The sequence below is a fragment of the Cellulophaga geojensis KL-A genome, assembly GCF_000568425.1.
GTDB classification, from domain to species: Bacteria; Bacteroidota; Bacteroidia; order Flavobacteriales; family Flavobacteriaceae; genus Cellulophaga; species Cellulophaga lytica.
In genome coordinates this window covers 1-57,671 of record NZ_ARZX01000001.1, presented here as the reverse complement: position 1 = coordinate 57,671, position 57,671 = coordinate 1, and the positions used below count along the sequence as shown (strand labels likewise).

At 31.6% G+C, this 57,671-nt stretch carries 60 protein-coding genes (1 of these 60 running past the window's edge); 50 read left to right on the top strand and 10 right to left on the bottom strand.

Translation table 11 applies throughout. The annotated features are described in order from the left end of the window. The 3 genes in view from ctlX to KLA_RS00285 are tightly spaced (at most 59 nt apart) and all read left to right on the top strand, a layout consistent with a single transcriptional unit that may run on beyond the window. Positions 1 to 749, top strand: partial view of a citrulline utilization hydrolase CtlX gene (gene ctlX / locus KLA_RS00295; protein ID WP_034642765.1) — the 3' portion only. Its footprint begins 184 nt before the window's first position; only the last 749 of its 933 coding nucleotides appear in the window; its start codon lies off the left edge, out of view; the stop codon is at positions 747 to 749. 59 nt (positions 750 to 808) lie between these two features. Next, positions 809 to 2,581, top strand: a complete 1,773-nt coding sequence (gene argS, locus KLA_RS00290; protein ID WP_034642762.1) for an arginine--tRNA ligase — start codon at positions 809 to 811, stop codon at positions 2,579 to 2,581. A gap of 18 nt (positions 2,582 to 2,599) precedes the next feature. Next, complete coding sequence (locus KLA_RS00285; RefSeq protein WP_051456014.1) at positions 2,600 to 3,412, top strand: zinc-dependent peptidase; 813 nt, start codon at positions 2,600 to 2,602, stop codon at positions 3,410 to 3,412. On the opposite strand, the gene KLA_RS00280 is transcribed toward KLA_RS00285, so the two are convergent. The 3 genes from KLA_RS00280 to KLA_RS00270 all read right to left on the bottom strand — a co-directional run bounded on the left by KLA_RS00280 (position 3,409) and on the right by KLA_RS00270 (position 7,445). Next, a complete protein-coding gene (locus KLA_RS00280; RefSeq protein ID WP_034642759.1) occupies positions 3,409 to 5,943 on the bottom strand; it encodes a carboxypeptidase-like regulatory domain-containing protein in 2,535 nt (844 codons plus the stop codon). The two genes, KLA_RS00285 and KLA_RS00280, sit on opposite strands and share 4 nt — an antisense overlap. Then, positions 5,930 to 6,838 (bottom strand): FecR family protein, encoded by a 909-nt coding sequence (locus tag KLA_RS00275; RefSeq protein WP_034643309.1) that lies wholly within the window; start codon positions 6,836 to 6,838, stop codon positions 5,930 to 5,932. Before KLA_RS00275 ends, KLA_RS00280 begins: the two co-directional genes overlap by 14 nt. Positions 6,839 to 6,932: 94 nt before the next feature. Continuing rightward, complete coding sequence (locus KLA_RS00270; protein WP_013621748.1) at positions 6,933 to 7,445, bottom strand: RNA polymerase sigma factor; 513 nt, start codon at positions 7,443 to 7,445, stop codon at positions 6,933 to 6,935. Between the two features lie 114 nt (positions 7,446 to 7,559). Here KLA_RS00270 and KLA_RS00265 point away from each other — a divergent pair, with 114 nt between their 5' ends. The 7 genes from KLA_RS00265 (at position 7,560) to KLA_RS00235 (ending at position 15,035) form a co-directional block, all read left to right on the top strand. Next, a complete protein-coding gene (locus tag KLA_RS00265) occupies positions 7,560 to 9,278 on the top strand; it encodes a hypothetical protein (protein ID WP_034642755.1) in 1,719 nt (572 codons plus the stop codon). Positions 9,279 to 9,412: 134 nt separating this feature from the next. Further along, the gene (ffh, locus tag KLA_RS00260) at positions 9,413 to 10,753 is read left to right on the top strand and encodes a signal recognition particle protein (protein WP_013621750.1); all 1,341 of its coding nucleotides are present in this window, start codon (positions 9,413 to 9,415) and stop codon (positions 10,751 to 10,753) included. 49 nt (positions 10,754 to 10,802) lie between these two features. After that, positions 10,803 to 11,690, top strand: coding sequence for a bifunctional 5,10-methylenetetrahydrofolate dehydrogenase/5,10-methenyltetrahydrofolate cyclohydrolase (locus KLA_RS00255; RefSeq protein ID WP_013621751.1), 888 nt, complete (start codon positions 10,803 to 10,805; stop codon positions 11,688 to 11,690). Positions 11,691 to 11,841: 151 nt separating this feature from the next. Further along, positions 11,842 to 12,813, top strand: coding sequence for a sulfurtransferase (locus KLA_RS00250; RefSeq protein WP_034642752.1), 972 nt, complete (start codon positions 11,842 to 11,844; stop codon positions 12,811 to 12,813). 3 nt (positions 12,814 to 12,816) lie between these two features. Further along, positions 12,817 to 13,542 carry a helix-turn-helix transcriptional regulator gene (locus KLA_RS00245; protein WP_034642749.1) on the top strand — a complete coding sequence of 242 codons (726 nt, stop codon included), beginning with the start codon at positions 12,817 to 12,819 and terminating at the stop codon, positions 13,540 to 13,542. 42 nt (positions 13,543 to 13,584) lie between these two features. Next, positions 13,585 to 14,046 carry a GyrI-like domain-containing protein gene (locus KLA_RS00240; RefSeq protein ID WP_013621754.1) on the top strand — a complete coding sequence of 154 codons (462 nt, stop codon included), beginning with the start codon at positions 13,585 to 13,587 and terminating at the stop codon, positions 14,044 to 14,046. 131 nt (positions 14,047 to 14,177) lie between these two features. Continuing rightward, a complete protein-coding gene (locus KLA_RS00235; protein ID WP_034642746.1) occupies positions 14,178 to 15,035 on the top strand; it encodes an alpha/beta hydrolase in 858 nt (285 codons plus the stop codon). A gap of 62 nt (positions 15,036 to 15,097) precedes the next feature. Here the strand turns inward: KLA_RS00235 and KLA_RS00230 are convergent, their stop codons facing one another. Beyond that, entirely contained in the window at positions 15,098 to 15,745 is a 648-nt protein-coding gene (locus tag KLA_RS00230; RefSeq protein ID WP_232228747.1) for a 7-carboxy-7-deazaguanine synthase QueE, read from the bottom strand. Between the two features lie 170 nt (positions 15,746 to 15,915). Between KLA_RS00230 and KLA_RS00225 the strand changes: the two genes are divergently transcribed. From KLA_RS00225 to KLA_RS00205, 5 genes are read left to right on the top strand one after another with little or no spacing between them, the layout of a single operon-like run. Next, positions 15,916 to 17,424 carry a helicase HerA-like domain-containing protein gene (locus KLA_RS00225; protein ID WP_013621757.1) on the top strand — a complete coding sequence of 503 codons (1,509 nt, stop codon included), beginning with the start codon at positions 15,916 to 15,918 and terminating at the stop codon, positions 17,422 to 17,424. Between the two features lie 37 nt (positions 17,425 to 17,461). Further along, positions 17,462 to 18,007: a hypothetical protein gene (locus KLA_RS00220; RefSeq protein ID WP_013621758.1), complete on the top strand. Its 546-nt coding sequence runs from the start codon at positions 17,462 to 17,464 to the stop codon at positions 18,005 to 18,007. Between the two features lies 1 nt (position 18,008). Next, positions 18,009 to 18,377: a cupin domain-containing protein gene (locus KLA_RS00215; RefSeq protein ID WP_013621759.1), complete on the top strand. Its 369-nt coding sequence runs from the start codon at positions 18,009 to 18,011 to the stop codon at positions 18,375 to 18,377. A gap of 30 nt (positions 18,378 to 18,407) precedes the next feature. Then, positions 18,408 to 19,250 (top strand): alpha/beta fold hydrolase, encoded by an 843-nt coding sequence (locus KLA_RS00210; protein WP_034642739.1) that lies wholly within the window; start codon positions 18,408 to 18,410, stop codon positions 19,248 to 19,250. Positions 19,251 to 19,264: 14 nt separating this feature from the next. Continuing rightward, positions 19,265 to 19,693, top strand: a complete 429-nt coding sequence (locus KLA_RS00205) for a VOC family protein (RefSeq protein ID WP_013621761.1) — start codon at positions 19,265 to 19,267, stop codon at positions 19,691 to 19,693. Between the two features lie 15 nt (positions 19,694 to 19,708). Here the strand turns inward: KLA_RS00205 and KLA_RS00200 are convergent, their stop codons facing one another. Further along, positions 19,709 to 20,515: a hypothetical protein gene (locus KLA_RS00200; protein ID WP_034642735.1), complete on the bottom strand. Its 807-nt coding sequence runs from the start codon at positions 20,513 to 20,515 to the stop codon at positions 19,709 to 19,711. A 68-nt stretch (positions 20,516 to 20,583) separates the two neighbouring features. After that, positions 20,584 to 21,300 (bottom strand): class I SAM-dependent methyltransferase, encoded by a 717-nt coding sequence (locus KLA_RS00195; RefSeq protein ID WP_034642732.1) that lies wholly within the window; start codon positions 21,298 to 21,300, stop codon positions 20,584 to 20,586. A 60-nt stretch (positions 21,301 to 21,360) separates the two neighbouring features. Between KLA_RS00195 and KLA_RS00190 the strand changes: the two genes are divergently transcribed. The 3 genes from KLA_RS00190 (at position 21,361) to KLA_RS00180 (ending at position 23,264) form a co-directional block, all read left to right on the top strand. Then, positions 21,361 to 21,876, top strand: coding sequence for a DUF2059 domain-containing protein (locus KLA_RS00190; protein WP_013621764.1), 516 nt, complete (start codon positions 21,361 to 21,363; stop codon positions 21,874 to 21,876). After that, a complete protein-coding gene (locus KLA_RS00185; RefSeq protein ID WP_034642730.1) occupies positions 21,876 to 22,370 on the top strand; it encodes a YkgJ family cysteine cluster protein in 495 nt (164 codons plus the stop codon). Before KLA_RS00190 ends, KLA_RS00185 begins: the two co-directional genes overlap by 1 nt. 63 nt (positions 22,371 to 22,433) lie before the next feature. After that, on the top strand, positions 22,434 to 23,264 hold the full coding sequence (locus KLA_RS00180; RefSeq protein ID WP_013621766.1) for a sterol desaturase family protein: 831 nt from the start codon (positions 22,434 to 22,436) through the stop codon (positions 23,262 to 23,264). On the opposite strand, the gene KLA_RS00175 is transcribed toward KLA_RS00180, so the two are convergent. After that, positions 23,261 to 24,496, bottom strand: a complete 1,236-nt coding sequence (locus KLA_RS00175) for an exo-beta-N-acetylmuramidase NamZ domain-containing protein (protein WP_034642728.1) — start codon at positions 24,494 to 24,496, stop codon at positions 23,261 to 23,263. The two genes, KLA_RS00180 and KLA_RS00175, sit on opposite strands and share 4 nt — an antisense overlap. Before the next feature lie 3 nt (positions 24,497 to 24,499). Between KLA_RS00175 and KLA_RS00170 the strand changes: the two genes are divergently transcribed. The 10 genes from KLA_RS00170 to KLA_RS00125 all read left to right on the top strand — a co-directional run bounded on the left by KLA_RS00170 (position 24,500) and on the right by KLA_RS00125 (position 36,488). Further along, positions 24,500 to 25,741, top strand: a complete 1,242-nt coding sequence (locus KLA_RS00170; RefSeq protein ID WP_034642725.1) for an ABC transporter permease — start codon at positions 24,500 to 24,502, stop codon at positions 25,739 to 25,741. A 92-nt stretch (positions 25,742 to 25,833) separates the two neighbouring features. After that, positions 25,834 to 26,814: a PLP-dependent cysteine synthase family protein gene (locus KLA_RS00165; RefSeq protein WP_013621769.1), complete on the top strand. Its 981-nt coding sequence runs from the start codon at positions 25,834 to 25,836 to the stop codon at positions 26,812 to 26,814. Positions 26,815 to 26,826: 12 nt separating this feature from the next. Next, positions 26,827 to 27,414, top strand: coding sequence for a sugar O-acetyltransferase (locus KLA_RS00160; protein WP_034642723.1), 588 nt, complete (start codon positions 26,827 to 26,829; stop codon positions 27,412 to 27,414). Between the two features lie 26 nt (positions 27,415 to 27,440). Further along, on the top strand, positions 27,441 to 28,223 hold the full coding sequence (locus KLA_RS00155; RefSeq protein ID WP_034642721.1) for an aldose epimerase: 783 nt from the start codon (positions 27,441 to 27,443) through the stop codon (positions 28,221 to 28,223). Between the two features lie 68 nt (positions 28,224 to 28,291). Then, the gene (locus KLA_RS00150; RefSeq protein ID WP_034642715.1) at positions 28,292 to 30,016 is read left to right on the top strand and encodes a SulP family inorganic anion transporter; all 1,725 of its coding nucleotides are present in this window, start codon (positions 28,292 to 28,294) and stop codon (positions 30,014 to 30,016) included. Between the two features lie 65 nt (positions 30,017 to 30,081). Further along, entirely contained in the window at positions 30,082 to 31,491 is a 1,410-nt protein-coding gene (locus KLA_RS00145) for an MBL fold metallo-hydrolase (RefSeq protein WP_034642713.1), read from the top strand. Positions 31,492 to 31,680: 189 nt separating this feature from the next. Next, positions 31,681 to 33,048 carry an L-fucose:H+ symporter permease gene (gene fucP / locus KLA_RS00140; protein WP_034642710.1) on the top strand — a complete coding sequence of 456 codons (1,368 nt, stop codon included), beginning with the start codon at positions 31,681 to 31,683 and terminating at the stop codon, positions 33,046 to 33,048. A 103-nt stretch (positions 33,049 to 33,151) separates the two neighbouring features. Then, a complete protein-coding gene (locus KLA_RS00135; protein ID WP_034642708.1) occupies positions 33,152 to 34,201 on the top strand; it encodes a lactonase family protein in 1,050 nt (349 codons plus the stop codon). An 84-nt stretch (positions 34,202 to 34,285) separates the two neighbouring features. After that, a complete protein-coding gene (gene hemN / locus KLA_RS00130) occupies positions 34,286 to 35,647 on the top strand; it encodes an oxygen-independent coproporphyrinogen III oxidase (RefSeq protein WP_034642706.1) in 1,362 nt (453 codons plus the stop codon). Between the two features lie 22 nt (positions 35,648 to 35,669). Continuing rightward, positions 35,670 to 36,488, top strand: a complete 819-nt coding sequence (locus tag KLA_RS00125; RefSeq protein ID WP_013621777.1) for a universal stress protein — start codon at positions 35,670 to 35,672, stop codon at positions 36,486 to 36,488. A gap of 309 nt (positions 36,489 to 36,797) precedes the next feature. Here KLA_RS00125 and KLA_RS18040 read toward each other — a convergent pair whose 3' ends face one another. Then, complete coding sequence (locus KLA_RS18040) at positions 36,798 to 36,974, bottom strand: hypothetical protein (RefSeq protein ID WP_013621778.1); 177 nt, start codon at positions 36,972 to 36,974, stop codon at positions 36,798 to 36,800. Between the two features lie 181 nt (positions 36,975 to 37,155). On the opposite strand from KLA_RS18040, the gene KLA_RS00120 reads away from it, so the two are divergent. The 18 genes from KLA_RS00120 to KLA_RS00035 all read left to right on the top strand — a co-directional run bounded on the left by KLA_RS00120 (position 37,156) and on the right by KLA_RS00035 (position 49,798). Continuing rightward, positions 37,156 to 37,485 carry a YtxH domain-containing protein gene (locus tag KLA_RS00120; RefSeq protein WP_013621779.1) on the top strand — a complete coding sequence of 110 codons (330 nt, stop codon included), beginning with the start codon at positions 37,156 to 37,158 and terminating at the stop codon, positions 37,483 to 37,485. Beyond that, complete coding sequence (locus KLA_RS00115; RefSeq protein ID WP_013621780.1) at positions 37,486 to 37,833, top strand: hypothetical protein; 348 nt, start codon at positions 37,486 to 37,488, stop codon at positions 37,831 to 37,833. A 10-nt stretch (positions 37,834 to 37,843) separates the two neighbouring features. Next, the gene (locus KLA_RS00110) at positions 37,844 to 38,041 is read left to right on the top strand and encodes a hypothetical protein (RefSeq protein WP_034643305.1); all 198 of its coding nucleotides are present in this window, start codon (positions 37,844 to 37,846) and stop codon (positions 38,039 to 38,041) included. 39 nt (positions 38,042 to 38,080) lie between these two features. Further along, positions 38,081 to 38,398: a hypothetical protein gene (locus KLA_RS00105; RefSeq protein WP_013621782.1), complete on the top strand. Its 318-nt coding sequence runs from the start codon at positions 38,081 to 38,083 to the stop codon at positions 38,396 to 38,398. 491 nt (positions 38,399 to 38,889) lie between these two features. Continuing rightward, positions 38,890 to 40,224, top strand: a complete 1,335-nt coding sequence (locus KLA_RS00100) for a coiled-coil domain-containing protein (RefSeq protein ID WP_034642702.1) — start codon at positions 38,890 to 38,892, stop codon at positions 40,222 to 40,224. 161 nt (positions 40,225 to 40,385) lie between these two features. After that, positions 40,386 to 40,892 carry a hypothetical protein gene (locus KLA_RS00095; protein WP_034642699.1) on the top strand — a complete coding sequence of 169 codons (507 nt, stop codon included), beginning with the start codon at positions 40,386 to 40,388 and terminating at the stop codon, positions 40,890 to 40,892. 237 nt (positions 40,893 to 41,129) lie between these two features. Continuing rightward, positions 41,130 to 41,576 (top strand): hypothetical protein, encoded by a 447-nt coding sequence (locus tag KLA_RS00090; RefSeq protein WP_152536817.1) that lies wholly within the window; start codon positions 41,130 to 41,132, stop codon positions 41,574 to 41,576. A gap of 311 nt (positions 41,577 to 41,887) precedes the next feature. Then, a complete protein-coding gene (locus KLA_RS00085) occupies positions 41,888 to 42,379 on the top strand; it encodes a hypothetical protein (RefSeq protein ID WP_034642693.1) in 492 nt (163 codons plus the stop codon). A gap of 55 nt (positions 42,380 to 42,434) precedes the next feature. Continuing rightward, positions 42,435 to 43,379 (top strand): hypothetical protein, encoded by a 945-nt coding sequence (locus KLA_RS00080; RefSeq protein ID WP_152536816.1) that lies wholly within the window; start codon positions 42,435 to 42,437, stop codon positions 43,377 to 43,379. A 397-nt stretch (positions 43,380 to 43,776) separates the two neighbouring features. Further along, a complete protein-coding gene (locus KLA_RS00075; protein WP_034642690.1) occupies positions 43,777 to 44,340 on the top strand; it encodes a Crp/Fnr family transcriptional regulator in 564 nt (187 codons plus the stop codon). 94 nt (positions 44,341 to 44,434) lie between these two features. Continuing rightward, entirely contained in the window at positions 44,435 to 44,824 is a 390-nt protein-coding gene (locus tag KLA_RS00070; protein ID WP_034642688.1) for a RidA family protein, read from the top strand. A gap of 204 nt (positions 44,825 to 45,028) precedes the next feature. Further along, positions 45,029 to 46,060, top strand: a complete 1,032-nt coding sequence (locus tag KLA_RS00065) for an OmpA family protein (protein WP_034642686.1) — start codon at positions 45,029 to 45,031, stop codon at positions 46,058 to 46,060. 193 nt (positions 46,061 to 46,253) lie between these two features. Then, a complete protein-coding gene (locus KLA_RS00060; protein WP_034642685.1) occupies positions 46,254 to 46,658 on the top strand; it encodes a MerC domain-containing protein in 405 nt (134 codons plus the stop codon). Further along, complete coding sequence (gene folE, locus KLA_RS00055) at positions 46,651 to 47,313, top strand: GTP cyclohydrolase I FolE (protein ID WP_034642683.1); 663 nt, start codon at positions 46,651 to 46,653, stop codon at positions 47,311 to 47,313. The genes KLA_RS00060 and folE overlap by 8 nt, the downstream gene beginning before the upstream one ends. A 103-nt stretch (positions 47,314 to 47,416) precedes the next feature. Next, positions 47,417 to 47,767 (top strand): hypothetical protein, encoded by a 351-nt coding sequence (locus KLA_RS00050; RefSeq protein ID WP_013621792.1) that lies wholly within the window; start codon positions 47,417 to 47,419, stop codon positions 47,765 to 47,767. 330 nt (positions 47,768 to 48,097) lie between these two features. Continuing rightward, positions 48,098 to 48,667, top strand: coding sequence for a hypothetical protein (locus KLA_RS00045; protein WP_013621793.1), 570 nt, complete (start codon positions 48,098 to 48,100; stop codon positions 48,665 to 48,667). 7 nt (positions 48,668 to 48,674) lie between these two features. Beyond that, on the top strand, positions 48,675 to 49,301 hold the full coding sequence (locus KLA_RS00040) for a hypothetical protein (RefSeq protein ID WP_034642676.1): 627 nt from the start codon (positions 48,675 to 48,677) through the stop codon (positions 49,299 to 49,301). Positions 49,302 to 49,327: 26 nt separating this feature from the next. Further along, a complete protein-coding gene (locus tag KLA_RS00035) occupies positions 49,328 to 49,798 on the top strand; it encodes a hypothetical protein (protein ID WP_034642675.1) in 471 nt (156 codons plus the stop codon). Positions 49,799 to 49,871: 73 nt separating this feature from the next. Here the strand turns inward: KLA_RS00035 and KLA_RS00030 are convergent, their stop codons facing one another. Continuing rightward, on the bottom strand, positions 49,872 to 51,239 hold the full coding sequence (locus KLA_RS00030; RefSeq protein WP_034642672.1) for a hypothetical protein: 1,368 nt from the start codon (positions 51,237 to 51,239) through the stop codon (positions 49,872 to 49,874). A gap of 20 nt (positions 51,240 to 51,259) precedes the next feature. Next, positions 51,260 to 53,686, bottom strand: coding sequence for a TonB-dependent receptor (locus KLA_RS00025; RefSeq protein ID WP_034642669.1), 2,427 nt, complete (start codon positions 53,684 to 53,686; stop codon positions 51,260 to 51,262). Between the two features lie 124 nt (positions 53,687 to 53,810). On the opposite strand from KLA_RS00025, the gene KLA_RS17445 reads away from it, so the two are divergent. From KLA_RS17445 to KLA_RS00005, 4 genes are all read left to right on the top strand, one after another. Continuing rightward, the gene (locus tag KLA_RS17445; protein ID WP_051456013.1) at positions 53,811 to 54,791 is read left to right on the top strand and encodes a helix-turn-helix domain-containing protein; all 981 of its coding nucleotides are present in this window, start codon (positions 53,811 to 53,813) and stop codon (positions 54,789 to 54,791) included. Positions 54,792 to 55,066: 275 nt separating this feature from the next. Then, positions 55,067 to 56,350 (top strand): hypothetical protein, encoded by a 1,284-nt coding sequence (locus KLA_RS00015; RefSeq protein WP_034642664.1) that lies wholly within the window; start codon positions 55,067 to 55,069, stop codon positions 56,348 to 56,350. Between the two features lie 15 nt (positions 56,351 to 56,365). Then, positions 56,366 to 56,989, top strand: coding sequence for a hypothetical protein (locus tag KLA_RS00010; RefSeq protein WP_034642659.1), 624 nt, complete (start codon positions 56,366 to 56,368; stop codon positions 56,987 to 56,989). Between the two features lie 133 nt (positions 56,990 to 57,122). Continuing rightward, entirely contained in the window at positions 57,123 to 57,560 is a 438-nt protein-coding gene (locus tag KLA_RS00005) for a hypothetical protein (protein ID WP_034642655.1), read from the top strand. The last annotated feature ends 111 nt before the right edge of the window (positions 57,561 to 57,671 follow it).

Genomic DNA, 57,671 nt, shown 5'->3' with positions numbered 1-57,671 from the left:
TTGTAAATGATACAAAGCAACCAGATACACCAGATTCTATTTTCCCTAACAATTGGATATCTTTTCATAGCAACGGTGCTGTTGGCTTGTATCCTATGTTTGCAGAAAACAGAAGAAATGAACGTAGAGAAGATATTTTAGATATTTTAGAAGAAAAGGGATTTAATATAGACCACACTATAGATTACACTAGTGCAGAGGAAGAAAAGTTATATTTAGAAGGCACAGGTAGTATTTTATTAGATAGGGTAAATAAAAAAGCATACTGTGCATTATCTGTAAGAGCAGATGAAGATTTATTTATAGAGTTTTGTGAAGATTTTGAGTATACACCAGTTGTTTTTACTGCAAACCAAACAGTAGGTGGTAAACGCTTGCCTATTTACCATACCAATGTAATGATGTGCCTGGCAGAAGATTTTTCTGTAATTTGTTTAGATACTATAGACGATAAAAAAGAGCGTAAAAATGTAGTTAAACATTTAAAAGAAGATGGTAAAGAGGTAATTGCTATTACAGAAAAACAAATGCATTCCTTTGCAGGTAATATGCTTCAGGTTTTAGGTAAAGACAATAAACGTTATTTGGTAATGAGCTCTGCAGCATATAATAGCTTAACAAAAGCTCAAATTTCTATCATAGAAAAAACATCAGAAATTATACACAGTTCTTTAGAAACTATAGAAACTTGTGGTGGTGGTAGCGCAAGATGTATGATGGCAGAAGTATTTTTACCAAAAACAAACTAAAATCTATCTTTAAAAAAAAGATAAAAGCCGTAATTTTACAGGCTTAAATACAATTTATAATGAATATCCAAGAAGTGTTAACGCAAAAGGTAAAAGAAGCAGTTTTAGCTATTTATAAAATAGAGCTGCCAACAGTAGAATTTCAGCCAACAAGAAAAGATTTTGAAGGCGATATAACTGTGGTTGTTTTTCCTATTTTGCGCTTTGTTAAAGGTAACCCTGCACAAATTGGAGAGCAAATAGGTGTGTATTTAAAAGATAATGTAGCCGAAGTAGAAAATTTTAATGTTGTTAAAGGTTTTTTAAATATTGTAATTAGCGATGCTTTTTATGTAAACTTTTTTAATGGTATTAAAAACACAGAAAATTATGGGTTTGTAACAGAATCTGAAGATGCTGTTATGGTAGAGTACTCTTCTCCTAATACTAATAAACCACTACATTTAGGACATATTAGAAACAATTTATTAGGTTACTCTGTTGCAGAGGTTTTAAAAGCATCTGGTAAAAAAGTATATAAAACTCAAATTATTAACGATCGTGGTATACATATTTGTAAAAGTATGTTAGCCTGGAAACTTTTTGGTAACGGAGAAACTCCAGAAAGTACAGGCATTAAAGGCGATAAATTAGTTGGTAATTACTACGTTAGGTTTGATAAAGAGTATAAAGCACAAATAGCAGAATTAGTAGCTAAAGGTACAGATGCTAAAGAGGCAGAAAAACAAGCACCTATTTTATTAGAAGCACAAGAAATGCTACGTAAATGGGAAGCAGGTGATAAAGAAGTTGTTGCCTTGTGGAAAACAATGAACCAATGGGTTTATAATGGCTTTGAGGTAACGTATAAAAATTTAGGCGTAGATTTTGACACCTATTATTACGAGAGTGATACCTACCTTTTAGGAAAAGATATTGTAGATGAAGGTTTAGAAAAAGGTGTTTTTTACAGAAAAGAAGATGGTAGTGTTTGGATAGATTTGTCTGATGAAGGTTTAGATGAAAAAATTGTATTACGTGCCGATGGTACTGCGGTTTATATGACCCAAGATATAGGTACAGCCATACAACGTACAAAAGATTATCCAGATGTAAATGGTATGGTTTATACTGTTGGTAATGAGCAAGATTACCATTTTAACGTGCTATTTTTAATACTTAAAAAATTAGGTTTTTCATGGGCAGAACAATTGTACCATTTAAGTTATGGTATGGTAGATTTACCTAGCGGAAAAATGAAGAGTAGAGAAGGCACTGTTGTAGATGCAGATGATTTAATGAAAGATATGACAGCTACAGCAGCTAGTATTTCTGAAGAATTAGGTAAATTAGACGGGTATACAGATAAAGAAAAAGAAGAGCTTTATAGAATAATTGGTTTGGGAGCTTTAAAATATTACATACTAAAAGTAGACCCTAAAAAACGTATTTTATTTAACCCTGAAGAATCTGTGGAGTTCCAAGGTAACACAGGGCCGTTTATACAATATACATATGCCAGAATACAGTCTATCTTAAGAAAATCAGATTTTGATTATACGGCTTCTGTAACTGCTAATGATTTACATGAAAAAGAAAAGGAGCTTTTAAAGCAAATACAAGTTTTTCCTTCTGTGGTACAAAATGCAGCTCAAAACTATAGTCCTGCTTTAGTAGCAAATTATACGTACGACTTGGTTAAGGAATTTAACTCTTTTTACCAAAATGTGCCAATTTTGCCAGAAGAAGACTTGCAAAAGAAAATATTTAGAGTACAATTGTCTAAAAAAGTAGGAGAAGTAATTAAGTCTGCGTTTACTTTATTAGGCATAGAGGTTCCAAACCGCATGTAATTTTTATAAACAAATTTAATGGGTGATGATTTAGGGGTTAGTATTTTTGGTATTACTGCTTTACTAGCAATTTTAGGCTACTTTATTTATATTCTTTACTATATAGCAGATTTATACTTTTTTACTCCTTCTAAAGAGAATATTAAGCTATCTGCAGCAGATGAACATTTAATAATTAAAAATTTGCCTGCGTATTCTTTGTTGTCTTCTAAGCACAAACAAAAGTTTAAAAACAGAGTATCTAGATTTAGAGCTAATAAAACATTTATATTTTCAGAACAAAGTTCTAAGGATGAAGAAATAAAGCTGCTATTGTCTGCAACGGCAGCTTTTTTAATGTTAGGTTTTAAAGATTATAGAATATCTACAATAAAAAAAATACTTATTTACCCTTCTGCATACTTTTCTACAATTACAAAACAAAATCATTTAGGAGAGTATAATCCGCAATTAAAAACATTGGTTTTTTCTGCCGAACACGTATTAAGTGGTTTTGAAAATGCTACAGATAACCTAAATTTAGGAGTGCATGAGTTTGCCCACGCATTAGCTTTTCACTTTAAAAAAGATTTAAAATACACAGCTGTTAAGTTTAGAAACGGATTAGCAAAAATGGAAAAATTGCTGCATGATAAGGAATTTTTAAAACGAGTAGAAAGTACTCAGTATTTTAGACCTTATGCAACTACAAATATTCATGAATTTTTTGCTGTTGCCTTGGAAAATTACGTAGAGACTCCATCAGATTTTGTAGCCACTTTTCCGGAGTTGTATAAAATAATTACGCGTATGCTTAACTTTGAAGAGTTTAGTTTTCATAACAAACTTTAAAAATTTATTCTAAAACTTGCATTTGGTGTTATACCTAATGATACACTTTCTACAGTTTCAATTTCGTTGTCATTAGTAACTCTGTAATATCTATTTAATATATTTTCTTTGTTTAATATGTTTAGTATAGATGTGCCCAATGTGGCTTTATATTTTTTGCTTATTTTAAAGTTGTAGAGTGCAGATATGTCTGCTCTAACATAATTTGGCAATCTACTACTGTTTGGATCTTTGTAATTTATTTTTGCAGGAAAACTAAATAAATCTAACGCATTATTGCCTTCTTCTGGTTCTGTATAGGGTTTTCCAGAGTTGTAATTTACGCCAACACCAATTTTAAAATTTTTGTAATTGTAATTTGCGGCAAAAGTAATAGTGTGTCTAATGTCTAAATTATTAGGAAATGTATTTGGTGTAATATCTTTAAAAACATAATTGTTTAAGTTGTATGTGTAGCTTAACCAGGTACTATAATTATTGTTTTTTTTGTTAATTAAAAACTCAATGCCTTTAATGTTGTATTTTCCTATTTCGCCATTAAATTGATCTTGGTTTTGGAACCCCTGTGTAAGTGTACTTATTCCTTTTACATTTTTATAAAAGCCTTCAATACCAATATAAATGCTATTTTTTTCATAATTAAACCCAACAGATAATTGTTTGCTTGTGGTTATAGGTAACTCATCTTCATCAGCTAAAATCCACCTTCTTTTCTCTACACCTAAAAAGTTTTGTTCTAAATCTATAATTTGGTTGGTGGTCTGACTTTTAAATTCTCCTAACAGAGATGCGTTAAAATTTGTGGCAACATTGTAGTTTATGTTTAAACGAGGTTCTACTATCCAACGTTTAAAAGTATTAATATTTTCAATGTAATTTACACGAGCCCCAGCTCTTGCTTTTAGCTTAATAGTTTGGTAGTCAATTTCAGAAAAAATAGAGTGAGCTCTAATTACACCTTTTATGTTTTTTTTATAAGGAGGTTGTGTTACATTGGTAAAATTAATAATACCTGTTTCTATAAGTTGATAGCCATTTATTAGCTTTATATTATCTGTTAGCTGGTATTTAGTATTTACTTTTAACCCGTTTTCTAAAACCTTATTAGTTTGCTGTAATTGTTGCTCTTGATTGTTTGCTACTTCATTAGCATTTAAATTGTAAGAGGTGCGGTAGGCATTTATTTTGGTTGAAAATTTATTGGTCCACTTACTTTCTAAGCTACCACCAAAAGAGGTGTTTTTTTGATCTAAATTGCTAAAGTTACTTTCGTTATTTGCGTTAGTCTCTTCATAATTTAAAACGTTGTTCATATAAATAAAGCTAAAGCGCAATTTATGTTTGTTAGTGATATCATATAGGGCCTTTGCTGTAAAATCATAAAAATAGAAATCTTCTCTTCTTGTAATTTCTGTATCTCGGTCATTATTTTCTATATCACTGTCTTGAAAAGTCTTATCAAAATACCTGTTGTAGGTTGGCGAGTTTAAAAAATCTGTTATAGATCTTCTGGCAGAAAACTGTAAAGCTCCTTTGTTAGTAATAGGTACTTGTGTGTATGCGTCTGCACTAATCATGTTAAAACCTGCGCCAAAAAAAGAATCGTTTACATTGTTGTTGGTTCGCATATCTATAACACTACTAATACCGTCTCCATATTGCGGACTGGTGCCGTTTTTAGTTATTGTTACGCTATTGGTTAGGTAAGGGTTAAAAGCAGATATTAACCCAAAAAAATGCCCAGACTGGTACATTTTTATGTCTTCCCAAAGCACAAGGTTTTGGTCGTTAGTACCACCACGCACATTAATATCAGACACAGTTTCATTGCTACTTTTAATTCCGGGTAATGCTTGTACTGTTTGTAGCACATCTGGCTCTATAAGTCCAGGTAATATTCCAAAATCTGAAGTATTTAAAATTACACTACCATCTTTAGATTTACGTAAACCAGTAGTTAAAAACTTAGAAATTACTACCTCTTTTAATTGTACATAATGTTGTTTAAGTAAAAAGGTATTTACTGGTTTATTTTTATTAAGTTCTGTAGCATTAAAATGCATAGTCTTGTACCCAATAAAACGTACTTTAATTATAGCATCTTTGGGTATATTGTTTAATGTAAAGTACCCGGTAGAGTCTGTAACTGTAGCAATATTTTGTTCTAAAACTTCTACGGTAGCACCATTTATAGTGTTTTGCTCAAAATTATCTAAAAATTTTGCGTGTATACTTATGGTATTCTCTTTAGAAAAAGCATAATACCGTTGACTTAATTTAGTTAAGGTTAAAGAAGTTTTTTTAGCTATATAATTTAAAATACTTTCTAAGTTATTATCTGTGCTTGGTGTAATTGTTAATGTATCTGTGTCTTTATTAGCAAAAGATATTCTAATATTAAATTGCTCCTCTAACTGTTGTAAGTAAGTTGTTAAAGGTAGCGTACTACTGCTTTCTTGCGCATTAGCTACACAACTAATGGCAAAAAAAAAGCAATAAAAAATAACTTTTAAATACTTATTTTTCAGCATAAAACAACACCTTATTCTCCTCTAATGTATAACTAATTTTAGAAGGTATACTAATACTCTTTAACGCAAGATCTAAATCCTTGTTGTTAAAAGAGCCTGTATAAAGTTGTTTTGTGTTTACGTTTTTTGTGTTTACAGTTAAATTAAATTGTCTTTGTAATTCATTAAAAACAAACTCTAAAGGTATGCTTTTAAAAGTGCTTTCATTTAAAGTCCAAGACGGTACCAGTGTTTTTACGTGACTAAGCGGTGCAACATTACCGTTAATAACCATAAAAGATGTGCCACCAGGAACCTTGTAGTCTTTACCATTGTAGTTTACATTTACAAGCCCCTCATAGCAAGTAACCTCAAAAAAGTTTGCTCTAGTTTCTACATTAAATTGCGTGCCCAAAACACTAATTACACCTTGGTTTGTAGTTACAGTAAACTTTTCTCCTTTTGCAACTTTAAAAAAAGCTTCGCCTTCTAAAGATACATCTCTTTTTTGGTCCCACTTATTTTTATTGTACGCAATTTTAGACTCTGCGTTTAGTTTAACTTCAGAGTTATCAGGTAAAATAAGTTCGTTATTTTGTGCATAATCTGTACTAACTGTTTGTTCTAAAGTTGTAGTATAAAAATAACCTAAGCCAAATAGTAGTATAACAGCAGCGGCAATACTAATGTATTTTTTAAACGGGTTTAATTTAATAACCTTGGTTTGTTTATTTGTATTGCGTTTTTTATTAATAGCCTGTAAAGCCTTTTCTTGGTCAAATTCTGGTGCCTTTAGCTTACTAGAAGCTGTAATAATTTTTTGGTAAGATGCGTATTCTTCGGTTTTTTTAAACTGAATAATTTCTTCTTCTGTTAACTCGTTATTTAGCCATTTGGCTAGGTAATTCTCTTGCATAACTTTTGCTTTACGTAGGTATAACAATCAATAAGTAAAAAACCCTACTTTATATTTTATTTTTTATCAATCTATATAATTTGGCATCAATGTATTAAATGCCATCTATGTGTTCTCTAAGAGATTTTAGCGCTAAATGCATTCTTTTTTCTATTGCTTTTACACTTACACCTTCTAACTCTGCAATTTCTGCATATTTCTTTTTATCTATTCTATTAAGTAAAAAAGTAGTACGCTGGTTTTCTGGTAAATTTGCCAGTGCTCTGTCTAATTTTTCTTGAAACTGTTTTTCTTCAAGCAAAAACTCTGGTGTTTCATTAGACACATCTGTGTTTAAGTGTGCATATTTTAAGCGTACTTTATCTGCCTTAATCATATTTAAATATAAATTATTGGCAATAGTATAAACATAAGATTTTGCTTTTGTGGGTACAACTTTAGCACAATTTTCCCATAGTTTTACAAAAGCTTCTTGTACGGCGTCATATGCTTTTTCTTCGTTACCAAACTTATAATATATATAGTTAAACACCGTTTTAGAGTTGGTGGTAAAGAGGTGGTTATATACTTTCTCTTCGCAAACATTGTTGTGGTTGTCTATGTTCAAAACTTGTTTTTTTATTTTTCCAAAGGTATTTTAAAAAAATGATATTTTTTTGGTAGGGTATTTTTTAACTGAGTTGTTATAGAGCTATAAAAACAAAAAATAAACCAAATTATTATGAAAAACTTTTTTGCAAAATTTATGTTTGCTGCCCTACTTACAGCAACATTTAGTTTAACTTCTTGTCAAGAAGAGTTTGAAGAATTACCAGATAACAATGATGGTAAATCAATAGAAGCTACTTCTGCCACAGCTACTTTAATTAAAGGAACATCTTCTAAAGATGGCTCTTATGACAATATAGTTGATGGCGCTAGTTGTTTTGCCATACAGTTTCCTTACAATGTTACTGTAAATGGCTTAGATATTACTATAGATTCTGTAGCAGATTTAAAATTAATAGAAGAAATATTAGATGAAATAGATTCTGATGATTACAACTTACAAATAATTTATCCAATTAAAATTACACTATCAAACTACACAGAAATTACTATTAATAGTAGAGAAGAATTAGTTGCCCAAGCTAAAGAGTGTATAGAAGGTGGTGAAGATGATGATATTGAGTGCATAGACTTTGTTTACCCAATAGATTTATTCAGTTTTAATACAAACCTTGAAATTACAAATACTACTACGGTAGAGAGTGATAGGCAAATGAGATTGTTTTTTGCAGGCTTAGGGGCTAATGATATTGTTGGAATAGATTTTCCTATTACTTTAGAAAAGTATGACGGGACTAAAGTTGTTGTAAACAATAATGCAGAATTAGCTGTTGTGTTAGAAAATGCAAAAGATATGTGTGATGAGGATGATGATAATGATTACAATGACGATGATTTTACTAAAGAAAGGTTAGATGCATTTTTAGTAGACTGTCCTATGATTTTACAAGAAATTTTTAGAGACAGCCAAGAACAAACAGAACAGTACTTAGAGTTTATTGTAGACTTTAAAGAAAACGGAACTGTAATAACTAAAGATAATGATGGCAATTATATTGAAGGAGCTTGGTCTACTAATATAGGAGTTAACAGTAAAAGAGTAGAATTAAAATTAGAGTTTGAAACTCTTGTAGATTTTAATTTAGACTGGTTTGTTTATGAGTTAAACAATGATAAAATTAAACTTTTTGCCAATGGCGGAAGTGATAGAATTATATTAAAAAAATATTGTGATTTATCTGGGAACAATCCAAATGATAACTTAAGTGATATATTAGGAGAATGTAAATGGGAGTTTACAGTTCCTAGCAGTTCTAGTATTGGAGTTTACAATGTTAAATTTTTAGAAAACGGAACGGTTAAGTTTGTAGATGAAAACGGAAGTGTTTTTACTATAGATACTTTTACAACTTGGGCTTTAGAAGGTAATATCATTATTTTTTATAATGCCAATCAAGAATTGATTGCTGAAAAATGGAAAATAAGATCATATACAGAAACTCAAATGTATGTAGATATCTACAATGAAGATGAGGTAATGTATCAAAATGTATTGCAAAGAAATTGTGAGGATGGTGCTGCTTGTAGTGATGCAGATATAAATGAAGCTTTACTAGGACAGTGTAAATTTAAAATCACAAACTTAGATGGCACTTTTTTTGAAGAATTATACATAGATTTTTCTAACAATAATATTCACGCTTATGATGCTAACAATACAATAGCAGATGAAGGTAATTGGTCTTTGCAAAGTGGTACATTACAATTTAATAGTTTAAGTATGACTTTAGCAAACTACATAGGAGAGTGGAGTGTAATAGAATGTGGTACAGATACTTTTAAATTAGAAAGAGGAGAAGAAATTATTGTCTTAACCAAAGCATGTGACTAAATATTAGCACATCATAATTATGCAAAAGGACAACTTTTTACAAGTTGTCCTTTTTTTGTGCCATATTTTTTGCCTTAAACCATACACTTCCCAATGTAATTATTAAATTTGCATTTCCAGAAAAAAGTAGACTTATGTTCAATAATTTAAGTGAAAAGTTAGATAAAGCGTTCCATGTCTTAAAAGGACACGGACAAATAACAGAAATTAATGTTGCAGAAACTTTAAAAGAAGTTCGTAGAGCTTTATTAGACGCCGATGTTAACTTTAAAATAGCAAAAGAATTTACCAATAGAGTAAAAGAAAAAGCACTAGGTCAAAACGTACTTACAACCTTACAGCCTGGCCAGTTAATGGTTAAGTTGGTTAAGGATGAGCTTACCGAGCTTATGGGTGGTGACGCAGAAGGTATAAACCTATCTGGTACACCATCAGTAATATTAATGTCTGGTTTGCAAGGGTCTGGTAAAACAACCTTTTCTGGTAAACTTGCTAATTACCTAAAAACTAAAAAAACTAAAAAACCTTTATTGGTTGCTTGTGATGTTTATCGTCCTGCGGCTATAGATCAGTTACACGTTGTAGGTGACCAAATAGGAGTAGAGGTTTTCTCAGACCGTGGTAATACAAATCCGGTAGCAATTGCAGAAGCTGGTATAGCACACGCAAAAGCAAACGGACATAATGTTGTTATTATAGATACAGCTGGTCGTTTAGCTGTAGATGAGGAAATGATGACAGAGATTGCCAATGTACATAAAGCAATAAACCCTCAAGAAACATTATTTGTTGTAGATTCTATGACTGGGCAAGATGCTGTAAACACAGCAAAAGCCTTTAATGATGTGTTAAATTTTGATGGTGTTATACTTACAAAATTAGATGGTGATACTCGTGGTGGTGCAGCCATATCTATTAAATCTGTAGTAACTAAACCAATTAAATTTATTGGTACAGGTGAAAAAATGGACGCAATAGATGTTTTTCACCCTTCTCGTATGGCAGAACGTATCCTAGGTATGGGAGATGTTGTGTCTTTAGTAGAGCGTGCACAAGAACAGTTTGATGAGGCTGAGGCACGAAAAATACAGAAGAAAATTGCAAAAAATAAATTTGGGTTCGATGATTTCTTAAAGCAAATTCAGCAAATTAAGAAAATGGGTAGCCTAAAAGATTTAATGGGAATGATACCTGGTGCTGGTAAAGCATTAAAAGGTATGGATATAGATGATGATGCTTTTAAACACGTAGAAGCTATTATACATTCTATGACGCCTGTAGAACGTGAAACTCCTAATTTACTTAACGCAAGCCGTAAAAGAAGAATAGCTAAAGGTAGTGGTAGATCTGTACAAGAAGTAAACCAATTACTTAAACAATTTGACCAGATGAGCAAAATGATGAAGATGATGCAAGGCGGTGGCGGTAAAAAAATGATGCAAATGATGGGTGGTATGAAAGGTATGCGCCCATAATTAATAAAAATTAGTTTCAATATAAAACCATCAAACTAACAACCTAATAATGGAATTACTAGACGGAAAAAAAGTATCAAACCAAATTAAAGAAGAAATTACCGTTGAGGTAACCAAAATGAGAGAGCGTGGAGAAAAAGTACCACACTTGGCAGCAATTATTGTTGGTAATGATGGGGCTAGCTTAACGTATGTTGGTAGTAAAGTACGTTCTTGTGAGCGTGTTGGTTTTGAGTCTACTTTAGTACAAATGCCAAGTACTACTAGTGAAATAGAATTGCTTCGTAAAATTGAAGAACTTAACCAAGATGATGAAATAGATGGTTTTATTGTACAATTGCCATTGCCACCACAAATAGACACGCAAAAAGTGCTTTTAGCGGTAGATCCAGATAAAGATGTAGATGGTTTTCATCCAACCAACTTTGGTAAAATGGCTTTGGATATGAGTACGTTTATACCAGCAACGCCATTTGGTATTTTAGAGTTGTTAGAGCGTTATAAAGTAGATACTAAAGGTAAACATACCGTTGTTATTGGTCGTAGTCATATTGTTGGTAGGCCAATGAGTATTTTAATGGGACGTAAAGGTTGGCCAGGGAACTCTACAGTTACCTTAACACACAGTGCTACAAAAAATATTACACAAATTATTTCTCAGGCAGATATTGTTATTTCTGCGTTAGGAGTTCCTAATTTCTTAAAGGCAGAAATGGTAAAAGATGATGCTGTAGTTATAGATGTTGGTATTACTCGTGTAGCAGATGATACAAAACCAAAAGGTTACTATATTACTGGTGATGTAGATTTTGAAAATGTAAGTAAAAAAGCATCTTTTATAACACCTGTTCCAGGTGGTGTAGGACCAATGACAATTGCTATGTTGTTAAAGAATACTTTATTAGCAAGAGAGCGTCATAGAAATGCTAATAGATAAAAATAGTAGCTATTTTTAAAGCTAAATAAACAAAAATTTTTAGTAATAATACTAAACCATTGCATATTGTGCAATGGTTTTTTTATGTTAATAAGTTAGCTTCAAACCTACCATTTAAATAGGTAATTTTAATCCGCATAAATATAAAATAATGAAAACACCCCTTATCTCGGCTAAAGAGCTGCAAGCCTTATTGGTAGAAGAAAATAACATTATAATTTTAGACGCTAGTCCTGCTACAAACGTATCTGGTTTAAGTACTAACCTAGAAGATTTGCAGATAAAAGGAGCTCGTAAGTTTAATATAAAAGCTAATTTTAGTGACGCTTCTAGTAATTTTCCAAATACTATACCTAGCGCTAAACAGTTTCAAGAAGAGGCACGTAAATTAGGAATAAATAAAAATAGTAAAATTGTGGTGTATGATAATTTAGGTATTTATACCTCACCACGAGTTTGGTGGTTATTTAACACCTTTGGTCATAATAATGTTACAGTTTTAGATGGTGGTTTGCCAGAGTGGGTAGCGCAAGATTTACCAACAGAACAGGCTGCTAAAAAAAGAATTCCTTTAGGTAACTTTATTGCACACCAAAAAGAGTTTGCAGTTGTAAATTTTTCAATGGTTAAAGAAAATACAGAGAGCAATACCGCTTTAGTTGTAGATGCACGCTCTGCAGGCAGGTTTAATGGTACGGAGCCAGAACCTAGAGAAGATTTAGCTAGTGGTAGCATACCAGGCTCTATTAATCTTCCGTTTACAGATGTTTTAGAGGATGGTAAATTTAAATCTAAAGAAGAATTAGAGGTTATTTTAGAGCCAATTTTAGCAGAAGATAAACCATTAGTTTTTAGTTGTGGTTCTGGTTTAACAGCTTGTGTTATTTTGTTAGCAAGTAAATTGGTAGATGACACTAAAGATACATCTGTTTATGATGGCTCTTGGACAGAGTGGGTACAATTGTATGAAGAAGAATTAGAAGAAGAAGTAGAATTAGAAGATGATGTAAGTTTAGATGAGGTTAATGAAACCAAAGCTGCTGAAGAAGAAATTGTACAAGAGAGTATTAGTGATAATGAAGACTTTAATGCGGAAGAGTTAGATAAGGAAGAGGAAGAGTAATAAATGGAAAAAGGAAAACCCAGATTGGTGAGGCTAACAGCAATAGTTACGCAGTTACAAAGCAAAAGAATTGTGACTGCTACAGAGCTGGCAGCAAAGTATAAGGTTAGTATAAGAACTATTTATAGAGACATACGTACTTTAGAGCAATCTGGAATTCCTATTTATGCAGAAGAAGGCAAGGGGTATTCTTTGGTAGATGGTTATAAGTTACCGCCTGTAATGTTTACAGAAGAAGAAGCAAATGCTTTAATAACTGCTGAGCAAATTGTAAATAAAAATAAAGACATTTCTTTTATAGAAAAGTATAGCAGTGCGGTAGAAAAAATAAAATCGGTTTTAAAATATTCTCAAAGAGATAAATCGTCCTTACTTACAGAGCGTTTAGATATTAGAACAAATTTAGAAAAGCACGTAACAAGTAACCATTTAATGCAGTTGCAAATAGCATTAACCAACTATAAATTACTTCAAATAAGTTATTTGTCGCTTCAGAATGTAAAAACTAAAAGAACAATAGAGCCTTTTGCGCTTATACATAATAATGACAATTGGGTACTAATAGCCTTTTGTAGGTTACGTAAAGATTTTAGAGCATTTAGGGTAGACTGTATTCAGCAATTAATGATGTTATCTACTTCTTTTGATCCTCATAAATTAACACTGCAAGAATATTTTGATATGGCTCGTAAAAAATGGGAAAACACCCCTGACACTCCTATGACATAGAGCTGGTTTATTTTTGATAAAAATCAATAAAAAATAAGAATTATGAAAACTGAAACTCTAGAGTCTTTTTATGTAATAGGTATTAAAGTACGTACTACAAATGAAAACGAGCAAGCAGCAAAAGACATTGTTGCATTATGGAACACTTTTATGTCTGAGCAAATTTTAGATAAAATTCCTAATAAAATAAGTTCCGAAATTTTTTCAATTTATACCAATTATGAGAGCGACTACACAAAGCCTTATGACACTATTTTAGGATGTAAAGTTTCTAGTATAGATGAGGTTCCAAATGGTATGGTAGCACATACTATTAAGGCATCAACCTATAAAAAAAGTATAGCAAAGGGAGACTTATCTAAAAACGTAGTGTATAACAAATGGTTAGAAATTTGGAATTCAAAAGTAGATCGTTTGTATACATCAGACTTTGAAATTTATGGTGAAGCAGCAAGTAACCCAGAAAATGCTGAGGTTCCCATTTTTATAGCTATTAAAGAGTAGTTTTAATATTGTAGTAGTTAGGTTACAGTGGTAACTTAACCAATATATTAAAAGGTTTAAAGAGAATGTAGTCCTGTTTTGGGCTACATTTTTTATATTTAAGGACACTAGCCTATAAAGTTTTTTGCCCCATGAAAAAATTAATACCTACTATTTGCTTTTGTTTGTTGTTTAGTTTTGCAGTAAAATCACAAACAGGTAAGGTTTTTGATAACCTAAAACTTACAAGTAAAATTCTAAAAAGCGAACGTAGCTTTTCAATTTACCTACCGCCAGATTACGAGTCATCTAAAAGAGATTATCCTGTATTGTATTTGCTTCATGGTGCTGGTGATGACCACACGGGTTGGGTGCAGTTTGGAGAAGTTTTACATATTACAGACAAAGCTATTAAGGCAGGCAAAGCAACACCAATGATTATTGTAATGCCAGATGCTAATACTGGCAAACGCGGGTATTTTAATACTGAAGATTGGAGGTATGAAGATTTCTTTTTTGAAGAGTTAATGCCATATGTAGAAAAAAAATACCGAATTAAAGGAGAAAAACGCTATCGTGCAATTTCTGGACTCTCTATGGGTGGTGGTGGTACTTTTATGTATGCTTTACATAAACCAGAGTTATTTTCTTCTGCTTGTCCGCTCAGTGCCTCTGTGGGTATGTTGCCAAAAGACACCGTAAAAATTAAAGATTTTGCAGAGAGCGAAAAAAAATCTGTAGCAGAAATGAGAAAGTATTTTAAAAGACATTCTGCCATTTCTTTGTTAGATTCTATTCCGGTAGAAGATATTAAATCTGTACGTTGGTATATAGACTGCGGAGATGATGATTTTTTATTTGAAGGAAATAGTTTGGTACATATTTCTATGATGAAAAAGAAAATACCACACGAGTACAGAGTTCGTGATGGTGCGCATAATTGGACGTATTGGAGAGAGTCTCTACCAGAAGTTTTAAAATTTGTATCGGCAGCTTTTCATCAGCATTAGCTAAGCATACAAAAGGTGTAAAATTAAAACAAGCTAGTATAAATTTATACTAGCTTGTTTTTTTATGGTATGTTTAAATATTTGTGTGTTTGTAAGGATACTTTCCATTGCGGGTTTTTCATTACAAAATCTACAATTAACGGAGTCATTTTATCTTTAACACTCCATTCTGGTTGTAAATATAAAATACAATCTTTATTTACTTTAGCCGCTTGTTCTTCGGCAAATTTAAAATCGTTTTTATTATAAATTATCATTTTTAACTCATCTGCTTTATCATAAATAATACCTTGTGGTAATTTATTTTTTTTAGGAGATAAGCAAATCCAGTCCCAAATACCAGTTAAGGTATATGCTCCAGAAGTTTCTATATGTGTTTGTAATTTTTTAGCCTTTAAAGCTTCAGTAAGTGGTGCCATATTCCACGTTAATGGCTCGCCGCCTGTAACTACAATAGTGTTAGAGTATTTTGCTGCGTTATTTACAATGGCATCAATAGTTGTTGGTGGGTGCGTAGCCGCATTCCAACTTTCTTTTACATCACACCAATGGCAACCAACATCGCAGCCACCTACACGTATAAAATACGCAGCAGTTCCTTTATGGAAACCTTCTCCTTGTATGGTATAAAATTCTTCCATTAACGGAAGCATTTCTCCTTTGTCTACCAATGCTAATACCTCATTTTTAACCATTATGCAAAGATACATTTTTTGTGTTTCACTATCTAACTTTACGTAAAAGATAGCATAGAGTTATAGGGTAACATCAAAAAAAATAACATTTATAGCGTCTGTAACTTAATGTTTTATTGTGTTTACTGTAAAACTTCTCTTTTTAGTTGTTTAAATTTAAGCTATTTTTATCAAAATTTTAAGAAATGAGCACCAAGGAAAAGTTTTTAGCAGATATAGAAAAAGGATACGCTACAAAAGGAGACTTTATAACTATGGGCGCTGGTATTGTAGACGGTGAAACCGTTACAAATGCGTTTGTAAAAGTACCTTTAAAAACACTTAATCGTCACGGTTTAATTGCAGGTGCTACAGGTACAGGCAAAACAAAAACATTACAGGTATTGGCAGAAAACTTGTCAGACAAAGGTGTGCCAGTTATGTTAATGGATTTAAAAGGAGATTTAAGTGGTATAGCACAACCAAGTGCAGGACATCCTAAAATAGATGAACGCCATGCTAAAATAGGTTTGCCTTTTAACGCTAAAAGTTTTCCTGTAGAAATTTTGTCGTTGTCTGAGCAAGATGGTGTAAAGTTAAGAGCTACAGTATCTGAATTTGGTCCGGTGTTGCTTTCTAGAATTTTAGACTTAACAGTAACGCAAGAAGGTATTGTTGCAGTTATTTTTAAGTATTGTGATGATAATAAATTGCCACTTTTAGACCTTAAAGATTTTAAAAAAGTACTACAGTACGCTACAGAAGAGGGTAAGGCAGAGTTTAAAGAAAGCTACGGAAGAATTTCTTCTGCTTCTACAGGTTCAATTCTTAGAAAAATAATAGAGTTAGAACAGCAAGGAGCCGATTTATTTTTTGGTGAAAAATCTTTTGAGGTAGATGATTTAACTAGGATTGATGAAAACGGTAGAGGATACATTAATATTTTAAGATTAACAGATATACAAGATAGGCCAAAGTTGTTTTCAACTTTTATGCTAAGTCTATTGGCTGAAATTTATGATACTTTTCCTGAACAAGGAGATAGTGATAAACCAGAACTAGTATTGTTTATAGATGAGGCTCACTTAATTTTTGATGAAGCATCTAAAGCATTATTAAACCAGATAGAAAGTATAGTAAAATTAATACGTTCTAAAGGTATTGGTGTATATTTTGTAACACAAAACCCTGCAGATGTACCAGAAGATGTTTTGGCACAACTAGGGTTAAAAGTGCAACACGCATTACGTGCATTTACAGCAAAAGATAGAAAAGCTATTAAGTTAGCTGCGCAAAATTACCCAGATAGTGAGTATTACAATACAGAAGATGTATTAACATCTTTAGGTATAGGAGAAGCTTTAATATCTGCTTTAGATGAAAAAGGAAGGCCAACACCATTAGCAGCTACAATGTTGCGTGCACCTATGAGCCGTATGGACGTTTTAACTGCAAAAGAGTTAAAAGAAGTTATAGACTCATCTTCTCTAGTTAAAAAATACAATGATAGTATAGATAGAGAAAGTGCTTATGAAATGCTAAATGATAAAATTGAAAAGGCAGAGCAAATAGCAGCAAAAGAAAAAGAAAAACCAGCAGCAAAACGTACTAGTAGTCGTTCTAGAAGTACAAGGCAAAACCCTATTGTAAAAGTGTTAACCAGTGCTACTTTTATAAGAGGTATGTTAGGTGTGCTTAAAAAAGTGTTACGCTAAATAAAAAATAAACCTACTTACTAACTACATATTTTAAATGAAAAAAATTACAATTACCTGCTTAGTTGCAGTAGCAATTTTAGCAGCTAAATGCGGAAAAGGTACAGATTCAGAATTTTTAATAACTACAACTAGTTTTGGAAAGTTAAGTAAAAATAATTCTGCTAATGATATAGAAACAATTTACGCATCAGACTCTATTGTAAAAGATAATGCAATACAATTAAGTGCAAGTATGCGCAAAGAGCATATTTACGAAAAAGGAGGTAAACCATTATTTACAGTAAGTATTAGTAACGATACTATTATAGACAATATTAGAGTTTTAGACCCGCGTTACACTACAGAAAAAGGGGTTAATTTACTTAGTACTTTTAAAGATATTAAGGATAATTACACCATAAGAAAAGTATTAACCTCTATGAATAATGTTGTACTTTTTATAAAAGATAGTGATGTGTATTTTACTATTGATAAAAAAGAGCTGCCAGAGAACTTACGCTACAGTAATAATACCAATATTGAAGCAATACAGATACCAGACGCTGCTAAAATAAAATACTTAATGATAGATTGGGAATAGTATGAAAAAGAAGTATACCATACAAACAGAGCCTTTTGTTGTGCCTACTACAGATGGTAAATTAATAGAAGAACATTTTGGCGGAGCAACTAATAAACAGCAAGATATGAGTATTGCTCATATGGTAGCACCACCAGGTTGGTCAGAGCCTTTTCAGACTCCTGAGTTTACAGAGTATACTTATATTATTAAGGGAAAAAAACAATTTACTATAGCTGGTGAACTCGTTGTTTTAGAACAAGGACAATCTATACGTATAGAGAAAAATACACGCGTACAATACGCAAACCCTTTTGATGCTCCTTGTGAGTATATTTCTATATGTACCCCAGCTTTTTCTATTGATACGGTACATAGAGAAGAAGATTAACCCCTATTTATACTAGCCTACACCTTTTTTATGAAAAAAATGCTAAGTAAAATTATACCTATAGCTTATGGTGCATATTTTAATGTGCTTTCTGTATTCTCTACAAAGACTGCAGCTAAAAAAGCATTTTATCTTTTTTGTACGCCAAGAAAAGGTAAGGTATTACCACACCAAAAAGAGTTTTTAAACAACGCAAAAAAAGAAGTGGTAACTACCGCAAATATAGATTTGCAAGTATACCAATGGCCTGGAGAAAAAGAAACAATTTTGCTGTTACACGGTTGGGAAAGTAATGTGTTTAGATGGCGAAATTTGATAGGTTACCTAACTAAAGAAAATTACAATATTATTGCTTTTGATGCACCAGCACATGGTAACTCTACAGGTACTGTTTTGCACGTGCCAATTTATACAGAAGTAGCGCAAGCATTAATAACCAAATACCAGCCAAAACATATTATAGGCCACAGTGTAGGAGGTATGACTACCTTGTACAATAATTACAAATACAACAATACTTTTGTAGAAAAACTTGTAATATTAGGAGCTCCGTCTGAGTTTTATACCATACTAAAAAATTACAAGGCAATGTTAAAGTTTAATAATGCTGTTTTTAACAGTTTAAAAGAATTTATATTTGAAAAGTTTAATTTTTTGCCAGAGGATTTTTCTATTTCAGAGTACGCAAAGCAGAACACTAAAAAAGGGTTACTAGTACATGATAGGTTAGATTTAATAGCTCCTTGTTCAGACTCTGAATTAGTGCATAAAAATTGGACTACTAGTACATTACTGGTAACAGAAGGTTATGGCCACTCATTACACCAAGATGAAGTTAGTAATGCTGTCCTGTCATTTTTAAAAGAAGCCTAAATAAAATAGATATTATGAAATACCCAATAGCACCTTTTCACATAGCAATACCTGTACATAATTTAGAGGAATGTAGAACTTTTTACAGAGATGTTTTAGAGTGTCCAGAAGGAAGAAGTAGTGACCATTGGGTAGATTTTAATTTGTTTGGTCACCAATTGGTAATACATTACAAGCCAAAAACAGAAACAGAAGAATTGCATACTAATGCTGTAGATGGTAAAAATGTACCTGTACCTCATTACGGTGTAGTATTACCTTGGGAAACTTTTGAGAATTTTTCTAAAGACTTAAAAGCAAAAGGAGTAACTTTTGTAATAGAGCCTTATGTAAGGTTTAAAGGAGAAACCGGAGAACAAGCAACTATGTTTTTTTATGATCCTGCTGGTAATGCGCTAGAGTTTAAAGCCTTTAAAGATTTAAATCAATTATTTGCAAAATAGTAAATGCTAAAGTAATTACCTGCCGCCGTTAGCTTTTAAATCTGCTAAGCATTCTGCATCTAGTGTAGGTAGTCCGTTTTTACTAGCAATAAGCATTTTTTTCATACCAGCACCAAACTCTAGTTTTGCGTTCATTAAACAATCTTCTACATTGCAGTGGTTACTACCCACAGTTTCACCATCATCGTTTGTAGTTTCGCCTTCATGCGGGTGTACCATTTCTGTACCAAGGTTAACTAAACCCATTAAGTGGCCAAGCTCATGTTGGAGTGTTGCAGTTTCTACAGATGTTTCTGATACTAAAGCACTTTTAGCGGCTAAATCTTTAATTGTAGATTCGTAAATAACCATAGATGTGTTACGGTATACAGCGCCTAAAGTAACAGAGTTTGTTTCTTCATCATCATTATTAGACGGTGCATCTGCAAAGTAAATGTAAATAGCTAAAGTATCATCTGTATTATAAACAGTTCTATTATCTGTTTCTAGCTTTGCTATTTCTTCTATAGTTAAGTCTTCTTCATTAGGAGAAGAAACTTGCTTGTAAGTAGTTGTAATTTCGTTTTTAAAGGTAATGTCATTAATAAAATCTGTAAAATTAGCCAAAGATGCATCATTAGGCCTAAAACCTTCAACGTACACAATTTCTAATGCTAATTTACTGTAGGTATTGTTAGATAATATTTCATTTGCAGAATCTCCAGAGCCTTGCAGATTAGATGTTTTATTTGTTCCTGCTTTTTGTTCTGAGGTACTGTCATCTGTACTAGAACAGCTAACAACTAACAAAACAGCAAATAGTAAAGCGCTAAAATTCTTCATATATATCTTTTTATAACTAACAATTAGTTGCAACAAAACCCTACTTACAAACGTATAAAAGGGCACTTCTATTGCTTAGCAACAGTAAGTTTAGCTAAGTAGTCGTAATGTTCTCCTTCAACTATCAATTCACAATTAAAACCATTTAAAATAGCTGCGCGTTGTAGTGTGTTGTAATCCAAATATAACCAAGGAAAAGTGTCGCTTTTTTCATTTTTGTATTGCATTTCGTAATCTACCTCTCCGTAATAATCTTTACCAGGAGGAATCCAGTAGCCGCCATCTTCATCTTCCTCAAACATATAAATTATGTCACTAGAATCTAGTAGCAATTGTCCGTTTGTATTTAATAAAGATTTTAAGTGTTGTAGGTAGTCTCCTAGCTTATTTAGCTCGCCAACAATACCAATACCATTCATTAGTAGTAAAAGCGTATCATATGTAGTAGAGTTGTGCTCTAGTATTTTAGCATTTATGGTTTTAGATACGCCTCTTTTTTTACAAGCTTCTATGGCTCCTTTAGATGAGTCTAAAGCGGTAACATCTATATTTTTATTTTGCAAATACAAGCTATGGCTACCAGCGCCACAACCAATATCTAAAACCTTTCCTTTACTTAAATTTAGTGCTTTTTGCTCTATAATTGGCATTTCTGCATAACTCCTAAAAAGGTATGGCACGGGAATTGTGTCATCTTCAGAAATAGAGGAACGCGTTACAATGTCTTCTTTGTAGGTATTATTAAGATAATCTAACATTGCGGCACCAAAAATATCGCTTCCCATTTTATTTGTATTTTAGCCAACAAAAGTGGCATTTTTTAACAACATTAGAAAGTATTTTATATGAAACAACTTGGTATTGCATTAGTTTTAGTTCTTTTTTTTGCAACAAATGGTATTGCACAAACAAAAAAAGATAATAGTTTGGTAGCAACGTATTTAAAAGCTAATGGTTCTGCGGCTCAATACCAGTATGCGTATGACCAATTACTTACAATGTTGCATAAAAATCATCCAAAAACAGATAAGAATGCAGATGCTTACAAATATTTAAATGATAATAAAAGTAAGGCTGTAGCTGAAATTTTAAACGATTTAGAAGTAGTATATACAAAACATTTTACACAAGAAGATATTAAAGAAATGTTAGGCTTTTATAGAGGTGAAGCTGCTAAACAAATGCTAGCAGACAGAACAAAAATGACAGAGGAACAAAAACAAGAGCTTAATGCATATTACAACTCTGAGGTTGGAAAAAAAATAATATCAAAACAACAAGTGCTTAGCAAAGAAATAGGAGCTGCTTCTGAGGCTTGGAGCAGAGATTTGTATGAAACAGCTATGAGTTTATTAAAATAATGAAAGAAGTTTTAAAAGAACTACCCAAAAAGGCGAAACAAAAGCAAAACGAGAATAAAAAGTTTTTTACCAAACTTAAAAAAAAGCCGCCAAAAAATTTAGATTATGTAATGCAAGAACTTCATGAAGAGGAGTTTACTAAAACAGATTGCCTTACTTGTGCCAACTGCTGTAAAACAACAGGGCCTTTATTTACCAATGCAGATGTAGAGCGCATTGCAAAATTTTTTAGGCAAAAACCACAGCAGTTTATAAAAAACTATTTACGTATAGATGAAGAGAATGATTATGTATTGCAAAGTGTACCCTGCACCTTTTTAGGCCCAGATAATTATTGCTCTATATATGATGTAAGGCCAAAGGCGTGCAGAGAGTTTCCGCATACAGACCGTAAAAAGTTTCAGCAAATAAGTAATTTAACAATGAAAAATATTGCTATTTGTCCGGCTGCTTATAATATCGTAGAAGAAATGAAAAAGAGAATTAAAGTGTAGTAATTATGCTTTTATATACAAACCGTTAATTAAAAAGTTAACGGTTTTTTTTATATTTAGAAGATGGAAAGTATAATTACATATTTTGAAACCATACCGTCTGCTCACCGTAGCTTTATTTTAGTTGGTGGTATTACATTTTTTTGGCTTTTAGAAGGTATTTTACCGTTACAAAGTTTTACGTATAAAAAATGGCGACACGCATTGCCTAATTTGTTTTTTACTTTTACTACCGTTGTAATAAATTTTTTGCTCGCTTTTTTATTGCTTAAAACAAGTGATTGGACTGTTGTAAATAACTTTGGGATTATAAATTGGTTACCACAAATGCCTTTATGGTTGTATGTGATAATAGGTGTAATGTTACTAGATTTTTTTGGCGCTTACCTAGCACACTTTACAGAGCATAAAGTAAAACCGTTGTGGATGGTACATTTGGTTCACCATACAGACCATAATGTAGACACTACTACAGCAAACAGGCACCACCCGTTAGAGAGCGTAATACGTTTTGTGTTTACTTTAGCAGGTGTTTTTATTGTTGGTGCACCAATGGGTGTTGTAATGTTATACCAATCTTTATCATTAGTTGCTACACAATTTGGACACGCTAACATTAAACTACCTAAGAGGGTAGATGAGGTTATAAGTTATTTTTTAGTATCTCCAGATATGCACAAAGTGCATCATCATTATGTTTTGCCTTATACCGACTCCAATTACGGCAACATTTTCTCAGTTTGGGATAGGTTGTTTGGTACATTTATGAAATTAGACCGTGATAGTATTGTATATGGTGTAGATACTTTTCCAGATGAGGTAGAGAATGCAAGTATAAAAGGGCTGCTAAAGCAACCCTTTCATAAATATAGGAAACCTACAACTAAAACTTAGTTGTAAATAAGGTATTTAGCTCTTATTTTTTTAAACTCTTCAATAGCTGGTTGCCAAGTCTTTTTAATTTCAGATTCAGACATACCAGATTCTATTTGTTTTTGTAATTTATCTGTACCAGCGTGTTTTGTAAATCCGCTTGTTAAAAATACGTTGCTTTTATCAGTACTATTTTCATAAGCATCTATAATCCATTTTAATGTCATAGTGTTCATTCTTTCAGATTTAGACAAGTCATTACCATAACATAGTTTCCCTTTGTGTTTTGGGTTTTTAGATCCAAAATTAGGTTGCGGAGTATAAGTAAAACCATATTTTGTACTGTCTAAAAAAGGAGCACCATAACGCTGAAACTGAAACTCTGTACCACGGCCAGCGTTAATGTTCATACCTTCAAACAAACCTAAACTAGGGTATAGTGTAATTGCAGTATTGTTTGGTAGGTTAGGAGAAGGCCTAATTGGTAAATTATAATCACTTGTGTGTTTATAATTATTAAGCTTAATTATAGTTAAGTCGGCTTTTTTATTGCCATTTAACCAGCCTTCTTCATTTATCATTGTAGCATATTCTGCAATGGTCATTCCGTATACTAACGGAATATTTGTCATTCCTAAAAAGCCTCTATGTTCAGTTTCCATAGTTGGTCCGTCTACATAATGTCCGTTTGGATTTGGCCTGTCTAGCACAACAACTTTAATGTTGTTTTCTGCACAAGCTTCCATAACCAATTGCAATGTAGCTATGTAAGTGTAAAAGCGTACACCAACATCTTGTATATCAAAAAGCACCACATCAATATCTTTTAACTGTGTATTATTTGGCTTTCTATTTTTACCGTATAGTGATATTAAAGGTAAACCAGTTTTAGTGTCTACGCCATCTTTTACGTGTTCACCAGCATCTACCTTGCCTCTAAAACCGTGTTCTGGAGCAAAAACTTTTTTTATATTAATCTGCAATGTTTGTAAAGAATCTACAATATGCGTGTAGGTGCTGTCTGTTTTAAAAATTACACTAGTTTGGTTGGCAACAATTGCAACCTTTTTACCTTCTAATAATGGCAAGTAATCATTAGTTTTATTAGCTGCAACTACAATTTTTTTAGGGGGTATAATTGTAGGTTTTTCTTCTGTATTGGCTGTAAAATTAGCTTTTGGGGCGTTTCCGCAAGCAGAAAGTATTAAAAACCATAATAAAACTGTACTTTTGAAACCGGATAAAATTGCCATAAATTGAACTTAGAATTTTTTATTACTAAACGCCTAATTAAAGGTAAAGAGAATAAAAGTAGTATATCTGCGCCAATAATAAAAATTGCTATTGTAGCAATTGCATTGAGCGTAATTATGATGCTTTTTGCTATTGCAACAGGAGATGGCTTAAAAGAAAAGGTAAGAGAAAAAGTAGCCGCTTTTAATGGGCATATTCAAATTTTTAATTATGACAATAACACCTCAGATGTGTCTGTTGTTCCTGTGTCTATAAATCAAGAATTTTACCCAGAATTTAAAAATATAGACGGTATTACTCACGTACAAGCCATAGCCAATAAAGGAGGTATAATTATTACAGATGATACTTTTGAAGGTATAATAGCAAAAGGCGTAGGCAAAGATTATAATTGGGATGTTTTTAAAGAGTATGTAGTAGCTGGTAGGTTGCCTAATTACAATGATAAATTAAATGAAGAAGTTTTGGTGTCTTCATTAATTGCTAATAAGTTACAGTTAAAGGTTGGCGATACCTTTTCTACCTTCTTTTTAAAAGACAACAACCCATCACAAACACCAAACCGCAGAAATTTTACTATTGTTGGTTTGTATGATAGTGGTTTTGAAGAATTTGATGGCACGTATGTTTTTGTAGACATACGCCATATACAACGTATTAATAAATGGAGCAAAGACCAAGTTGGTAGTTTTGAAGTCTTTTTAAATAGCTTTGATGCTATAGACCAAAAAAGCAAAGAAATTTACGGCACTACGGTTTCTACATTAGACTCTAGCAATATAAAAGATAAATACCGTAGTATTTTTGAGTGGATAGGTTTGTTTGATTTTAATGTGGCACTTATTATTGGTATTATGATAATTGTTGGCGGTATTAATATGATAACTGCTCTGTTGGTTTTAATTTTAGAGCGCACACAAATGATAGGTATTTTAAAAGCTCTTGGTGCTGCAAATTGGAGTGTACGTAAAGTGTTTTTATACAATGCAGTTTACTTAATTGCAATTGGGCTTTTCTGGGGCAATTTAATAGGTTTAGGCTTGTTGTGGTTACAAAATAAATTTAAGTTTTTAACTTTTGCAGACCCTAAAGAATACTATATAGAGTACATACCTGTGCATATAGATGCTGTTACAGTATTAATTTTAAACATAGGTGTAATGCTACTTTGTTTGCTTATGTTGTTACTACCATCATACATTATAACAAGAATAAGTCCTGTTAAGTCTATTAAGTTTGAGTAGACTAACAACATACATAATCTAACAATAACTTTAGGTTTAGTTATTTTTCTGTGTCATTAATTTATCTTTGCACTTAAATAGAAACGATTTAAATGAATTACGCAGAGAATATTTTAGAGACTATTGGTAATACACCATTAGTTAAATTAAATAAACTAACAGAAGAATTACCTTGTTTGGTATTGTCTAAATACGAAACTTTTAATCCTGGAAATTCTGTAAAAGACCGTATGGCTTTACAGATGATTGAAGATGCAGAGGCAGACGGAAGACTAAAACCAGGCGGAACAATAATAGAAGGTACTTCTGGTAATACAGGAATGGGATTGGCATTGGCTGCTATAATAAAAGGATACAAATGTATTTTTGTAATGGCAGATAAACAGTCTAAAGAAAAAGTAGATATTTTAAAAGCAGTAGGAGCAGAGGTTGTTGTTTGCCCTACAGCGGTAGAGCCAGAGGATCCACGTTCTTACTACTCTGTTTCTAAACGTTTAGGAGAAGAAATACCAAATTCATGGTATGTAAATCAATATGACAATCCGTCTAACGCTAAAGCACATTTTTTAAGTACGGGTCCAGAAATTTGGGAGCAAACAGAAGGTAAAATAACACATTTTGTTGTTGGTGTTGGTACTGGTGGTACTATATCTGGTGTTGGTAAATACCTAAAATCTAAAAATCCTAATGTAAAAGTTTGGGGTGTAGATACCTATGGTTCTGTATTTAAAAAATACCATGAGACGGGCGAGTTTGATGAAAACGAGATTTACCCATACATAACAGAAGGTATTGGTGAAGATATTTTACCTAAAAATGTAGATTTTAGTATTATTGATGGTTTTACAAAAGTAACCGACAAAGATGCTGCTGTATACACGCAACGCTTGGCTAAAGAAGAAGGTATGTTTTTAGGCAATAGTGCAGGTGCCGCTATTAAAGGTGTGTTGCAGTTAAAAGAACATTTTACAAAAGATGATGTAGTTGTGGTACTTTTTCACGATCACGGAAGTAGGTATGTTGGTAAAATGTTTAATGATGATTGGATGAGAGAACAAAACTTTATAGAATAAAGGTTAGTGCATATGCAGAGTGAAAAAGAAAAAATGCTTTCTGGTAAGCCGTATTCTCCTTACGATAAACAATTAGCAGCAGAGCGTTTAAAAGCAAAAGAAATTGTTTTTAATTTTAACTCTCGCAGGCCCACACAAATAAAAGAACAAAAGCAAGACTTAATAGAGCTTTTAAGTAAAACTCCTAAGCGGTTCTATATAGAGCCGCCTTTTAGGTGTGATTATGGTTATAATATAGAAATTGGCGCTAACTTTTTTGCCAATTATAACCTTACTATTTTAGACTGTGCAAAAGTTACCATAGGAGACAATGTAATGCTAGGTCCTAATGTTGCAATGTATACCGCAACACACCCCATACACCACAGTATTAGAAACAAACATTATGAGCACGCTTTACCTATAACTATTGGTAGTAATGTATGGGTTGGCGGTAACGTTGTTATAAACCCAGGAGTAACTATTGGTGCTAATAGTGTTATTGGTTCTGGTAGTGTAGTAACTAAAAATATTCCTAGTAATGTAGTTGCAGTAGGTAATCCTTGTGTGGTTAAAAGGCAAATTACCGAAGAAGATAAAGTCTATTTTGATATAAAATAGTAACTTGTGTGCTATAATTTTTTAGCATGATAACACTAAAATTAGCAAACCAAACCGTTAAGATTGATAAAGGTGAACTGGTAAATTACATTGTTAATGATGTAGAGTTTATACACCAAAAGGGAGATCCAGGTTGGCGAAACGCAGATACAGAAATGTTTCCTATTATTGGGCCAACTGCAGAAGCAAATTTTAAGGTACAAACACCAAAAGGAGATGCTGTGCAAGACCAACACGGTTTATTAAGAGAGTTAGCATATACACTGGTAGAAAATAGCAGTACTACGGCAATTTTTCAAAAGGAGTATAAGGCCAATACCAAAGTAACTAATTCTAAATATCCAAATAAATCTACTGTAAGTGAATTGTACTGGCCATATGATTTTCAATTTCAAAAAAAATACCAACTTACTAATAGCGGGTTAAAAATTACATTTACAATTACAGCAGAAGAAGGTATGCCGTATATGTTAGGGTACCATCCTGCTTTTAAAACCGAAAACAGTACTACACAAGTTAGTTATGGAGAAAATACTAAAGCTAGTGTACAAGATATAAAAGCTGCAGGTAGTGTGGCTTACCCGTTAAGAGATGTTACTAAGGCAGAACTACAAAATACAAATGCTATTACTATAGAAACCCAAGGTTTTAAAGAGTTAATGTTATGGACAGAGGTAGACACTATGTTATGTATAGAGCCTATTACATTTTACCCTTATGATGTTGCACAAAACAAATTATTTAAAGGGTTTAGCCATATAGGTAAGTTGCCAGCTGAATATAAAGTGTTTTTAAAACCAATTAATTAGTAAATTATTTGTCACCCAATTTTTCAAATTTTTATTTATACTATAAACAATAACTGTAAATTTGCCTAATGCAGCATTTCTTTCCCATACTAACGTGGCTTAAAAGCTATAAAAAAGGAGATTTTATAAAAGACTTATTGGCTGGTTTTACCGTTGGTATTATTTTAATCCCTCAAGGTATGGCATATGCTATGATAGCTGGTTTGCCACCTGTATATGGGTTGTATGCAGCCTTGTTTCCTACCTTAATGTATGTTTTTTTAGGAACATCTAGGCAGTTGGCTGTGGGGCCTGTTGCTATGGATTCTTTACTTGTAGCCGCTGGGTTAGGAGCTTTGTCACTTGCCACTACACAAGATTATATTGCTATGGCAATTGTGTTGGGTTTTATGGTTGGTGCTACTCAGTTTTTATTGGGGTTATTTAGAATGGGGTTTTTAGTAAACTTTATGTCTAAACCTGTAATTAGTGGTTTTACATCTGGTGCAGCAATTATAATTATGTTTAGTCAGCTTAAACATTTACTAGGCGCAAATATAGAGGGCAGTAGCAAATTTGTAACTTTAATAAAAAATGTGTTTGCAAAAGTAGCAGAAACCAATATGTACGACTTTGCCATTGGTATGGTTGGTATACTTATAATAGTGGTAGTAAAAAAAATAAATAAAAAAATACCGTCTATTTTATTTGTAGTTGTATTGGGTATTTTGGCTGTTTACTTTTTTAAACTAGAGCAATACGAAGTAAAAATAGTAGGTGCTATACCAGACGGTTTACCTTCATTTGGTGTACCTAACATAAATATAAAAAACATATTAGATATTTGGCCAATTGCAGTAACATTAGCTTTGGTTGGCTATTTAGAGGCTATTTCAATAGGTAAAGCTTTAGAAGAAAAAAGTGGTAAAGAAACTATAAACCCAAATCAGGAGTTAATTGCTATTGGATCTGCAAATATGGTAGGTTCTTTTTTTAAATCTTTTCCGGTTACAGCAAGTTTTTCTAGGTCTGCTATAAATTATGAGGCAGGAGCAAAAACAAATTTAGCATCACTTTTTAGCGTAATAATGGTAGTGGTGGTGTTATTATTTTTAACACCATTATTTTTCTATCTACCTAAAGCAGTATTAGCATCTATAATAATGGTTTCTGTATTTGGTTTAATAGACGTAGCTTACCCTAAAGAACTATGGAAACACCGTAAAGACGAATTTTTAGTATTGTTAGCAACATTTATTTGTACGGTCTTTATAGGCATAAAAGAAGGTATTTTGGTAGGTGTTTTATTTTCATTATTGCTAATGGTGTACAGAACATCTAAACCACATTTTGCTGTTTTGGGTAATGTAAAAGGTACAGATTATTACAAAAATGTTAGTCGTTTTGGTACAGAGGTAATTACAAGAGATGATTTATTAATAGTTAGGTTTGATGCGCAGTTGTATTTTGGTAATGCAAGCTATTTTAAAACAGAATTGTACAAACACATACATAAAAAAGGTGCTGCTCTAAAAGGTGTAATATTAAATGCTGAAGCCATAAATTATATAGACTCTAGTGCTGCACAAATGCTAGAAAAAGTAATTAGAGAAATTCACGAAAAAAACATACAGTTTTATGTTGCTGGAGCAATAGGTCCTGCAAGAGACATTATTTTTACAAGCGGAATTATAACAGAGTTGCACAGAGAGTTTTTGTTTGTAAAAACATCTGAAGCTGTAACGTATTTTGATGAGCCAAAGGAAATATCAATGTTAAGAGCCAAAGTGGCACACCAAAAAAATTTTAACTGATAAATATCAGTAACTAAAAAAAATAATTAACGTAGTTTTACGCGTTTACAAAATTGAAAAGGATTATGAATATAGAACAGATTTATACAGGATGCTTGGCACAAGGTGCTTATTATATAGAGAGTAATGGCGAGGTTGCAATTATAGACCCGTTAAGAGAAATAGACCCTTATATTAAAAGAGCAACTACAGATAATGCTACTATAAAATATATTTTTGAAACTCATTTTCATGCAGATTTTGTTAGCGGACACGTTTCTTTGTCTAAAGCAACTGGCGCACCAATAGTTTTTGGGCCAAACGCAAATACTGGTTTTGATGCCCTTATAGCAGAAGACTCACAAGAGTTTAAAGTAGGTAATGTAACAATTGTGGTATTACATACACCAGGGCATACTATGGAGAGTACAACCTATTTATTGCGTGATGAAAATGGTAAAGACCACGCTATTTTTTCTGGTGATACATTGTTTTTAGGAGATGTTGGTAGACCAGATTTAGCACAGAAAGCAGGTGAAATTACAGAAAAAGATTTAGCAGGCTTTTTGTTTGATAGTTTACGTAACAAAATTATGCCTTTAGCAGATGATGTTATTGTGTACCCAGCTCACGGTGCAGGTTCTGCTTGTGGTAAAAATATGATGAAAGAAACCGTAGACACACTAGGTAACCAAAAGAAAATGAATTATGCCTTACGTGCAGATATGACTAAGGAAGAATTTATAAAAGAGGTTACAGATGGTTTAGCTCCTCCTCCAAAATATTTTCCGCTTAATGTTAAAATGAATAAAGAGGGGTATGATGATATAGCTGTTGTACAAGAAAGAGGTACAAGACCATTATCACCAGAAGAGTTAGAGGTTGTAGCAAATGAAACTAATGCAATTGTTTTAGATGTTAGGCACCAAAATGAATATGTAGAAGAACACATACCAAGATCTATTTTTATAGGACTTAATGGTAGTTTTGCTCCTTGGGTTGGTGCTTTAATTGCAGATGTTAAGCAACCTATTGTTTTGGTTGTACCAGACGGACTAGAAAAAGAAGCAATTACACGCTTGTCTCGTGTTGGTTTTGATAATACTATTGGTTATTTAAAAGGTGGTATTGAAGCTTGGAAAGCTGCGGGTAAAGAAGTAGATAGCTTACGCTCTATATCTGCACAAGAAGCTAAAAAAGAAATTGCAGAAAAAAATGCACCTGTTTTTGATGTTCGTAAAGTAGGCGAGTACCAGTCAGAGCATTTAGTAGATGTTACAAGTACACCATTAAGTATGCTAAACAACCATTTAGCAGAGTTTCCTAAAGAAGAAACTTTTTATATACATTGTGCTGGTGGTTACAGATCTGTAATTGCTGCATCTATTTTAAAAAGCAGAGGAATTCATAATTTAGTAGATATTGCAGGTGGTTTTGCGGCTATGCGTAAAGCAGATATGAATATAACAAAATACGTTTGTCCATCTACTTTGTAGTAGTAGCACAACACAAATTACAAAAGGTTAAAACAGTTTGGTGCTTACCAGCTTGTTTTAACCTTTTTTGTTTTTAGTAGCTATTGCGTCATAATTACTTTAAAACCATCTGTTAGTCGAAAAAAAATGGTTTACGTGCTGTCTTTTAAATACATTGTACATTAAATTAAAAACCAAACAAACTACGATATGAAAACTACAAGCAAAGTACCTGTTGTAACCAAAAAAATGTTGCTTCCGTTTATTTTAATTACTTCTTTATTTGCCTTATGGGGCTTTGCTAATGCAGTTACAGACCCTATGGTATCTGCATTTAAAAAAGTGTTAGAACTTAGCAATACACAGGCATCTATGGTACAAATGGCTTTTTACGGTGGTTACTTTTGTATGGCATTACCGGCAGCAATGTTTATGCGTAAATACTCATACAAAGTAGGTGTGTTAATTGGTTTAGGCTTGTTTGCAACGGGAGCATTACTTTTTTATCCGGCAGCAGTAACAGAGCAATTTTGGTTTTTTTGTTTAGGCTTGTATATTTTAACCTTTGGCTTGGCTTTTTTAGAGACAGCAGCAAACCCATATGCATTAGCAATGGGAGCAAAAGAAACAGCTACACAGCGTTTAAATTTGGCACAAGCGTTTAATCCGGTTGGGTTAATTGCGGGTATTTTAATTGCTAAATTTTTTGTAGCAGAAAAACTACAGTCAGATGATTATGAAAACTTTGCTGCATTAGACTCCGTTAAAAAAGCGGCTATAACTGCATCAGATTTAGCGGTTATTAGAGACCCGTATGTGATTTTAGGATTAGTTTTAATTGGTTTTTTTGTATTGTTTTTGGTAAGTAAAATGCCTCAGAATAGTACAGAGGGTAAAATGCCAAGCATAAAAGAGACATTTAAAGACTTAGCTAAAAATAAAAAATATGCGTTGGGTGTTTTAGCGCAAATACTATACGTAGGAGCACAAATTATGTGTTGGACCTATATTTATCAATACGTAGAAGGCTTGGTTAATACCGGTGTTTTTAAAGAAAGTTATATTACAGTATTTGGTACAGAGGTATTAAAAGACGGATTCTATTATCAAATTATAGCCTTTTTACTTTTTGTAGTTGGTAGGGCTATTGGCACAGCAATGTTGCGTTTTATGAGCGCAGGTAAACTACTGTCTGGTTTTGCAGTACTGGCAATTGTATTTGTTTTAGGTACTATTTTTATAGATGGTATGTTTGGCTTGTATAGTTTGGTGGGCGTATCATTTTGTTTGTCTTTAATGTTTCCTACTATTTATGGTATTGCTTTAGATGGCTTAACAGAAGATCAGTCTAAAGTAGGTTCTGCAGGTTTAATAATGGCAATTGTTGGAGGTGCTTTAATGCCACCTTTACAAGGTTTAATTATAGATATGGGAGGTACAGGAGTATCAGACACCATAATAATGGGCGTATCAGAAATTAATTTCTCTTTTATATTGCCTTTTTTATGTTTTGTATACATAGCTTGGTATGGCTATATGGTGTTTAAAAAGTATGAGGCTGGTGTAACAACAACATAATTACACAAACACTTTTTTAAGCTATTGTAAATTTAAAGTAGCTTATAAAGTAATGTTACTCTTTTATTTGTAATTTGTGTTTTAAATAACTAGCATTTAAATTATGATTGTATTGGTTGGTGGTTACACCCAAAAAATGTCTGAAACCTTAATAGGAAAAAGTAAAGGTATTTACATTTTAAAATGGAATAAAGATACAGGTACTACTACAGAAATAGGACATTTACCACTTAAAAACCCAAGCTATTTTGCTTACAATGAAAAAAACAATTGTTTGTATGTTATTGAAGAAATTGCCTATGAAGATACACCAAAACTAAAAGTATTTAAACACAACGGTAATGGTAATTATACATTTATAGATGAAAAATACATACACGGCGCATACCCTTGCCACATAGCCATATCACCAAATGGTAAAGAAGTTGCTGTTGCCAATTATGGTACAGGAAATGCTGAGGTGTATGCCATACAGAAAAACGGTTTTGTGCAAAATGCTCAAATTTTACAACATACCGGTAAAGGAGTAAACCCAGGCAGGCAAGAAGGGCCGCACGCGCATATGTGCTTGTACAACAAAAACAGAATGTATGTAACAGACCTAGGTTTAGATGTTGTTAAAACCTATGAAAAAGGTAGCAATACTGGTTTTATGAATAGGGCTAATTTAGACTTTAAGGTAGCCGCAGGTAGTGGAGCAAGACACTGTGTTTTTCATCCTAAAAAAGAGTTTGTGTATGTGTTAACCGAAATGTTTGGTACTGTAAGTGTATTTTCTACCAAAGACAGTAGTTTGTTGCAAACCATAAAATTGTTGCCAGAATCTTTTACAGGTTTGCCAGGTGCGGCAGCTATTAGAATAAGTGATAACGGAAAATTTTTATACGCATCAGAAAGAACCACTAGTCAAATTATAGTTTTTAAGGTTGATAAAAAAACGGGAGAATTAACATTGGTAGAGCGTGTAGATGCGGGCAGTAAAGTACCAAGAGATTTTAATTTGTCTCCGTCTGAAGATTGGTTACTGGTTGCTGGTCAAAGCTCTAATGATGTAAGTGTTTTTAAAAGAAATAAAGATGAAGGTACGTTAACCCTATCACACCAAATAAAAGACATAAATACCCCAACTTGCATAGTTTGGCATAAAGCCTAAATTGTATTTTTTTGGTAGTATGACATTTGTCATAGTTATAGCATAAAATAGCCTGTATTTTTACCTTAAAAATACGCTATATAAATGTGCAATTTAGTTCAGAAATACAATATTCCAGGTCCAAGATATACTAGCTACCCAACAGTTCCGTATTGGGATATTAATACGTTCTCTGGTAAGGAGTGGGAGCACACCTTAATAAAATCTTTTAAAGAAAGTAACGCTACAGAAGGCATCAGTTTGTACATACACTTGCCTTTTTGTGAAAGTCTTTGTACGTTTTGTGGTTGCCATAAACGTATAACCAAAAGGCATGAAGTAGAAACACCTTATATACAAGCAGTATTAAAAGAGTGGCAATTGTATTGCAATATGTTGCCAGAAAAACCAATTGTTAAAGAGTTGCATTTGGGTGGTGGTACACCTACTTTTTTTACACCAGAAAACTTACAGGCACTTATAAATGGTATTTTTAAAAAAGCAGAACGAGCAGCGGAATACGAGTTTAGTTTTGAAGGTCACCCAAACAACACTACTAAAGCACATTTACAAGCATTATATAACGTAGGTTTTAGGCGTGTAAGCTATGGCGTGCAAGATTATAACAGTACTGTGCAAAAAGCAATAAACAGAGTACAGTCTTTTGAGAATGTAAAAAATGTAACGGAGTGGGCTAGAGAAATAGGGTATACCTCTGTTGGTCATGATATTATTTTTGGACTGCCACACCAAACACTACAGCACGTAGAAGAAACCATTTTAAAAACAAAAGAATTGCTGCCAGATAGGTTGGCTTTTTACAGTTACGCACACGTACCGTGGTTAAAAGGTAATGGGCAGCGAGGTTATAAAGACGAAGATTTGCCAACAGCAACACAAAAAAGAGACCAGTATGAGAAAGGAAAAAACTTACTAGCAAAAGTAGGTTATAAAGAAATAGGTATGGATCATTTTGCCCTAGAGAACGATAGTTTATACCAGTCTATGGTAACTAACAATTTACATAGAAATTTTATGGGGTATACACCATCTAAAACACAAGTAATGATAGGTTTAGGTGTTTCTAGTATTAGTGATAGTTGGTATAGTTTTGCGCAAAATGTAAAAAGTTTAGAAGAATACAATCATTTGGTATTTAATAATATAATTCCTATTTATAGAGGACACATTTTAACACAAGAAGATGTTGTAATTAGAAAACATATTTTAAATTTGATGTGTAGGTTAGAAACTTCTTGGAGTAACAAAAATGAAGAATTTGCACAATTAAGCGAAACTTTAGACAAGTTACAAGAAATGAAGAATGATGGTCTTATAGAAATTTCTTCTACAAAGCTAACTGTATTAGATAAAGGCAGGCCTTTTATTAGAAATATATGTATGGCTTTTGATGTGTTACTACATCAAAAAACACCACAGACAAGACTATTTTCAATGACAATTTAATTATAAACTTTAAATTTTACGCATGAAAAAAATAATAGTACCTGTAGATTTTTCAGATCAATCTAATAAAGCATTAAAAGTTGCTGCATCTTTAGCTAGTAAGCACAACGCAGAGCTTGTAGTTTTGCATATGTTAGAGCTAAATGCTGTAATGATTTCTTCTGAAGGATTACCACAAGAGCAAGTTGTATTTTTATTAAAACTTACAGAAAAAAGATTCTCAGAGTTTTTAGACAAACCATTTTTAAAAGACCTAACAGTAACACCAATAATAAAACATTACAAAGTGTTTAGTGAGGTTAATGAGGTAGCAGAAGAGCACAAAGCAGACTTAATTGTTATGGGCTCCCACGGTGTAGATGGTTTAGAAGAAATTTTTATAGGTAGCAATACAGAGCGTGTAGTGCGTAATGCAACAGTGCCAGTTTTGGTAATTAAAGATGATATTGAAGATTTTACAGTAAACTCTATTGTTTTTGCGTCTAGTTTTAATGAAGACAACATACCAGCTTTTCATAAAGTAAAAAGTTTTGCCAACCTTTTAGGAGCCAAAATAAACTACGTGTATATAAACACACCAGGTGATAATTTTTTAAGTACAGAAGATGCGTATACCAGAATAGCACAGTTTATATCTAAAACCAATGCAGGTATAGAAGTAGAAATTTATAACGACTATACTGTAGAAAAAGGAATTTTAAATTACAGCAATACAACAAATGCAGATTTAATAGCCATATCTACACACGGCAGAAAAGGCTTATCTCACTTTTTTATGGGCAGCATAGGAGAAGATGTTGCAAACCACGCCACCATACCCGTTGTAACATTTAAAATATAAACATAAAAAAAGCAGGTTTTAAAAACCTGCTTTTTCATTTCAACCAAACATGTAATCAATTATTACAACTAACCATTAACCACGTATTATTCTTTTTTTTTAGTACTATTCATTAAAAAACCTACAACTATTGCCACTAATACAATGCATACTAGCGCAAAAATGGCAATCATTATTTTACCATTATTTAAATTAGATAATATTATATTTAATTTCATTATTGGTGGTGTATTTATGTTTTATACCGTAAAGATATTGGCTAAAACCCACCTATAATATGATAATTGTCAGTCTTGCAAAAAAAAGTAATTAAAGTTCTGTACCTGTACTAAAAACAGCAATAGTTAATAGTATTAATGCTGCAATTACAATTATAAATGCAGCTATAGTAATAGTGTTGTTCTGAAAAAAGTAGTTACTTGTTTTTTTCTCTTCTTCTTTCATAAACTTAATATCTTCTTCTCCTTGTTTTAAATCTCTTTTCATTGTTATAGTTTTTAGTGTGTGCACAAGTATACAAGAATGTGGTAAAAACTAGTATCGCAAAAAAAAATAAAAATAACTCAAATGCTTTATGGTAAATGAGTTAAGGATAATATCATTTGCGGCAATGTAACCCCTATAGTTTGCTGAAATTTGTAACACAAACAAATAAAATATAAAAATTATGAGCAATAACAGTAACACATTATTAGGAGTATTAGCAGGAACCGCAGTAGGAGCAACATTAGGAATTTTGTTTGCGCCAGACAAAGGAATTAATACCAGAAGAAAATTGGTAGATGAAGCCGTAGCAACAAAAGAATCTCTTGCAGATAGTGCTTTAGATTTAAGAAATACGGTAGCTGCAACAGTAGCAACAAATAAAGAAACGTTAGACACAAAAATTGAAAACTTAGTATCTGACGCTAGTTACAAAGCAGACGATGTAATTAACCAATTAGAAGGTAAATTAAAAGAGCTAAAGGCTAAAAACAAAAAATTACAAAAATCATAAATGAGTGTAATTAACTCCATAGACAAAACGGCAACTGAAGCCGCAGCGGCTGGAAAAAAATACGTAGATGTATCTAAAAAATACTACGAGCTAAAAGTTTTTCAGCAGTTAACAAGTACATCATCCTATGTAGTAAAAACAGTTATTATAGGAGGCCTACTACTGTTAGCATTTTTGTTTATGGCAATTGGCGCTGCACTGGCTTTAGGAGACTTGTTTAACAATATACCATTAGGGTATTTGGCAGTAGGAGGTATTTTTATACTGTTTGGCCTATTGGTGTATAGTAGAAGAACATTTATAGATAAAATATTAATTAAAAATATGTCTAAGACATATTTTGATTAAACCACAAACTATGCAATACACATCATTTAAGCAAATTGAGCTGGATTTGAAAAGGCTTAGTTTAGAAAGGCAAATACTAATAGAAGAGCTAAAGTCACAAAAACACCAAGTTGCAGAAGACTTAAAACCATACAACTGGGTAAGCTGGGCTTATAAGCTGGCACGTAAATACGGAGCTTTACTAGTTATTAAAAAACTATTTAAATAAGCTATTGCCTAACGTTTAATCACAAAAACACACACAACTATGAGTAATGAATATGCAAAAAACGAAAGAGATAACATAGAAAAATACCAAGCAAAAGGTTACACCAGTAACTTTAGTGTGGTAGATGGCAAATTGGTAGACGTAGAAGAAAAAACCAAATACACGCCACAACAAGTTTTTGTGGTAGAAGAACACAGGTATGAGGGTATGAGTAACCCGTCTGATATGTCTATACTGTATGTTATAAAAACAGAAGACAACAATAAAGGTACTGCTTTAATTGGCTATGGGCCAACGGGTAATTTAAATGCAGCAGAATTTTTTAAAGACATACCCAAAGAAAATTACAACAATTAAACTGTTCCCCAAAACAGCTCTATATATATGAGAAAAAGCAACACTATTTTTAGTGTTGCTTTTTTGTTTATAACAAACTACCATTAAAAAGCTACCATTGGTAAAGTATTTTGCTACAACTATACATATGTATGTTTTAAGTAGAAAAATTAATTATAAATTGTAAGAAAATTAGTTAGTTGGTTTTTAAGTTAGAATTGTAAGAGACGAGACTGTTCCCCAAAAGAACCTCTCTTTTAAGAGAGCAGCACTATGTATATAGTGTTGCTTTTTTTTGTAGTAATTTATAATTAAAAAACTACCACAGGTAAACTATTTTATGTCAATTACACATTTCCGTAATTGTGATATAAAAAATAGTTTTACATTGTAGGAAAATTAACAGACAAAAAACAACTAGAAAGGCAAATGTGCGTTTATACAACCATATTGGCGGAATAAACGCAATTAATTGCGTTTATATGTAGTTACCACACATTTAAGAACAACCAATGGAATTAACAACTATAAACCAAATCCGTGAGAAAAGAGATTCTATTCGAGAAAATATAAAAGACTTGAATTTGAAAGATTATAGTTCTGAAAAATATGGTAGCGAAAACGAATACACTTTTAGAGGTCTGATTGGAGGAATTGAAGCTTTATTAACTGATATTTCTACATTAACTAGATACCCTTCTAAATTTGTCAAAATATCCACTTACAGTGAAAGGAATAGTATTTATTCAAATTTAACTCGGATAGAAACATATTTAACAAGTCCAGCTAATTACATTCCTCAATTTGAAGCTTTAAAAATACTTTTGAGAAGTTATAATGTAAGATATTTTTCAGACAGACAAATTGAATTTGAAAGTGAAATAGAAGATGTAAGAAAAATTAAACTACAATTACAACAGGTTTTAGTTGACTCAAAAGAATTAAATCAAAATATAGAAAATAGCAATAGTACTTTAGAAGAAAAATTAGAAAAGAGTAATGAAAAACTAGAAGAAATTGAAGCGGAATTAGAAAAAATAGTTGAACAAAAAGACAAATTAATTGAGCAATCGGAAACTCTAGAGACAATAAATACTAATCTAGAAACAATAAATGAAACAGCCTCTGAAAACCTTGTAGAAATCACAGAATCATTAACAGAAAGTAAATCCAATGAAAAACTAATTACTTCTTTTGCTGACAAAGTTTTAGACAGAGAACAACGACTTGATGATTTAGAGTTGAAAACAAAAACTAATAATGAAAAGCTTCAGGAATATGATTTAGAAAGGAAATCAATTTTAAAAGAAGCTAACAAGTTAATTGAATCATCAAAAAAAGCACTTAATTACACTACTGCAGAAGGGATTAGTGCATCTTTTCAAGGACAGTATGAAAATTCTAATAACAAATGGATTTTTGGAAGTTGGATTTTTGGTGCTATTGTCTGTTTAATTGGAACGGTTTGTTTAGGAATTTGGATTTTAGAAACCAACCCGAATAACATTGGACTTTTAATTGGTCGAATTTCACTTCTTCCTCTACCTATAATCGGAGCGATTTTCTGTGCTAATCAATATACAAAACAGAAAAACATTATAGAAGATTATGCTTATAAAATGGTTTTATCTAAAGCTATTGTTGGCTTTTCAGAACAGTTAAAGAAAAATGGAACTGATGGAAATGAAGAATATGTACATTACATTAAAACTGCTCTTGAAGAAATACATAGAGACCCATTAAGGAAAAGAGACAGCAAAAAATCTAACGAATCAAAAGAGTCTGGAAATTTAAAAGATTTAGTTGAAGTAGCTGAAAGAATAATTAAAATGACAAAACTTGATTAAAAAACGTGTGGTAACACCGTATATAATTTATTGCTAGTTCTAGCCTACTTACGAATCCCGAAGCGTCGGGACTTACGGATTTTCTATTCGGTTTTTATTTGCTAAATTAGGTGCTTAAACCACGCAACAAACCATATACAAACACGTTAGCCACAAGCTGAATGAACCAACTGAAAGCCAAAATAAAATACCTGAAATCATTTCTAAAATCGGAATGGGATTTTAATGATTATCCATTAGAAACGTGGAAAAATCCGAATTCGGAACAAAACAATTTGGAATATGGAGCAAAATTTACGAATTGGTGGAGTTTAGTCGCTCACGGAGAAACGGAAAATAAAGCTGTTGAAAATCTAAAAAAGCACCTTACTGATTTTAAGAATAATAATACGGAAATCCCAAGACCTGGAGCAAATGTTCCATTAGAATATACCGAGAGTGACCGAATTGAAAAAAACGAACATATCGCATTCGAATTTTTTGACAAAATAATCGGAATTAATTTCTACGACTGTTTTATATCTGACTTGAGTTCATTGCACGATTTTGATTTAGTCAATGAACAAACTTTAGAAAAAATTGAATCTGTATTTGGAATAGTTCCTAGAGACAAAGACTATTTCTTATCCGATATTTTCGAACAAATAAATGAAAAAGCCAGTGGCTAACACCGTGTAAAAAACATAGCTAATAATTACTAAACCGAAAGGTTTGTGTATATTTAGTAAGCCCGCCAAATTTTTGATTTGGCTTTTGAAAAGAGAAAAATTAAAAACAAAATATAATCCCGAGGCTTCGGGACGGCTCTGTGTTAATCCGAAAAGTTAGCGTCTTTTTATACGCAACTAATTAAGAAAATTGAATCTTATAGAAAAGAAACTTTGATGAAAAAAATTATATTACTTGTGATAATAGGGCTTTCAATTTTTGCTTGTGCAGATGACAATGAATGTTGTATAAACGTTGATATTGGAATTGATATAAAATACTTAAATGCGGAAGGCGATAACTTATTTGAAATAGATAATGGTTATAACGAAACGAGCATTACCATTTACCATAAGATAAACGGAGAATGGAACAAATATTATAAAAGTAATTTAGACTCCCCAAAAGGAATTAAGGTTGTTAAAGGAGAAAACGGAAAAGTTTTAAATATTTCACCAAGTACAACGTTGGACGCAAACAATCTCTCAGAAACTAAAATTGAATTTTCTGACTCTGATTTCGATATTATAAAAACAGAAATTGACAAAAACAGTTCTAATACAATTGTAACAAAAGTATGGTATAATGGAAATTTAAAATGGGAAGCTAATAATAGCGAAAGAATGTTTGAAATAATTAAATAAAAACAGTTTACAGCTATGCGTATAATTCATTGCTAGTATACGCCTACTTACAAATCCCGAAGCTTTTAGACTAGCAGACTTTTTATTCTGTTTTTATTTTCTAAATTAGGTGCTTAAGCCACGCACTAACTATATACAAATACATTATACATCATTTAAGCACAACATTAAAAATTAGAATTATTATTTGATGGAAGAAAAGTTAGTGATGAGTATAGCAGAAAAGTGGAGTGTTAATCCAACAAAACTATTGGAACGGACATACATAAAAAATGAGTTAGGATTGGTAGGGAAATAAATACTACAGCTAAATGAAACAGTACAGTTTAAATGAAAAGATAATAGTACTTAAGGCAAAAAAAAGCCCACTCTTTATTAGAGTTGTTATGTTCTTTTTTGCTTTTACATCATTTCTTATACCATTAGTAGCTACTATTATGTCAATTGCAATTGGAAAAGGATTACAGATAGGGTACTTTATTGGTTTATTCTTATTTGGACTTATAGGGTTTAGACTTTTAAAAATAGCTCTTTGGAATACTTATGGTAAAGAGACTATAATCTGGAATTCATCAACATTAAAATACGAAGCAAATTTTGGATGGTTTAAGGATCAAACAAAAACTATAAAATTAAATAAGATAGATTTTTTTATAAATAAAATAGGATACGCAGAAGAAAAAATAGGAACATTGGTTATAGGGGATGAAAATAAAAAAATAGAATCAGCTATTAAAATACCAACAGTTCAGATTGAGGAATTGATAGTGAAATTAAAAGAGATAGAACAAACTGGTGTATAACAATAATTAAGGCAAATTAGTTTATTATGCAAGCAATGATTATTCAAAAAAACAGATGAAAAAACAAACATTCCTTCTCCTTTTTATTATTCTAATGTTACAAAGTTATATTGTTAAATCTCAGCAAGCATTTGTAACTCCCTCAAGTTATATAGATAGTATTTTTAGTGCTGTAGAAAATAATGATTTTGAAAAATTTAGAAGACAGTTTGATTCTAGTGAATTAAAAAGGGTTAACCACTTGAAGAAAACACAAAAGGGAAGTAAAATGCTTGAGAATTTTATTCTTTATGTAAATAATCAAGAAAAGATAATAGCAAAGAATTATAGGGATATAAGCGATACTATAAAAAAGTATAATCTAAAACTTGATAATCAATATTACAATACATTTAAATATTATATAAAACCAAATGCAAATAATGAACCAGATGAGAGAACAGCTAACGTAAGTTTTAATTTCTTAAAAGATTCTTTATTGATTACCATTTCTCCCTATTACTATAAATTGCATAGATATAATAACCAGTGGGTTTCTAAAAATAAACTAGAATTAGAAAATTATAAACTAAGTAAAATTTCTTCTCAAAAAACATACTTTATTAATGAGTTAAATGAAGACTTTTATACTTATGGCGTCAAAATTTTTAATATAATTAAAAATAAAGATTTCAAAAAATTAAGTAAAGAATACCCTCAGGAAAAAGAATATGATTTATTAGATGCTCCAATGAGGTCTGCAAGAGAACTTTCTAATTATTTACGGGAAAATAAGGCTAAATTAAATAAGGGTTTTTATAAGTTAGAAATTTTAGAGTCAATTATACCTGAAAAAACACAGGTTAGATGGTACAAAAAACAATACAGATATGAGGCTAATATGGAGATAAGGTTATTTGTGAAAACTAGTAAAGGAGATAGGTATTTAAATATAATTTGTTTGCCTACAAAAAATAGGATAATGCTTTATAACATAGATACAGATCTAGATTTACCTTAATCATAATTAAGTACAAGAGTAACAAATGGAATTTACACAAAAAAAATATACAATACCAATAGTACTTATTTTTTGGATTTTATATGTTTTACAAACCTGAAATTTGTCTTTTAATTCTTGGTTCTTTACTTATACTAATAGGAATTAAATCTTGGGCTGTTATAATGGGTATTAAAAAAACGGAATTGAATGCATAGGTAAAGCCCTATTCTATGGCGCTGATAAAGAGGGGATGTAGAATACTTGCAATTGAATTTAAAACTAGAAATGGACAACAGGTAAAGAAAAAAGCCATACAGTTATGCATCAACCAATTTAAGTAAAATTAAATATTACAAAGACAAAATTAAAGTGCCTGTACCTGTCTTGTATAATAAAAATAATCACCTCAATTTTGATGGAAGAAAAGTTAAGAGATCATATTCAAAATTTAATACCTCTTACAGATGATGAGTTTTCATTTGTTCTATCGCATTTTTCATTTGAAAAATATAAAAAAAATGATTTTCTTATTCAAGTAGAAGATAATGTAAAGTGTTGTTATTTTGTTGTTTCGGGACTTTTAAAATTAGTTTACGATGACACAAATGGGAAACAGCATATTGTTTCATTTGCAATGGAAGACTGGTGGGAAAGTGACTTTTCAGCTTATTTTACAGAAACTAAAGCTAAAATGTCATTACAGTGTATTGAGGACACTATGGTATTTTCTTTAAGCTTCAAAAATTATCAAAAACTATTATCTCAATTACCCAAAATGGAGCGTTTTTTTCTCCAAAAATCTAACGCAGGATACATTTCTTCACAAAATAGAATTTTATCTTTTTTAACTTCAAATGCTCAGCAAAGGTATAAACAGTTACTTAAACAATATCCTCAACTATTTCAGCGAGTTCCCAAAACTCTTTTAGCTTCATATTTAGGTGTTTCACGTGAGACACTTAGTCGGCTTTCTTCTTAACGTATTTAGTCTCTTTAAAATTGTGATGTTTATCACGCTCTAACAGTACTCTAGTTTAGAAGTTTGTAGTGTACAAAATAAAAAAGAAGAAAAAATGGAAAAAAGAATAATTAATCCTTGGAAATGGCAGAACGAAAGAAGTTATGCACAAGCAATTGAAGTAAGAAAACCAGAAGGAACTTTGTATGTTTCTGGGCAAACAGCAATAGATGCTGATGGAAAATCTAGCACTGCAGATATGCAAACTCAATTAATTAAATCTATAGAAAATTTAGAAAAAGTGATAACGGAAGCCGGTTATGAATGTAAAAATATTGTGAGATTAAACATTTATACAACTTCATCTGAAGAGCTTTTTACCTGTTTTGATGTTTTCCAGAATTGGATTAAGAAACATAACATAAAGCAAGCAAGTACACTATTAGAGGTTAAAAGTCTTTTTGAAACTTTAAAAATAGAATTAGAAGTTACCGTGGTAAAATAATATTGGATTAAGGCTCTAAAATCATAAAAAAAACAAATAGCTGACAATGTGTAAAGGTAATAGCTAGTTTACGCCTATTTATGAACTCCGTAGTATATGTATTTATCTATTTTTTATGTACTATTTATTTGCTAATTTGGTACGGAAATATATAAACACTTTAAAACTAATTCTGTAATAATAAAAACCATTAAATATTTTCCAATGAAAAATATATCTATACTTGCAAGTCTTTTAGTTGCCTTAGCTTTTATTTCATGTAAAAATGATAAAAAAACAGAGAAAAATGAACTACAGGAACCAGTTAAAAAAGAAGAGACTGTTACAAAAAAGGATGTACAAACAGATAAACCAGATAATACTAATGTAAAAGAATTTTTATGGGATAATATACCTGAATCTACCCTAGATATTGGTGCGTACCCTTACATTACACCACCAAAAGGGATGATTGTAGACAAAGATGGATCTGAATCTTTTGAATTTGATAAGCTTGAGTTTTTTGATGGTAATACGTTTTTTGTACTAGACGGTAGAGTAGAGCGTATGCAAATAAAAATGGAAGGCGATAAAGAATGGCAACAATATTTATTTGATAAAAGTGTCTCTGAATATTTAAAATCTATTGGAGCAAATTTAATTTTTGAAGGACAAATTCCGTCAGAGTTAACTCAAAAATGGGGCGACAGTCCAAATGCTATTTACAAACATATGCACGAGTTTTATGGAGCAGATGTGGTAAACCATCCTGTTAGTTTTTATGTGCTTAAAACCGCAGATAAAAAAATAGCTTTTCAAGTATCCTCTAACTCCAAAACCATTTCAGTTGTAGAAAATAAAGCGTTTGTACAAACAATACAAAAAGTTACTGCAGAGGATATTTTAAAAGAAATTACTGATAAAGGTATTGCTACATTACATATTAATTTTGATACTGGTAAATCTAGAATTAAGGCAGATTCTTATGAAGTAATTAGTGAAATATCTAAAATGATGAAATCTAATCCAGAACTAAAAATTAGTATTGAAGGGCACACAGATAATGTAGGTGACGCTTCTTCTAACCTAAAACTATCTAAAAACAGAGCACAAGCCGTACTAATGGCTATTGTAGAAGAAGGTATTAATGAGACCCGTTTAAAAAGTGAAGGATTTGGACAAACAAAACCTTTAGATGATAATACTACAGAAGAGGGTAAAGCACAAAATAGAAGAGTAGAGCTAAGAAAAATATAGTATATGTAAAGTAGCCTTTTATAGCAATTTGTAATAAGTTTTGTTAAAGGGTTATTTATAAGGAAACAGAGCCTCTGAATTTTTTATTCAGAGGCTATTGTTTTTTAATATCTTATAAATTTATTACAACTTTGTTGCATTAACAAAATACATTCTTATATTTGCAATCTTGTTGCATTAAATATAGTTTATTTTGAAATTAACGTTAAACAGGCCAGATACTTTTGGCGCACTTGCCAGTGCCTTATGCTTAGTTCATTGCTTTGCTACACCTTTTATTTTTATAGCACATAGTTGTGCTGCTGGTGGCTGTGTAACTAGTCCGGTATGGTGGCGTAGCTTAGATTACATTTTTTTAATTATTTCATTTTTTGCGGTATTGCAATCTGCAAAAAATACCTCTAAAAATTTTATGAAACCTTTACTTTGGACAAGCTGGTTTAGCCTGTTTTTTTTAATTGTAAACGAAAAAATACAGTTACTTTCTTTACCAGAAACCGTAACTTATATTATAGCTATTGTACTTGCTGCATTGCATATTTATAACTTAAAATATTGCCAGTGTAAAACCAATAATTGTTGTAGTAATAATGGATAAAAATAATATAGAAACAGTAGGAGATAACCATATAGCTACAAGTGTAGATACTCCTTTGCGTAAAAATGCTTTTCTAAAGTCTGATGATGAAAAGATAAGCGCTATTCAGCATCACTTTAAAAAAATAATGGAAGAGTTAGGTTTAGATATTACAGACGATAGCTTATCTGGTACGCCATATAGAGTTGCAAAAATGTATGTTAAAGAACTTTTTTATGGTTTAGATCCTAAAAACAAGCCAAAATTATCTGTTTTTGAAAACAAGTATGCTTACAATAAAATGTTGGTAGAGCAAAACATTACTATAGACTCCTCTTGTGAGCATCATTTTTTACCAATAACGGGTTTTGCACACATTGCATATGTGCCAAAAGATAAGGTTATTGGGTTATCTAAAATAAATAGGTTGGTAGATTATTATGCGCACAGACCACAGGTACAAGAGCGGTTGTCTTTGCAAATATTAAAAGACCTTCAAAATACATTAGAGACACAAGATGTTATAGTTATGGTAACAGCAAAACACTTATGTGTATCATCTAGAGGCATAAAAGATAAAAGCAGTTTTACCACAACACTAGAGTACGGTGGTTGTTTTACCAATGAGCAAACCAGAAACGACTTTTTAAAAATAATAGAGAAAACAACGGTATAATTTTAAAAATAAAAACAGTAATCTAAACCTTCACAATTGTATGTGTTTTTTATTTGTTACATTGGTGTACTAATAATAACAACCAACCAAACAAATTTTAAATATGAAAAATACAAGCCACTCACTATTAGTTATTCTTTTCTTTCTTATAATTGTTTCTTGTGATAAGAAAATAACGTTTGAGCAGCAAATTAGTCAAGATGTTTATCAAAAAATAGCGAGTGGGTATTGTGAAGAAGATAAAATACCAAAAGACGCAGTAATTAAAAACTTTAAGATAGGAGAAATTACGCCTATTGGAGATACAGGTATGATTGATGTTGCTTTGGAGTTTGATATTACTGATGCAGATGGTAATGAAGAGCACATTACAGAAGCAATGCTTTATTTAGATAAAGGAAAGGATAAAAAAATGCTTGCTATTTTTTGTGAGTACGATTATAGAAAGCAGTAATACAATACCTAAACTTATAGGGCATACTCTATTTTATAAAAATTACATATTAACAGCAATTTTTATGTTTACCAAAATTGCTGTTTAGCATACCATACATAAACCAGTTTTGCTTATCAACTGTAATAAATACTGCTATTTATTATTTTGGTATAAATTTTTTCTCTAAACATAGTTTTAAATACTAAAAGTTTACAATAGTACCTCTACAGCATCAAATATATACCAAACCCGGTCATATATATATTCATACAACTATAACTCCTTAATTATCTGTACGTTTGCTTTGTGTAAAAAAGTAATTAATAACAGTACAAAATATAATTATAGATGAGAAGGGGATTAATGGTATTATTTTTTTTAACTCTAACCTTGTTTTCTTGCAAAGACAAGGAGATAGGTACAGAAGAGGGAATTGTAAACATTGAAAAAATTTTAGAAGAGAATTTTGATGATGATTTTGAAGTGTATCAATTGTCATTAAACGCATCTACTTTAAAAAGTAACCTAGATAATATAACAAGAGTATATAAGGTTAAGGACATTTTTTTTCAGGACAAGTTTGTTTATAATGGTTTTACAGATCCCGTAAAAAGTCCGTTTGCAAATTTATTTAAACAAAATAAGCCTTTTAAAGTAGGAGATGCTAATGTATCTATTATTCCTACTAAATATAAAGAGGCTATAGCGCTTTTAAAAGAAAAAGGATTGTTTAAAGAAAAATCAGACTACATACTTAACGATTGGGTTTTTGAAGCAGATAAAAATGGAGATATTTTTTCTGAATTTGATTTGCAATATGAAGTAGGGGCTAATAAAGTTGGTAAAGTTATCACCATAATTTATGATGAGTATAGCTTTAAAGTAGATAAGAATAATGCATTAAGTTTAATAAAGTAGTAGTAAAATGAGTAAAGTAATAAAAAGTTTATGTTGTGTGTTGCTTCTAGTTTTATCTAGTTGTGGAAAAGGAACTAGTGGTACTATAGTATTAAGTACAAAAGAAGGAGTTTCAGAAATAAAAAAAATAGTAGAAGACCAATTTGGGTTAGACAAAGATGCTTACTCTTTAACTATTTCTAACAAAAGTTTAAACTCTATAGAGGTAGAGCAAGTAACTGTTATGCTAGCAGAAAAAGGTAAATCTTCTATGTGGTTTTATTCTACAGTAATGAATAAGCTTTTTAAACCAGAATCTGGAGTAAAAGAGACTGATAATACAAAAGCCGTAAAATTAAAAGATTTTAATGTAGATAATATCCTAGCAAATTATAACAAGGCAATTGTTTTAATAGAAAAAGAAACAAAAGAATTTAATAACTACAGGTTAGAAGGTAGTTATAGTATGATTGTAGATCAAGAGACAGGAAAAATAAATGAGTCTTTTAATTTATTTGCTGATAAAATCTCTACCAAAGAAAACAGTTTTTACGGCAAACGAATAGAAGATAGCAATGTGTTTAAATTTTCATTTAAAACTGATGAAAATGGTACACTTGTAGCTACAGAAGGATTAAACGTATTTGAAAAATAAATAATAACCAACTAAATAAAATTAGAATGAAAATAGAATTGTACAAAGCAGTAGATCATCCTACAATTGAAGACGTAGAAAAAGTATTAAAAGAAAAATTAGGAGATAAGTACGAGTATAAATTGAAGAAAAAAGCAAGCTTAGCTGGTGCTATGGTTGGCGGAGCGGCTCAAGATCAAATTACCGTAATTAAAAATGCTTACCACAGAACGGTTGTTGGTTTACAAACAACATCTAGCTCATCACCATCTGTACCTAAGTACACAACTATAAACTTTTCTGAAGCTACATTAGCGGGCTGGTTAGGGTTTTTAAATAACCAAGTAGGCTTTATTGGCAGAATTGTAATACGCTTAATATATGGTAGTGATTCTGAAATTTATGATGAAGTAAGAAACACTATTAAAGACAACATGAATATAGAAATAGAAGTGCATGAAGCAGGTTTAGGTGCATTATTTAAAAAGAAGAAAAAGGAAGAAGCTGTAGAGGCATAGATGCTTACTTAAAACAAAAAAGTCCCTTATCTAAATTTTAGATAAGGGACTTTTTTATGCGTTTGTATTAATACTAGAAAGCACCAATAAAGTGGCTACCAGTTGTGTTAACTAGTTCTGCACCTTTTGTAACTTGGCCAGTTACAGTGTTTATAACGTATATGTTTCCGTTTTTACCAACAGGAGCTTGTGTTACGTAAATATCATCACCATCTACAACAAAACCTTGGTACTGAAATAATTCAAAATCTACTTCGTAAGGAATGTCATTTATAGTTGTTGCTGTTTTTGCATTTAAATCAACCAATGCAAAAAAGCTTTCGCCTCTACCAGAAATACCTTCTGCAGAACCATTATGGCGGTAAGCAACAACAGCTTTACCATTAGCAGCTGGTCTCCAAGCTAAAATATAAGCACCTTCTACACCTAAAGCATCATCTAAATTAAAATCATACGAATTATCATATTCATTATCTGCATCAATTTTTAAGATATGAGAACCATTAGGATCACTTTGGTTAGCTTGGTATACGCTACCATTGTATAAAAATGCATTAATACTACGGTAACCGTTTGTATTGCCATTACCGGCAGTAGAAGTAATTACCGTTGGGTTTAATAAAGATGGGTAGTCTAATACAATTGTTTTAGAACCTAAAATTTCATAATCACTGTCAGACTCTGCAGTTGCAGGGTCTACTTTACTTAAACGTGCGCCAATGTATAATTTATCTCCAGCAGCATTTAAAGTAGGCATATCTATTCTAGAAATGTAATAACCTTGAGCTTCTTCTTCTGCAGATAAAGAAATGCTTTGCTCTTCAAAGTTTTTAATAGAAGAGTTTTCTAAATCTAAAGTAACTACACCCATAGTAGCTTCAGTGTGTAAATATGTATCATCAGTGGCATCATCAGGTGTACCATTATCATCAAACTGGTGTTCTGTAGAAACATAAACAGCAGCACCTGTTTGGTCACCATCAAATAATTTTATCCATCTTGGAGCAGTACCAACATAAGGAGCAATACTAACTTCTGTACCTGTTTTGGTAAAATTTTGTCCGCCTTCTACAGTGTATTTTGTATAATTACCACCAGTATCACCAGCATAACTAATATTAAACATTGTACTACCATCTTCAGATGATTGTAACCTTGCAGTTCTGTTAGATGGCACAATAAATCCGTTATCAAAAGGAGCAATAGATACCGTTGGGTCTTTGGCATCTTCACTAGATAAGGAGTAAATTAAAGTACCACCATTACCATCTCCAGGATTGTCTCCCATTTTAGCTGCTGCAACAGTTATCCATCTGCCAGCAATTGGCTCTTCAGTATCTGTTGGTGCATCTCCGCTATCATCACTACTACAAGAAGCCAATAACCCTAATGTAGCAAAGGCTACAGCAAAAGATTTAATATGTATTAAATTACGTTTCATTTTATATAATGTTTAAAAAATTAAAATTTATTTATGGTATAATTAAGTTTAAAGTAAAAGGCTCTACCTGGTTTTTGTACCGATAAGTTGTCGTACACAGGCTCATCAAAAATGTTTTTAATATCAAAACTTGCAATCAGTTTTTTATTAGGAAAAACATAGCTAAGTCCAAAATCTTGTACCAATTGTGTAGGTACTTTAAAAAACTCGTCTCCTACAGTATTTTTACCTTGTGGTGGTAGGTAAGAGAACTCATCTGTAAAGTACATTGTATAAAAAAGGTTTAACCTAGATTTTTGTTGTATTACATTTTTAAAAGCGTAACGCACATTACCATTCATAGTAAAAAACGGAGTGTTAGGTACAGCTATGTCTATACCATTACTCTCTATATTTAGTTTAAACGTAGAGGCATTAAAATTTAGATTAAAGTTGTTGTTAAACGTATAATTTAATTGTGCGTCTATACCTTTAGATGTTCCGCTTCCTTGGTTTACGTATACAATTAGTTCATCATCAATATTTAAAGATGTTTCTATAGGTAAGCCAATACGGTCTTTTATGTTTCTAGAAAACAAATTGGTAGCTACAGTAAAATTGTGTTTTTTAACCTGAAAAGAACCAAACCTAACCCCTAAATTGTAATTGTTACTTTGCTCTGGATTAATACTTGTGTTAGCAACTACATTGTCTCCATCATCGCCAAAAACCTCTGTTTCATTAGGTAATCTTATGGCTTTTTCTGCAGATGCTAATACGGTAATAGTAGGTGTTATGGTGTAAGATGTAGCAAAACCATAACCAGTGTGCTCTACATCACTAACAGTAATTTCATCTACAACAGTAGCATTACCATTACTATCTTCTTGTATCTCTGGGTCTATATTTTCTGTTTTTTGCTGATATAATTTACCAAACACATTTGCTTTTAACTTGTTATTTACGGCAGACAGCTCATAACTTAAAGAGTATATGTTTTTATGTAAATTTCTTGTGCCTTTAAATGTGTTTTCTAAAACAGACCTTAGCTCGTCACTATCTTCTCTATCAATTCCACTATAAATATGATTGGCAACTATTTTGTTATTCTTATTAATAGCGTAAGATATACCTGTTCTAATAGAAGAAACATCTCTTTTAATTTTAGCTAAAGTTGGTCCGCCTTCTTGCTGAGATCTCCAAGTATATTGGTATTCATCTCCTCTAAAATCAATTGCTCTATCTCCGTTCCAACTATAGGCCCAAGAAACAGTGTCATTAACAGTACGGTTTCTTTTACCATAAACACCGTTTATTGTAACATCTAATCCTTTGGTAAAAAGATCATTTTTTTTGTAAATAAAATTAGCCAGTAATGCATTAGACTCTAAAAACCTGTCTTTATATGGCGTAATTGTCATAAAAGCACCATGCTGTACCTCTTTATAATCATCAGATCCGGTAACACCAACCAAAAACTGATCTGCCCATTTTACATTTGTAAATCCAATTTGTGCCATACCACCAGTAGAGCGGTAAGCATCATTAAACCTACGAGCTGTTATAGGGGTTTGTACACCACCTAAACCAGTAACAACTACACTTCTTCCAGATACTTTATAGTCGTTATCTGAGTAATTGTGAAAAAGAGAAGTTTTTACAGTAAAACCACTATTGTTAGACCTGTACAAACCATTAACACTAGCTTGTAAGGTGTTAAAAGACCCGTAAGATACAGATGCATTTAAATTAGTTTTAGCATTATCTTTTAGTACAACATTAATTGCACCACCCAAGGCATCATCTGCCAAATGGCCAGGAACAACACCTTTGTATACTTCTATATTTTTTATCATAGAAGGTGGTATGCTATTTAAGTTAAATGAAGAACCATACATAGAACTAGGAATACCGTCTATAAAAATACGTACAGCACTACCAGATAATCCGTTTAGACTATAGCTAACGTCTGACCCTAAACCACCATTTTGTCTTATTTTTACACCAACAGTAGTGTTAAGTAGCTCATTTGTTTGTATGTTTCTAATACTTGCTTCTTCAGTTTTTACTACGTTTACAGCAAAACCTTGAGTTTCTATTTGGGTTTCTTTTGTTTTACCGTTTAGTAACACCTCATTTAGCTCATTGTCTTCATTATAGCTAAGTGTATGTTTAATTTTTGTGTTTTTTTTAGATACCTTAACCGTAATATATTCAATGTCTTTGCCGTAGTATTTTATTGCAATTTTATGAGTTCCGTAACCAAGGTTGTTTAGTGTAAAGTATCCCTTGCTGTTTGTATAAGAGTGCTGAATTGGTTTTTCTGTAAAAACAGATGCTTCTGCAACCGGTATACCATTTTTAAAATAAATAACTCCAGATATAGTACCTGTTTCAATTTCTTCAGATGCTTGTGAAAAAACCGGAAAAGTTAATAGCAGGCTTAAAACTGATACTATTTTTAACATAGAATTAAAATATTTTTTATATTTATTAAGACTTAGTCTAAATTAATTTAGATTTGCAAATCTAAGTTTAGGACAACTGAAACAACTAACGTAAAAGGAAGTTTTAACAACGTATTAAGAAATAATGAGTGTAGGGTTAAAAAGCTTTTCTTCTTTTATTAATTTTAATTGTAGCACTGTAAAAGCTACCCAAGATAAAATTAGTTTAAAGGGGACCAACATAGTAAGTAATGTACACAACCAAGTAGATGAAGAGGTCTTAGTGTGTAATAGTACTATAGTTGTAGCTAATAAAAACACAGTAACAGAAATAGGGTTTAATGTAGATGTTACTAGTGATGTTAGATTTGTAAAGTTGCATTTTTCATTGCGAGGTAATTATTTACACTCTTGTACCAATACAACCAATTTTAAGGTAAATGTGCCAGAAGGGTGTTGTAATATGTTTTTTGTGCCAGTTTTACCAACAGTAGAAACGTATACAGGTAGGCACCATAAAACTTTAGAGGTATATATTACACCGCAAGAATTGGCAAAAATTGTAGGTGCTGAGTTTGGGACAGATTTAAAACAGTTTTTTTCTAAAATTACCGCCCTAGAACCAGCAGCTTATTATAAAAAAAGTAAACAAATACCTTTAAAATTTAAAAACCAGATTAACGAAATTTTACAGTGTAAATACACTGGTAGTTTAAAAGACAATTATTTAAAAAGCAGGCTTGTAGTTTTACTAATAGATTTTTTAATGAAAACAGCAAAACCTGTGGCAGAAGAGGCAATTATAGCTGAGCAAGATTATTTAGCACTGGTAAAAGTAGAGGCGTATTGTAACCAAAACTTAAAGAAAAAACTAACCATTAATCATTTATCGCTTATTGCTGGTTTTAATACAACAAAGTTAAAACGCGACTTTAAAAAGGTATATAAAACCACCATTTTTAAACACATAACCCAACTAAGAATGCAAAAAGCAAAAGAGCTTATACAGGAAAAAGGCTTGTCTATTGCTGAGGTTTCTTATGAAGTTGGCTACTCTAACCCACAGCATTTTACGGCAGCTTTTAAAAAAACAATTGGCTACTTACCAAGTAAACTAATTAAATAACCACTAATTCACCAATTCTTGTTCTTCTCCTAAGTAATTTGGGTCTCCGTGTTTTTTTTTAATAAAAAACATACGACTTCTTTAAATGTACGTTTGATATTTTTTAATTAATTTTTGTTAATAAGTTTGTAATTACTATTATTGTAGGAAATTAGCACTAGATAAGTGGTTCTAAAAAATATGTGAGTCGTGTTTTGTAATTAAAATAGATTTAAGTACATATTTTATATGATTACCGAAATAGCTATAGAAATTGATAACCTTAAAATTAAAAAATGAAAAATTTATTTTATTCTTCAGTATTTATATTTTTTGTAAGCCTTCTTTTTGTTGGTTGTACAAATGAGTCTGAGGATAACACAAGTACTGAAGAATTTAAGTATTCAAGTTTAAAAAATATATTAAATACTTCAACTATAGAAGATGAGTTGATGTTGGAAAAAGGTAGTTTTATTGTTGATTGGAATAATCCTATGCTAGTAGAAGTTAACAAAAAAGATTTTGGAAACGATACTTATATGTTTAAAGCTGAATCCAAAGGTGGTATTTATAAAGGTGAAAATTTTTTACCTGCAACGCACTGGGTTATAGCAAAAACTAAAGAAGGAAAAACTGATTTAAAAATACATCGTTTTGAACCTTATGCAAATACTATAACACCTAACCCTTCTCCTTTACAAAAAAATGGATTTAACGGTTTAGAATTTATTTTATCTAATACAGGTAAAATTGATGATATTTTAACGTATGAAAACGGAGAGGTTATTGCTTCTTTTTTAGAAATTAAAAAAAATGAAGTAGTAGGTAGTAAATCTGCTAAAGCAAGCTCAGACGAGTTTGATAGTTGTAGTGATATAAATTATGTATGTAACCCTGATGAAACCAATAATGGTAGTGGAGGGTACCAAAGAGTAACAGTATATGTTTACGTAGCTTGGGTTAATGAATATTATGATGTACATAATAATTTTACAGGTTATAATGTTCAAAGTATAAAAGAAGAGAGTTATACAACATGGGTTTATGTTGGTAGTAGTACTTCACCAGCACCAATTTACAACTATGAGTATAGAAATGTTTCTACGGGAGGACTCATACGACAAGTTTCGGTGGAAGATAACGAAGCTGATGGTATATGGCATACCGCATGCAGAAGTTTTGAATATGAGGACTTAGGTTTAACAGGAGTAAAAGTGGCTGCTGTTAAAGGAATAGAGCATCCTGTGCTAAGGATGGACAGATGCCCAGGTATAGGATATGTATTTCCGCAGTCTACTTATTATTTTACACTTCCTTCTTGGAAACCTAGAGCTAAGAAAGAATCTGCTATGGCTTTGGAAAGAGCATTTAAAAAACTTAATAAATATTTCGAAGATGACATACCTTGTACACCTAATGGTCAGTCATATATAGGATTGTTATCCTCTAAACTACTCGAGTTTACCAAAGAAGAGTTTACCAGAATTGGAGGAACAGCCTCAAAATATCCGCCTTCTGGATGGAATGGAGAGGTACATGACTATGAAACTAATATTGGACTTACTGTTCCTGATTGTTAATTTAGATTTTAGATTATGAAAAAAAATATTCAATGTTTTATTATAACTATTTTATTAATTACTCCAATGATATCCAAATCCCAATTAAATGAATCTATTCTGTTCTCAGATTTAAATAATATTATAAACGAGGATTTCAGAAAAACAGTAGACAGTGATTTAGACAATTGGGATATAGAATATAAAAGCGATTTTTACTATGAACCAAATACGTCAAAAGCTTATACTTTCTTAGAATATCCGATAAGTTCAGCTTCTTTCTATATTTCCGAGAATAGTAAGATTAAAAAATTTGGGTTGAGGATTACCGTTAGCGATGGTGATGAATTCTATCAAAGAATGTTCAACCAGTATGGGAATTCATCCGTTTGTAGTCCCAATCAATATTATTTTGACAAGCATGGCGTTAGCTTGCCAAAAGAAGAGAACGAAGAGGCTATGGAACTGCTTTCCAAAATACCAATGCCTACTTTAGAAGATTATAAGGATACAAATTCAATTACTTGGAGCAAAATAAAAAGTGAATCGCTTGGGTTTAGTGTAGATATAACGATTTATAATTCTCCAATTGAAGGTTATAATTTTGAAAGCCCTCAACGTATTTTGCGTATTCTTTTTGAAAAGGAATGTGATGATTAATGTTGTAGAAATGCAAACAAATATGGTATCCAAATATTCATACTTGGACTAGTTTGTCTAAAACCGAAAGAGAAAGAATAAATAAAGTAATTTCTGACTACATAACCAATAACTCTAACGAAAGCTGTACAGAATGAAAAATCTAACATTAATACTTTTTTTAGTTTCAACTCTAATTTGTTTCTCTCAAGAAAAAAAGAAAGAAACTGTTTTTATATTATTTAATGCTATAAGTAATGAAAAATGTAAAGTTCCTGTTGAAGGGAAAGGCTATAAAAAATTAAACAAATTTAGAAAGGAATATGAAGATTATGGTAATATAATTAATTTCAAAATCTGTAATGAAACTTTTAGTTTTAACAAGACAAAAAGCGTTAAAGATACTTGTTCCGTGAAAATATTAAACAAACTTAAAATTGTTGATTTAGAGTATGTTATCAATAAAAAAAACAAGAATATATTAAAATATAACCCATTTGATAAAATCTATATTGAGGAAAAAATCTCAAACAATAAAATTATAAAATATGGAGTAGTTTGGATTGATGAATGGTTGATAATTGAAGATTAAATACTGCCTACTACACGGTATATAAAATATAGAAGCTAAGAGCTTAAAAATTAGATGGGTTTATTTTGGGAAGGTTTAAAGTATCCAAATATTCATACTTGGACTAGTTTG

What these genes read in the sequence shown, in the direction of transcription:
- KLA_RS00185 (WP_034642730.1), top strand. Translation starts at nt 21,876, where the DNA reads ATGAAAGAAGTTTTAAAAGAACTACCCAAAAAGGCGAAACAAAAGCAA.
- KLA_RS00120 (WP_013621779.1), top strand. Translation starts at nt 37,156, where the DNA reads ATGAGCAATAACAGTAACACATTATTAGGAGTATTAGCAGGAACCGCA.
- KLA_RS00110 (WP_034643305.1), top strand. Translation starts at nt 37,844, where the DNA reads ATGCAATACACATCATTTAAGCAAATTGAGCTGGATTTGAAAAGGCTT.
- KLA_RS00265 (WP_034642755.1), top strand. Translation starts at nt 7,560, where the DNA reads ATGAAAAACTTTTTTGCAAAATTTATGTTTGCTGCCCTACTTACAGCA.
- KLA_RS00245 (WP_034642749.1), top strand. Translation starts at nt 12,817, where the DNA reads ATGGAAAAAGGAAAACCCAGATTGGTGAGGCTAACAGCAATAGTTACG.
- KLA_RS00080 (WP_152536816.1), top strand. Translation starts at nt 42,435, where the DNA reads ATGAAAAAACAAACATTCCTTCTCCTTTTTATTATTCTAATGTTACAA.
- KLA_RS00105 (WP_013621782.1), top strand. Translation starts at nt 38,081, where the DNA reads ATGAGTAATGAATATGCAAAAAACGAAAGAGATAACATAGAAAAATAC.
- KLA_RS00030 (WP_034642672.1), bottom strand. Translation starts at nt 51,239, where the DNA reads ATGAAACGTAATTTAATACATATTAAATCTTTTGCTGTAGCCTTTGCT.
- fucP (WP_034642710.1), top strand. Translation starts at nt 31,681, where the DNA reads ATGAAAACTACAAGCAAAGTACCTGTTGTAACCAAAAAAATGTTGCTT.
- KLA_RS00175 (WP_034642728.1), bottom strand. Translation starts at nt 24,496, where the DNA reads ATGGCAATTTTATCCGGTTTCAAAAGTACAGTTTTATTATGGTTTTTA.
- KLA_RS00280 (WP_034642759.1), bottom strand. Translation starts at nt 5,943, where the DNA reads ATGCTGAAAAATAAGTATTTAAAAGTTATTTTTTATTGCTTTTTTTTT.
- KLA_RS00235 (WP_034642746.1), top strand. Translation starts at nt 14,178, where the DNA reads ATGAAAAAATTAATACCTACTATTTGCTTTTGTTTGTTGTTTAGTTTT.
- KLA_RS00215 (WP_013621759.1), top strand. Translation starts at nt 18,009, where the DNA reads ATGAAAAAGAAGTATACCATACAAACAGAGCCTTTTGTTGTGCCTACT.
- KLA_RS00160 (WP_034642723.1), top strand. Translation starts at nt 26,827, where the DNA reads ATGCAGAGTGAAAAAGAAAAAATGCTTTCTGGTAAGCCGTATTCTCCT.
- KLA_RS00015 (WP_034642664.1), top strand. Translation starts at nt 55,067, where the DNA reads ATGAAAAATTTATTTTATTCTTCAGTATTTATATTTTTTGTAAGCCTT.
- KLA_RS00150 (WP_034642715.1), top strand. Translation starts at nt 28,292, where the DNA reads ATGCAGCATTTCTTTCCCATACTAACGTGGCTTAAAAGCTATAAAAAA.
- KLA_RS00135 (WP_034642708.1), top strand. Translation starts at nt 33,152, where the DNA reads ATGATTGTATTGGTTGGTGGTTACACCCAAAAAATGTCTGAAACCTTA.
- KLA_RS00200 (WP_034642735.1), bottom strand. Translation starts at nt 20,515, where the DNA reads ATGAAGAATTTTAGCGCTTTACTATTTGCTGTTTTGTTAGTTGTTAGC.
- KLA_RS00100 (WP_034642702.1), top strand. Translation starts at nt 38,890, where the DNA reads ATGGAATTAACAACTATAAACCAAATCCGTGAGAAAAGAGATTCTATT.
- KLA_RS00070 (WP_034642688.1), top strand. Translation starts at nt 44,435, where the DNA reads ATGGAAAAAAGAATAATTAATCCTTGGAAATGGCAGAACGAAAGAAGT.
- KLA_RS00220 (WP_013621758.1), top strand. Translation starts at nt 17,462, where the DNA reads ATGAAAAAAATTACAATTACCTGCTTAGTTGCAGTAGCAATTTTAGCA.
- KLA_RS00205 (WP_013621761.1), top strand. Translation starts at nt 19,265, where the DNA reads ATGAAATACCCAATAGCACCTTTTCACATAGCAATACCTGTACATAAT.
- KLA_RS00210 (WP_034642739.1), top strand. Translation starts at nt 18,408, where the DNA reads ATGAAAAAAATGCTAAGTAAAATTATACCTATAGCTTATGGTGCATAT.
- KLA_RS00165 (WP_013621769.1), top strand. Translation starts at nt 25,834, where the DNA reads ATGAATTACGCAGAGAATATTTTAGAGACTATTGGTAATACACCATTA.
- KLA_RS17445 (WP_051456013.1), top strand. Translation starts at nt 53,811, where the DNA reads ATGAGTGTAGGGTTAAAAAGCTTTTCTTCTTTTATTAATTTTAATTGT.
- KLA_RS00065 (WP_034642686.1), top strand. Translation starts at nt 45,029, where the DNA reads ATGAAAAATATATCTATACTTGCAAGTCTTTTAGTTGCCTTAGCTTTT.
- KLA_RS00010 (WP_034642659.1), top strand. Translation starts at nt 56,366, where the DNA reads ATGAAAAAAAATATTCAATGTTTTATTATAACTATTTTATTAATTACT.
- KLA_RS00050 (WP_013621792.1), top strand. Translation starts at nt 47,417, where the DNA reads ATGAAAAATACAAGCCACTCACTATTAGTTATTCTTTTCTTTCTTATA.
- KLA_RS00085 (WP_034642693.1), top strand. Translation starts at nt 41,888, where the DNA reads ATGAAACAGTACAGTTTAAATGAAAAGATAATAGTACTTAAGGCAAAA.
- KLA_RS00155 (WP_034642721.1), top strand. Translation starts at nt 27,441, where the DNA reads ATGATAACACTAAAATTAGCAAACCAAACCGTTAAGATTGATAAAGGT.
- KLA_RS00275 (WP_034643309.1), bottom strand. Translation starts at nt 6,838, where the DNA reads ATGCAAGAGAATTACCTAGCCAAATGGCTAAATAACGAGTTAACAGAA.
- folE (WP_034642683.1), top strand. Translation starts at nt 46,651, where the DNA reads ATGGATAAAAATAATATAGAAACAGTAGGAGATAACCATATAGCTACA.
- KLA_RS00190 (WP_013621764.1), top strand. Translation starts at nt 21,361, where the DNA reads ATGAAACAACTTGGTATTGCATTAGTTTTAGTTCTTTTTTTTGCAACA.
- KLA_RS00145 (WP_034642713.1), top strand. Translation starts at nt 30,082, where the DNA reads ATGAATATAGAACAGATTTATACAGGATGCTTGGCACAAGGTGCTTAT.
- KLA_RS00115 (WP_013621780.1), top strand. Translation starts at nt 37,486, where the DNA reads ATGAGTGTAATTAACTCCATAGACAAAACGGCAACTGAAGCCGCAGCG.
- hemN (WP_034642706.1), top strand. Translation starts at nt 34,286, where the DNA reads ATGTGCAATTTAGTTCAGAAATACAATATTCCAGGTCCAAGATATACT.
- KLA_RS00075 (WP_034642690.1), top strand. Translation starts at nt 43,777, where the DNA reads ATGGAAGAAAAGTTAAGAGATCATATTCAAAATTTAATACCTCTTACA.
- KLA_RS00005 (WP_034642655.1), top strand. Translation starts at nt 57,123, where the DNA reads ATGAAAAATCTAACATTAATACTTTTTTTAGTTTCAACTCTAATTTGT.
- KLA_RS00040 (WP_034642676.1), top strand. Translation starts at nt 48,675, where the DNA reads ATGAGTAAAGTAATAAAAAGTTTATGTTGTGTGTTGCTTCTAGTTTTA.
- KLA_RS18040 (WP_013621778.1), bottom strand. Translation starts at nt 36,974, where the DNA reads ATGAAAAGAGATTTAAAACAAGGAGAAGAAGATATTAAGTTTATGAAA.
- KLA_RS00025 (WP_034642669.1), bottom strand. Translation starts at nt 53,686, where the DNA reads ATGTTAAAAATAGTATCAGTTTTAAGCCTGCTATTAACTTTTCCGGTT.
- KLA_RS00225 (WP_013621757.1), top strand. Translation starts at nt 15,916, where the DNA reads ATGAGCACCAAGGAAAAGTTTTTAGCAGATATAGAAAAAGGATACGCT.
- KLA_RS00240 (WP_013621754.1), top strand. Translation starts at nt 13,585, where the DNA reads ATGAAAACTGAAACTCTAGAGTCTTTTTATGTAATAGGTATTAAAGTA.
- KLA_RS00285 (WP_051456014.1), top strand. Translation starts at nt 2,600, where the DNA reads ATGGGTGATGATTTAGGGGTTAGTATTTTTGGTATTACTGCTTTACTA.
- KLA_RS00230 (WP_232228747.1), bottom strand. Translation starts at nt 15,745, where the DNA reads ATGTATCTTTGCATAATGGTTAAAAATGAGGTATTAGCATTGGTAGAC.
- ffh (WP_013621750.1), top strand. Translation starts at nt 9,413, where the DNA reads ATGTTCAATAATTTAAGTGAAAAGTTAGATAAAGCGTTCCATGTCTTA.
- KLA_RS00095 (WP_034642699.1), top strand. Translation starts at nt 40,386, where the DNA reads ATGAACCAACTGAAAGCCAAAATAAAATACCTGAAATCATTTCTAAAA.
- KLA_RS00035 (WP_034642675.1), top strand. Translation starts at nt 49,328, where the DNA reads ATGAAAATAGAATTGTACAAAGCAGTAGATCATCCTACAATTGAAGAC.
- KLA_RS00045 (WP_013621793.1), top strand. Translation starts at nt 48,098, where the DNA reads ATGAGAAGGGGATTAATGGTATTATTTTTTTTAACTCTAACCTTGTTT.
- argS (WP_034642762.1), top strand. Translation starts at nt 809, where the DNA reads ATGAATATCCAAGAAGTGTTAACGCAAAAGGTAAAAGAAGCAGTTTTA.
- KLA_RS00195 (WP_034642732.1), bottom strand. Translation starts at nt 21,300, where the DNA reads ATGGGAAGCGATATTTTTGGTGCCGCAATGTTAGATTATCTTAATAAT.
- KLA_RS00180 (WP_013621766.1), top strand. Translation starts at nt 22,434, where the DNA reads ATGGAAAGTATAATTACATATTTTGAAACCATACCGTCTGCTCACCGT.
- KLA_RS00125 (WP_013621777.1), top strand. Translation starts at nt 35,670, where the DNA reads ATGAAAAAAATAATAGTACCTGTAGATTTTTCAGATCAATCTAATAAA.
- KLA_RS00250 (WP_034642752.1), top strand. Translation starts at nt 11,842, where the DNA reads ATGAAAACACCCCTTATCTCGGCTAAAGAGCTGCAAGCCTTATTGGTA.
- KLA_RS00255 (WP_013621751.1), top strand. Translation starts at nt 10,803, where the DNA reads ATGGAATTACTAGACGGAAAAAAAGTATCAAACCAAATTAAAGAAGAA.